Source organism: Streptomyces phaeofaciens (genome assembly GCF_014648915.1).
In the GTDB taxonomy this organism is placed as follows: Bacteria; Actinomycetota; Actinomycetes; order Streptomycetales; family Streptomycetaceae; genus Streptomyces; species Streptomyces phaeofaciens.
Genome location: NZ_BMSA01000019.1, coordinates 171,658 through 215,715 on the forward strand (window position 1 = coordinate 171,658; position 44,058 = coordinate 215,715).

At 73.5% G+C, this 44,058-nt stretch carries 41 protein-coding genes; 22 read left to right on the plus strand and 19 right to left on the minus strand.

Annotated elements, in window-relative coordinates; translation table 11 throughout:
* The first annotated feature begins 53 nt into the window (after positions 1–53).
* A complete protein-coding gene (eda, locus tag IE275_RS28950) occupies positions 54–722 on the plus strand; it encodes a bifunctional 4-hydroxy-2-oxoglutarate aldolase/2-dehydro-3-deoxy-phosphogluconate aldolase (protein WP_189714444.1) in 669 nt (222 codons plus the stop codon).
* Here eda and IE275_RS28955 read toward each other — a convergent pair.
* From IE275_RS28955 to IE275_RS28965, 3 genes are read right to left on the minus strand one after another with little or no spacing between them, the layout of a single operon-like run.
* Positions 694–2,109, minus strand: coding sequence for a bifunctional RNase H/acid phosphatase (locus tag IE275_RS28955; protein WP_189714446.1), 1,416 nt, complete (start codon positions 2,107–2,109; stop codon positions 694–696). The genes eda and IE275_RS28955 overlap by 29 nt on opposite strands.
* A gap of 12 nt (positions 2,110–2,121) precedes the next feature.
* Positions 2,122–2,865: a zinc ribbon domain-containing protein gene (locus IE275_RS28960; RefSeq protein WP_189714536.1), complete on the minus strand. Its 744-nt coding sequence runs from the start codon at positions 2,863–2,865 to the stop codon at positions 2,122–2,124.
* Positions 2,862–3,728 (minus strand): Nif3-like dinuclear metal center hexameric protein, encoded by an 867-nt coding sequence (locus tag IE275_RS28965; RefSeq protein ID WP_189714454.1) that lies wholly within the window; start codon positions 3,726–3,728, stop codon positions 2,862–2,864. Before IE275_RS28965 ends, IE275_RS28960 begins: the two co-directional genes overlap by 4 nt.
* A gap of 254 nt (positions 3,729–3,982) precedes the next feature.
* Here IE275_RS28965 and IE275_RS28970 point away from each other — a divergent pair, with 254 nt between their 5' ends.
* Both IE275_RS28970 and IE275_RS28975 read left to right on the plus strand, forming a co-directional pair.
* Positions 3,983–5,260, plus strand: coding sequence for a hypothetical protein (locus tag IE275_RS28970; RefSeq protein ID WP_189714456.1), 1,278 nt, complete (start codon positions 3,983–3,985; stop codon positions 5,258–5,260).
* 97 nt (positions 5,261–5,357) lie between these two features.
* Complete coding sequence (locus IE275_RS28975) at positions 5,358–5,516, plus strand: hypothetical protein (protein ID WP_189714458.1); 159 nt, start codon at positions 5,358–5,360, stop codon at positions 5,514–5,516.
* 119 nt (positions 5,517–5,635) lie between these two features.
* Here IE275_RS28975 and IE275_RS28980 read toward each other — a convergent pair whose 3' ends face one another.
* The 3 genes from IE275_RS28980 to chsH3 form a co-directional block, all read right to left on the minus strand.
* Complete coding sequence (locus IE275_RS28980; protein ID WP_189714460.1) at positions 5,636–6,592, minus strand: 3-oxoacyl-ACP reductase; 957 nt, start codon at positions 6,590–6,592, stop codon at positions 5,636–5,638.
* 16 nt (positions 6,593–6,608) lie between these two features.
* Positions 6,609–7,685, minus strand: a complete 1,077-nt coding sequence (locus IE275_RS28985; protein WP_189714462.1) for a Zn-dependent alcohol dehydrogenase — start codon at positions 7,683–7,685, stop codon at positions 6,609–6,611.
* Between the two features lie 204 nt (positions 7,686–7,889).
* Positions 7,890–8,747: an enoyl-CoA hydratase ChsH3 gene (chsH3, locus tag IE275_RS28990; protein WP_189714465.1), complete on the minus strand. Its 858-nt coding sequence runs from the start codon at positions 8,745–8,747 to the stop codon at positions 7,890–7,892.
* Between the two features lie 389 nt (positions 8,748–9,136).
* Between chsH3 and IE275_RS28995 the strand changes: the two genes are divergently transcribed.
* The 3 genes from IE275_RS28995 to IE275_RS29005 all read left to right on the plus strand — a co-directional run bounded on the left by IE275_RS28995 (position 9,137) and on the right by IE275_RS29005 (position 13,102).
* Positions 9,137–10,648 (plus strand): sensor histidine kinase, encoded by a 1,512-nt coding sequence (locus tag IE275_RS28995; protein WP_189714467.1) that lies wholly within the window; start codon positions 9,137–9,139, stop codon positions 10,646–10,648.
* Between the two features lie 29 nt (positions 10,649–10,677).
* Positions 10,678–11,310, plus strand: a complete 633-nt coding sequence (locus IE275_RS29000; RefSeq protein WP_189714537.1) for a response regulator transcription factor — start codon at positions 10,678–10,680, stop codon at positions 11,308–11,310.
* A 319-nt stretch (positions 11,311–11,629) separates the two neighbouring features.
* A complete protein-coding gene (locus tag IE275_RS29005; protein ID WP_189714468.1) occupies positions 11,630–13,102 on the plus strand; it encodes a hypothetical protein in 1,473 nt (490 codons plus the stop codon).
* Between the two features lie 157 nt (positions 13,103–13,259).
* Here IE275_RS29005 and IE275_RS29010 read toward each other — a convergent pair whose 3' ends face one another.
* Together IE275_RS29010 and IE275_RS29015 are read right to left on the minus strand one after the other, a co-directional pair.
* A complete protein-coding gene (locus IE275_RS29010) occupies positions 13,260–13,910 on the minus strand; it encodes a class I SAM-dependent methyltransferase (protein ID WP_189714470.1) in 651 nt (216 codons plus the stop codon).
* A gap of 117 nt (positions 13,911–14,027) precedes the next feature.
* A complete protein-coding gene (locus IE275_RS29015) occupies positions 14,028–15,770 on the minus strand; it encodes an MFS transporter (protein ID WP_189714472.1) in 1,743 nt (580 codons plus the stop codon).
* A 224-nt stretch (positions 15,771–15,994) separates the two neighbouring features.
* Between IE275_RS29015 and IE275_RS29020 the strand changes: the two genes are divergently transcribed.
* The 6 genes from IE275_RS29020 (at position 15,995) to IE275_RS29045 (ending at position 22,042) form a co-directional block, all read left to right on the plus strand.
* Positions 15,995–17,506 (plus strand): MFS transporter, encoded by a 1,512-nt coding sequence (locus IE275_RS29020; protein ID WP_373299301.1) that lies wholly within the window; start codon positions 15,995–15,997, stop codon positions 17,504–17,506.
* Positions 17,507–17,543: 37 nt separating this feature from the next.
* Entirely contained in the window at positions 17,544–18,086 is a 543-nt protein-coding gene (locus tag IE275_RS29025; RefSeq protein ID WP_189714476.1) for a SigE family RNA polymerase sigma factor, read from the plus strand.
* On the plus strand, positions 18,086–18,904 hold the full coding sequence (locus IE275_RS29030; protein ID WP_189714478.1) for a hypothetical protein: 819 nt from the start codon (positions 18,086–18,088) through the stop codon (positions 18,902–18,904). Before IE275_RS29025 ends, IE275_RS29030 begins: the two co-directional genes overlap by 1 nt.
* 70 nt (positions 18,905–18,974) lie before the next feature.
* Positions 18,975–19,943, plus strand: coding sequence for an N-acetylmuramoyl-L-alanine amidase (locus tag IE275_RS29035; protein WP_189714480.1), 969 nt, complete (start codon positions 18,975–18,977; stop codon positions 19,941–19,943).
* 163 nt (positions 19,944–20,106) lie between these two features.
* Positions 20,107–20,925 (plus strand): DUF5336 domain-containing protein, encoded by an 819-nt coding sequence (locus IE275_RS29040; protein WP_189714482.1) that lies wholly within the window; start codon positions 20,107–20,109, stop codon positions 20,923–20,925.
* 103 nt (positions 20,926–21,028) lie between these two features.
* On the plus strand, positions 21,029–22,042 hold the full coding sequence (locus IE275_RS29045; RefSeq protein ID WP_189714484.1) for an LLM class F420-dependent oxidoreductase: 1,014 nt from the start codon (positions 21,029–21,031) through the stop codon (positions 22,040–22,042).
* A 15-nt stretch (positions 22,043–22,057) separates the two neighbouring features.
* Here IE275_RS29045 and IE275_RS29050 read toward each other — a convergent pair whose 3' ends face one another.
* From IE275_RS29050 to IE275_RS29060, 3 genes are read right to left on the minus strand one after another with little or no spacing between them, the layout of a single operon-like run.
* Positions 22,058–22,837: a hypothetical protein gene (locus IE275_RS29050; RefSeq protein ID WP_189714486.1), complete on the minus strand. Its 780-nt coding sequence runs from the start codon at positions 22,835–22,837 to the stop codon at positions 22,058–22,060.
* On the minus strand, positions 22,824–24,404 hold the full coding sequence (locus IE275_RS29055; protein ID WP_189714488.1) for a VWA domain-containing protein: 1,581 nt from the start codon (positions 24,402–24,404) through the stop codon (positions 22,824–22,826). Before IE275_RS29055 ends, IE275_RS29050 begins: the two co-directional genes overlap by 14 nt.
* Positions 24,401–25,696: a hypothetical protein gene (locus tag IE275_RS29060; RefSeq protein ID WP_229870675.1), complete on the minus strand. Its 1,296-nt coding sequence runs from the start codon at positions 25,694–25,696 to the stop codon at positions 24,401–24,403. The genes IE275_RS29055 and IE275_RS29060 overlap by 4 nt, the downstream gene beginning before the upstream one ends.
* Before the next feature lie 149 nt (positions 25,697–25,845).
* On the opposite strand from IE275_RS29060, the gene IE275_RS29065 reads away from it, so the two are divergent.
* Positions 25,846–26,139, plus strand: a complete 294-nt coding sequence (locus tag IE275_RS29065; protein ID WP_189714490.1) for a hypothetical protein — start codon at positions 25,846–25,848, stop codon at positions 26,137–26,139.
* Between the two features lie 66 nt (positions 26,140–26,205).
* On the opposite strand, the gene IE275_RS29070 is transcribed toward IE275_RS29065, so the two are convergent.
* Genes IE275_RS29070 through IE275_RS29080 form a run of 3 tightly spaced genes read right to left on the minus strand, consistent with a single transcriptional unit; the run spans position 26,206 to position 29,395 of the window.
* Positions 26,206–27,276, minus strand: a complete 1,071-nt coding sequence (locus tag IE275_RS29070; protein WP_189714492.1) for a prenyltransferase/squalene oxidase repeat-containing protein — start codon at positions 27,274–27,276, stop codon at positions 26,206–26,208.
* On the minus strand, positions 27,273–28,025 hold the full coding sequence (locus IE275_RS29075) for a class I SAM-dependent methyltransferase (RefSeq protein WP_189714494.1): 753 nt from the start codon (positions 28,023–28,025) through the stop codon (positions 27,273–27,275). Before IE275_RS29075 ends, IE275_RS29070 begins: the two co-directional genes overlap by 4 nt.
* Positions 28,019–29,395 carry a glycosyltransferase family 4 protein gene (locus IE275_RS29080; protein WP_189714496.1) on the minus strand — a complete coding sequence of 459 codons (1,377 nt, stop codon included), beginning with the start codon at positions 29,393–29,395 and terminating at the stop codon, positions 28,019–28,021. The genes IE275_RS29075 and IE275_RS29080 overlap by 7 nt, the downstream gene beginning before the upstream one ends.
* A 209-nt stretch (positions 29,396–29,604) precedes the next feature.
* Between IE275_RS29080 and IE275_RS29085 the strand changes: the two genes are divergently transcribed.
* Entirely contained in the window at positions 29,605–30,231 is a 627-nt protein-coding gene (locus IE275_RS29085; protein WP_189714498.1) for a TetR family transcriptional regulator, read from the plus strand.
* Between the two features lie 261 nt (positions 30,232–30,492).
* Here the strand turns inward: IE275_RS29085 and IE275_RS29090 are convergent, their stop codons facing one another.
* From IE275_RS29090 to IE275_RS29105, 4 genes are all read right to left on the minus strand, one after another.
* On the minus strand, positions 30,493–30,765 hold the full coding sequence (locus IE275_RS29090; RefSeq protein ID WP_189714500.1) for a ferredoxin: 273 nt from the start codon (positions 30,763–30,765) through the stop codon (positions 30,493–30,495).
* Between the two features lie 3 nt (positions 30,766–30,768).
* Positions 30,769–32,226 carry an aldehyde dehydrogenase gene (locus IE275_RS29095; protein ID WP_189714539.1) on the minus strand — a complete coding sequence of 486 codons (1,458 nt, stop codon included), beginning with the start codon at positions 32,224–32,226 and terminating at the stop codon, positions 30,769–30,771.
* Positions 32,227–32,476: 250 nt separating this feature from the next.
* A complete protein-coding gene (locus tag IE275_RS29100; protein WP_189714502.1) occupies positions 32,477–33,052 on the minus strand; it encodes a hypothetical protein in 576 nt (191 codons plus the stop codon).
* 654 nt (positions 33,053–33,706) lie between these two features.
* Positions 33,707–34,300, minus strand: coding sequence for an MBL fold metallo-hydrolase (locus tag IE275_RS29105; protein ID WP_189714504.1), 594 nt, complete (start codon positions 34,298–34,300; stop codon positions 33,707–33,709).
* A gap of 140 nt (positions 34,301–34,440) precedes the next feature.
* Here IE275_RS29105 and IE275_RS29110 point away from each other — a divergent pair, with 140 nt between their 5' ends.
* The 3 genes from IE275_RS29110 to IE275_RS29120 all read left to right on the plus strand — a co-directional run bounded on the left by IE275_RS29110 (position 34,441) and on the right by IE275_RS29120 (position 37,141).
* The gene (locus IE275_RS29110; RefSeq protein ID WP_189714540.1) at positions 34,441–35,352 is read left to right on the plus strand and encodes a GlxA family transcriptional regulator; all 912 of its coding nucleotides are present in this window, start codon (positions 34,441–34,443) and stop codon (positions 35,350–35,352) included.
* A gap of 100 nt (positions 35,353–35,452) precedes the next feature.
* Complete coding sequence (locus IE275_RS29115) at positions 35,453–36,502, plus strand: Strvi_7410 family MBL fold metallo-hydrolase (RefSeq protein WP_189714506.1); 1,050 nt, start codon at positions 35,453–35,455, stop codon at positions 36,500–36,502.
* 198 nt (positions 36,503–36,700) lie between these two features.
* Positions 36,701–37,141, plus strand: coding sequence for a nuclear transport factor 2 family protein (locus IE275_RS29120; RefSeq protein WP_189714508.1), 441 nt, complete (start codon positions 36,701–36,703; stop codon positions 37,139–37,141).
* Here the strand turns inward: IE275_RS29120 and IE275_RS29125 are convergent.
* Entirely contained in the window at positions 37,138–37,833 is a 696-nt protein-coding gene (locus tag IE275_RS29125) for a phosphotransferase (protein ID WP_189714511.1), read from the minus strand. The two genes, IE275_RS29120 and IE275_RS29125, sit on opposite strands and share 4 nt — an antisense overlap.
* 308 nt (positions 37,834–38,141) lie before the next feature.
* Here IE275_RS29125 and IE275_RS29130 point away from each other — a divergent pair, with 308 nt between their 5' ends.
* From IE275_RS29130 to IE275_RS29150, 5 genes are read left to right on the plus strand one after another with little or no spacing between them, the layout of a single operon-like run.
* Positions 38,142–39,389 carry an SCO2321 family membrane protein gene (locus IE275_RS29130; RefSeq protein WP_189714513.1) on the plus strand — a complete coding sequence of 416 codons (1,248 nt, stop codon included), beginning with the start codon at positions 38,142–38,144 and terminating at the stop codon, positions 39,387–39,389.
* Complete coding sequence (locus tag IE275_RS29135) at positions 39,389–40,063, plus strand: SCO2322 family protein (RefSeq protein ID WP_506417346.1); 675 nt, start codon at positions 39,389–39,391, stop codon at positions 40,061–40,063. The genes IE275_RS29130 and IE275_RS29135 overlap by 1 nt, the downstream gene beginning before the upstream one ends.
* Positions 40,056–41,246 (plus strand): energy-coupling factor transporter transmembrane component T, encoded by a 1,191-nt coding sequence (locus IE275_RS29140; protein ID WP_229870677.1) that lies wholly within the window; start codon positions 40,056–40,058, stop codon positions 41,244–41,246. Before IE275_RS29135 ends, IE275_RS29140 begins: the two co-directional genes overlap by 8 nt.
* A complete protein-coding gene (locus tag IE275_RS29145; RefSeq protein WP_189714519.1) occupies positions 41,243–42,970 on the plus strand; it encodes an ABC transporter ATP-binding protein in 1,728 nt (575 codons plus the stop codon). Before IE275_RS29140 ends, IE275_RS29145 begins: the two co-directional genes overlap by 4 nt.
* Positions 42,967–43,794: an ECF transporter S component gene (locus IE275_RS29150; protein WP_189714520.1), complete on the plus strand. Its 828-nt coding sequence runs from the start codon at positions 42,967–42,969 to the stop codon at positions 43,792–43,794. Before IE275_RS29145 ends, IE275_RS29150 begins: the two co-directional genes overlap by 4 nt.
* Positions 43,795–44,058: the final 264 nt, after the last annotated feature.

The following is a 44,058-nucleotide window of genomic DNA, read 5'->3' on the forward strand; positions in this document are numbered from 1 at the left end:
AGCATGTGCAACGACCTTTGCGCAGACTGCACCACCCGGGCAGGATGAGGCGCATGGCCTCCCCTCTGCCCTCAGCCGCGGCCGCCTCCGTGCTGGATCTCGCGCCCGTCCTGCCCGTGGTGGTCGTCCGGGACGCCGCCGACGCCGTACCGCTGGCGCGGGCGCTGGTGGCGGGCGGGCTGCCCGCCATCGAGGTGACCCTGCGCACCCCGGCCGCGCTCGGCGCGATCCGGGAGATCGCGGACGCGGTGCCGCAGGCGGTGGTCGGCGCCGGGACGGTGATCGCGCCGGAGCAGGTCACGGCGTGCGTGGAGGCGGGCGCGCGGTTCCTGGTGAGCCCCGGCTGGACGGACACCCTGCTGGCGGCGATGCGGGCGTCCGGTGTGCCGTGTCTGCCGGGGGTGTCGACCGCCTCGGAGGTCGTCGCGCTCCTGGAGCGCGGGGTGCGGGAGATGAAGTTCTTCCCGGCGCAGGCGGCGGGCGGCACGGCCTATCTGCGGTCCCTGGCCGGACCTCTGCCGCAGGCCCGTTTCTGCCCGACCGGCGGGGTCGGTCCCGGCAATGCGGCGGAGTATCTGTCACTGCCCAACGTCGGCTGCGTGGGCGGAAGTTGGATGGTTCCGGCGGAGGCGGTGGCGGCGCGGGACTGGGCCCGGGTCGAGGACCTGGCGCGCGCCGCCGCCTCCCTCGGACTCAGGGCCGCAGATGGGACGTGTCGTTGAACAGGCGGACGCTGGCGTTGCCGTCGGCGTAGTACGCCACCGCCGACAGCGAGGCCGCCGACAGTTCCATCCGGAACAGCGACTCGGGCGGGGCGCCCAGGGCGAGCCGTACCAGGGTCTTGATCGGGGTCACATGGGTGACGAGCAGGACCGTGCGGCCCGCGTACGCCGCGACCAGCTTGTCGCGGGTGGCCGCGAGCCGGGTCGCGGTGGCCGCGAAGCTCTCGCCGCCGCCCGTGGGTTCGGCTTCCGGATCGGCGAGCCAGCGGTTCAGGTCGTCCGGGTGGCGGTCGCGGACCTCGCCGAAGGTCAGCCCCTCCCAGGCGCCGAAGTCGGTCTCGATCAGCCCGTCCTCGACGGTGACCTCCAGGCCGAGCCGGGCGGCGACGGCCCCGGCGGTCTCCCGGGTGCGGGCGAGCGGGGAGGCGAGGATGTGCTGGACGGTCCCGCGCCGGGCGAGCGCCGCGGCGACCCGCTCGGCCTGTTCCCGGCCGACGTCGGAGAGGGAGGGGTCGCTGCCGCCGCTCCCGGAGAACCGCTTCTGCGGGGTGAGGGGCGTCTCGCCGTGCCGGAGCAGCACGAAGGTGGCCGGGGCGCCGAGGTCGGGGGGCGCGGCCCAGCCCACGGAGGGCGTGGCGGCCGGGGCCGCGGACGCCCGGTGGGACGGGGCGGCGAGGGTACGGGCGGCACGCAGGTCGGCGTCGGCGGTGGTGTCGGGCCTGGTGGAGGCCGCGGTGGCGGCCGCGGTGGCGGCCGCGGTGGCGGCCGTGGTGGCGCCCTCCGGGGCCGGCGTCGGCGTCGTGCTCCGCGCCGCGGCCGGCACCGGGCCGTCCGCGTCCCGTGTCCGGGCCAGTGCCTCACGGGCCTTCGCCGCGCCCGCGGTCGCGTCCCCGGGCGGGCCCGACGGCTCGGGAAGGGCCCGGGAGGCCGCGGACGTGTCCAGGGCGGCCCGTGACGCCGCCGGATCCCACTGCTCGCCCCGCTTGCCGGCGTCCATGGCCTCGTTGGCCAGACGGTCGGCGTGCTTGTTGCGCTCGCGCGGGATCCACTCGTAGGAGACCTGGCCGGCCGGGAGGACCCGCGCGGCCTCCGCGGCGAGCGGCTTCATGTCGGGGTGCTTGATCTTCCAGCGCCCCGACATCTGCTCGACGACGAGCTTGGAGTCCATCCGGACGCGGACCGTGGCCGACGGATCCAGCTCACGGGCGGCGCGCAGGCCGGCCACCAGACCCCGGTACTCGGCCACGTTGTTGGTGGCGACGCCGATGTACTCGGCGCGCTCGGCGAGGGTCTCCCCCGTCGCCGCGTCGATCACCACGCTGCCGTAGCCCGCGGGCCCCGGGTTGCCCCGCGACCCGCCGTCCGCCTCGACGATGAACTCCCGCACGCCGCAGACCCCTTACAGACCGGATTCCGACGTACGCACCAGGATCCGGCCGCAGTTCTCGCACCGCACGACCGTGTCGGACGCCGCCTTGCGGATCTCGTTCAGCTCGGTGATGGCCAGCTCCTGGCGGCAGCCCTGGCAGGAGCGCGCGTACAGCTTGGCCGCGCCGATGCCGCCCTGCTGCTGGCGCAGCTTGTCGTAGAGCTTGAGCAGCTCGGCGGGGACGGCCCCGGAGACGACCTCGCGCTCCTTGGTGACCGTGGCGGCCTCGCCGTCGATCTCCTCGAAGGCGGCGACCCGGCGCGCGGTCGCGTCGTCGATCTTCCCCTGGACGGCGCCGACGCGCTCGGTCAGCTCGGCGGCCCGCTCCTGCGCGGACTCGCGGCGCTCCATGACCTCCAGGACGATGTCCTCGAGGTCGCCCTGGCGCTTGGCGAGGGAGACGATCTCCTTCTGGAGGTTCTCCAGGTCCTTGGGCGAGCTGACGGCGCCGGAGTCGAGGCGCTGCTGGTCGCGGGCGGCGCGCTGGCGCACCTGGTCCACGTCCTGCTCGGCCTTCGTCTGCTCGCGGGCGGTGTCGCTCTCCTCGGTCTGCGCGGCCACGAGAAGGTCGCGCAGCTGCGTCAGATCCTTGGTGAGCGACTCGATCTCGGCGTGCTCGGGCAGCGACCTCCGCTTGTGCGCGAGCTGCTGGAGCCGGACGTCGAGGGCCTGGACGTCGAGGAGTCGGATCTGGTCGGCGGGCTCGGCGTTCAGTTGGGGGCTCCAGAGGTTTTCGTCGGGTCGGACGCCGCGTGGGCGGTCCAGGGGTCGGTGACCGTGCGGGAGACATGGACCCTGAGGTCCCATCCGTGACGGTCGGAGATCTCGTCGAGCTGGGCTGCGGCCAGCTCGCACCAGGGCCATTCGGTGGCCCAGTGCGCCGCGTCGAGCAGCGCGAGAGGAGTGTGGGCGGCGCGGTCCGCGAGGAACTCGGACGCCGGGTGGTGGCGCAGGTCCGCGGTGAGGAAGGCGTCGACGCCGGCCGCGCGGACATGGTCGAAGAGGCTGTCGCCGGAGCCTCCGCTGACGGCGACGGTCCGTACGACCGCCTCCGGGTCGCCGGCCACCCGGATGCCCTGCGCGGTGGCGGGCAGCCGCTCGGCGGCGCGGGCGGCCAACTCGCGGACGGTGAGCGGGTGGTCCAGCTCGCAGATCCGCCCGAGGCCGCGACGGCCGGCGGGGTCGCCCGCGTCGGGCACGAGGGGCCGTACGACCCGCAGGTCGAGGGCGCCGGCGAGGGCGTCGCTCACGCCCGGGTCGGCGGTGTCGGCGTTGGTGTGGGCGACGTGCAGCGCGATGTCGTTCTTGATGAGGGTGTGCACCACGCGGCCCTTGAAGGTGGAGGCCGCGACGGTGGTGGTGCCCCGCAGATACAGGGGGTGGTGGGTCACCAGCAGGTCGGCCCCGAGCTTCACGGCCTCGTCGACGATCTCCTGCACGGGGTCGACGGCGAACAGAACCCGGGAGACGTCCTGGTCCGGCTCCCCCACGACGGTTCCGACCGCGTCCCAGGACTCGGCCCGTTCGGCGGGCCACAGGTTCTCCAGCGCGGCGATGACTTCAGACAGACGGGGCACGGGCCAAGGCTACCTGGCCGTTCCGGGGGCCGCGCCGATGCGGTCGGGTCGGGGGGCGGGGCGGGCCGGCCCCGGGACGCCGGGTCCGGCGGGTGGCCGGGCGGGTGCCGGGCGGGAGGCCGGGCGGGAGGCACAGCCACCGCCACAGCCTCAGGCGAATCGCTTCTGCACCACTCTTACGAGCGAAGCCCCCGCCACGCGGTCCCCCGCCCGCGCGTACGAAAACTAGCTTCGTCGCCGGAGGTGACCGAACCATGACGGCCTGTGCGATCGAACCCACCGCGACGGACGGAGCGGACGGGACCAGGGACGCGGCGGAAGAGGCCACGGACGAGGCGGAGGCGGAGGCGGACACGGGGGCGGGGGCGGACACGGGGGCGGGGGCGGAAGCAGCGGCGGGGGCCGGGCCGGAGACGGCGGCGGGGCCGGCGGCGGAGTCCGCCCCGCACTCCCCCTGCGTGATCACCGCGGACGGCTCCTACGCCGCGCGTCTCGCCCGTGACGCCCGCTCCGGCGCCTGGTTCCCGGAGCGCTGGACCCTCCACGGCCCCGAGCCGTACGCCGTGCCGCTGCCCGCGCACCAGCCGGAGGAGCCCGGCACGGAGGTGCAGCCGATGGCCGACGGGCGGGTCCTGGTCCGGCGGTTCACACAGGGGCGGCACGCCTTCTCCCTGCTGTACCCGACCGGCCCCGAGACCGGCGAGCTGCCGCTCGGCGCGGTGGAGTGCCCCGACGAGGGCACCCGGCTGCGGCTGCTGCCGCCCGCCCCGTGCGGACAGCGGGCCTACGCCCTCGCCGTCGGCCGGTACTCCACCGCCGTGTGGCTCGTGGCGGGCGGCACCTTCGGGCCCGAGCACCTCGCCGAGATCCCGGGCCGTTGCTCGGGCGGCGTCTGGCTGGACCGGACCGGCCGGATGCTCGCGCTGGACCGCGAGTCCGGCGGCCCGACCAAGACGCTGGTGGTGGACCTGGAGCGCGGCGGCGAGGTCTCCCCCCTGCTCCAGATCACCGCGGACAGCGACGACCGCCTCCTGCTCGCCGACGTGGACAGCGGCCTGCTGATCATCTCCTCGGACGCGCCCTCCCCCGGCGAGCCCCGGCTGGGCTGGGGGGTCCTCGGCAGCACCCTGCCGGTCCGGTTCCCGGAATCCCTGCGGCTGCCCGGCTGCACGCTCACACCGTTCGCGGTCCAGCCCGGCCAGATCCTGCTCCCGGAGGCCTGCGCGGTGGCCCTGCGCATCGACGGCCCCTTCGGCAGCTGGGTCGGCAGCTGGCGCCCGGCGGAACGGCAGCTGCACCACCTCGCGGCACCGCAGGGCTGGCTGGCGGGCAGCGGCCTGTGGACCCCGGAGGGGGTGCTGCGGCTGCCGTACGTCACCGAGGCGGAGCCCTGCGGGGTGGCGCGGCTGAGCCCGCCGATCGTCCTCCCGCCGCCCCCGTCCGAGGAGCCGGCCCCGGCCCCCGACCCCCCGGCCGCACCCCGCCCGGTCCCCCTGCAACAGGCACCGCTCGACCGGCTTGTAACGAAGTAGCTGCGGTTGGCGTGGCCGCCTGGATTCGCCCCGTGGTGCTTTGGATAAAATCGCCCGGCGTTAAAGAAAGATCATGTTGACGGGGTGAACTCAACCGATGAGCGACGCAAGCACCACGCAGCCGCTGTCCGCCGACTCCCAGGAGACGGCCGGTCACGGCCGGCACCGGGGCCAGGTCTCGTCCCACGACGGCGACTCGGCTCCGCACGGCAGGCACCGTAAGCCGGCCGAGGACAAGACCGAAGCGGCTGCCTGACAGTACGCCGAAGGGGCTCCGCCCGTCCACAGGACGGACGGAGCCCCTTCGCATGTCCGGGTCCCGCCTTCTCTCCTTGCTTCGCTCTTTGCCTCTCTCTATTACTTCTCTCTCCGCTCCTATCGCTGCTCCCGCCGCAGCGCCAGCACCTCCGCCGCGGCGAACGTCTCCCCGTCCGGCCGGTCCGCGAAGTGGCTGCCGAGGGCGGCGTCCAGTTCCTCGAACCCGAACGTGTCCCCCTTGCAGTCGAACTTCGCCCGCACCCGAGGCCGTTCGACGACCGCGACCATCCCGCCGTGCACCACGAGCAGCTGCCCGTTGATCCGGGCGGCGGCCGGGGACGCCAGGTAGCCGACCAGTGGGGCGACATGTTCGGGGGCGAGCGGGTCGAGTCCCTCGGCCGGCTGCGCGAACCCGGCGAAGACGTCCTGCGTCATCCGGGTCCGGGCGCGCGGACAGATCACGTTGGCCGTGACGCCGTACCGGGCGAGCGCGAGGGCGGTGGACGTCGTCAGCCCGACGATTCCGCCCTTCGCCGCCGCGTAGTTGGGCTGTCCGGCCGAGCCCGCCAGGAACGCCTCCGAGGAGGTGTTCACGATCCGCCCGTACACCGGGCCGCCCGCCGCCTTGGACCGCTCCCGCCAGTGCGCGGCGGCGAAACGGGTGGTGTTGAAGTGGCCCTTGAGGTGGACCCGGATCACCGCGTCCCACTCCTCCTCCACCATGGAGAAGACCATCCGGTCGCGCAGGATGCCCGCGTTGTTGACGACGACGTCCAGCTTGCCGAACGTCTCGATCGCCGACTCGACCAGTTCACGGGCCTGCCGGAAGTCCGAGACGTCCCCGGTGTGCGCCAGCGCGGTGCCCCCGGCGGCCCGGATCTCCCGCACGACGGTCTCCGCCGGGCCGGCCGACGACTCGCCCGAGCCGTCGCGGCCGGACCGCCCGTAGTCGTTGACGACGACGGACGCGCCCAGCCGGGCCAGTTCCAGCGCCTCGGCCCGGCCGAGCCCGCGCCCGGCGCCGGTGACGATCGCGGAGAGTCCCGCGAGCGGTCCCTCGATCGGCAGTGCCATGCGATCCGCCCGCCCCTCAGATCTCTATGCAGGTCCGCAGCGCGGTCCCGGTGCGCATCTGGTCCAGTGCCTCGTTGATCCCGGCGAGCGGGACCCGGTGGGTGATCAGGCCTTCCAGGTCGATCCGGCCGGCCCGCCACAGGGCGATGGTCCGCTCGTAGGAGCGCAGGACGTCGCCGCCGCCGTACATCGAGGGCAGTATCCGCTTCTCGTCGAAGAACAGCTCGAACATGTTGAGCTGGAGGAAGTCGTCCATGGCACCCGCGCCGACGACCACGAGGGTGCCGCCGCGCCGGGTGTTCTCGTAGGCGGTGCGGGCCGTGGCGGAGCGGCCGACGACCTCGAAGACGTAGTCGAAGCCCTCGCCGCCGGTGACGAGTTGCTTGGCGCCGGCCAGTTCGTCGGGCGAGACCGCCTTCGTGGCGCCGAACCTGAGCGCGGCCTCGCGCCGGGACAGGACCGGGTCGACGGCGACGATCTCGGCGGCGCCCTTGAGCCGCGCGCCCTGGATCGCGGAGATGCCGACCCCGCCGCAGCCGATGACGGCGACCGACGAACCCGCCTCCACATCGGCGGTGTTGAGCGCGGCACCGAGGCCGGTGGTCACCCCGCAGCCGATGAGGGCGGCGATGTCGAAGGGCACGTCGTCGGGGATCGGGACGGCGCAGCCCGCGTCGACCACGACCTGCTCGGCGAAGGTGCCGGTCCCGGCGAAGCCGAACAGGTCCCCGCCGGGGCGGCGGAAGTTGGGCGTGCCCGCGTTCATGAACCCGGCCAGGCACAGCTCGGTCTGGCCGCGCCGGCAGGCGGGACACGCGCCGCAGGCGGGCAGCCAGCAGACGACGACCCGGTCGCCCGGCTTGACCCGGGTGACCCCCTCCCCCACCTCGAGGATCTCGCCGGCGCCCTCGTGGCCGGGCACGAACGGCGCGGGCTGCGGCAGCACCCCGCCCATGGCGGAGAGGTCCGAGTGGCACAGTCCGGTGGCCCGGATCCGGACCCTGACCCGGCCGGGGCCGAAGCCCACCGCCTCGACGTCGTCGAGGACCTCCAGCTTGTCCTGACCGATCTCCTGAAGTACGGCTGCGCGCATGGTGCGGCTCTCCCCTCGGGTCCCCTTACGGGTGTTGCCTTACCGGCCTTGCCTTACCGGCCTTGCCTTACCGGCCTTGCCTTACCGGCCTTGCCTTACCGGCCTTGCCTTACGGGTGTTGCCTTACGGGCCCCGCCTTACGGGTGTTGCCTTGCGGGCCTTGTCTTGCGGAGCGGGTGGTTCGGACGGGACGGAACGCGGGGTTCAGGTGTGCCGGACGACGGTGTCGGCGAGAACCGCCGCGTCGTCGCGCTCCACCGCGCTCACGGCCGCCCGCACCTCGCCCTCCCCCCGCCACAGCCGGATGCGCAGGGTCTCGCCGGGGAACACGACCCCGGCGAAGCGGGTGGCGTACGACCGCACCCGGGTGACGTCCCCGTCCAGCAGCATGTCGACGACCGCCTTGAGGGTGATCCCGTAGGTGCACAGGCCGTGCAGGATGGGCCGGTCGAAGCCGGCGAGCTTGGCGAACTCGGGGTCGGCGTGCAGCGGGTTGTAGTCGCCGGAGAGGCGGTAGAGCAGGGCCTGGTCCTCGCGGACCGCGCGCTCCACCACCCGGTCGGGTGGTCCGGCGGGCGGCTCCAGACGGGCGGACGGGCCCCGGTCGCCGCCCCAGCCGCCCTCGCCCCGGACGAAGATCTGGGCGTCGTTGGTCCACAGCGGCCCGTCCGCGTCGGCCACCTCGGTGCGCATGACGAGGACGGCGGCCTTGCCCTTGTCGTAGACGGCGGCGATCCGGCCGGTGGCGGTCGCGCGGCCCTCCACCGGGAGCGGGCGGTGGATCTCCAGGTGCTGTCCGCCGTGCAGGACACGGGCCAGGTCGACCTCGACGCCGGGCATGGACAGTCCGCTGATCACCCCGGGCGAGCCGGAGCCGGCCACGGTGGCGAAACTGGGCAGGACGTGCAGCCGGGACTCCAGCGTGTAGCGCAGTTCCTCCGGGTCGGTGGCGGGGACACCCGCGCCGATCCCGAGGTGGTAGAGCTGGACGTCCTTGCGGTTCCAGGAGATCTCGCCGGTCCGGGGTTCGGCGGCGAGCGCCTTGGCTGCGTCGATGGGCATGGGGCTCCTGACGGTGGCGGTACAGGGCGTAAGACCCCGGCACGGCCGTCCGCACCGTCGGCCGCACCGAGGTCGTCACGGTGCCGCGGAACCCGCCGGGGTTCTAGAACGCGTTCCAGTGCGGCGACCCTCTGTATAGCCGAGCCCTGTGTACTTGTGAAGACTCCTGACGGCATGTCAGAAACGGTCGGGAGGGTGTTCCTCGGGGAAGGGGAAGGGGTCTCGGCGGCGGGAGGGCCCTCCCTGCGACGGGGGTGGGGTGCGACCGATGACATTTGTCCCGCCCGGTCGATGACATGCGGCCCTGCCGGACGGGCGCCGGGAACCGTAGCGTCGAAGACGGACGAAGGACGACGAAGGACAGGGCCGGATCGAACGGGGGCAGGGACATGGCGAGGACACCCGGCAGGTGGCGGAAGACACTGGCGTGCCACTGGGCCGCCTGGCGCGCGCCGTTCCGCGAGGCGCGGGAGCAGCAGCGCGCCTGGCGGGCGCACAAGGAGCGGTACGAGGCCGAGGGTGGGGGCGGGCGCGGGGCCGAGGGTGGAGGCGTGCTCGGGGCCGAGTGCGGAACCGGGCACGGGGTCGGCTGCCGGGCCGACGACAGGGCCGCTCGTCAGGCCGGCGGCGACCTGGCGGAGCCGCCGGGACCGCCGCCCACCCCGGTGGCCCTGCTGCCCTGGCTGCTGCTGGGGATGGGCGCCTTCTCCAACCTCTTCCAGGGCGAGACGCCCAACCCGCTGCTCGGCGGCCTGGGGCTGCTCACCTTCAACTCCTGCTACATCTACGTGACCGTCCGCTCCTTCGTGAAGGACAAGCGCGAGGCGCCCTCCACCCGGGCGGCCCTGGCGGTCATGACCCTGGTGACCTGCGGTCTCGCCGGTGGCTACGGCGGCAACTGGCTGCTCTTCTTCCCCCTCCTCGGCCTGGCCGCGGGCGCCGCCCTGCGCGGAGCCCGGCTGCGCGAGGCCAGCGCGGTACTGAGCCTCCTCGCCGGTACGGTCGCCGTCCTGCACGACGGCTGGGGCGGCCTGGACATTGCCTACGCCACCTGGATCTCCACCGTGGTGACGGCCGTCATCCTGACGCTGGCCGAGGCCGTACGGGAGCTGCGCGCCGCCCGTGAGGAGCTGGCCCGGCGGGCGGTGGAGAAGGAACGGCTGCGGTTCTCCCGGGATCTGCACGACCTGCTCGGGCACACCCTGTCGGTGATCGTGGTGAAGTCGGAAGCGGCCCGGCGGCTGGCGCCCCGTGACATCGACTCCGCCCTCGCCCAGATCACGGACATCGAGTCGGTGGGCCGGCAGGCCCTGACCGAGATACGCGAGGCGGTCACCGGCTACCGCGAGGGCAGCCTGCCCACCGAACTGGAGCGGGCCCGTTCGGCGCTCACGGCGGCCGGTGTCGAGCCGTCCGTCAGCCAGTCGGGCGCACCCGTGGAGCCACAGACCGCCGCCCTGCTGGGCTGGGTGGTGCGCGAGGCGGTCACCAACGTCGTCCGGCACAGCGGCGCCACCCACTGCGGGATCACGGTGTCCGGATCGGCGGAACGGGCCCGGCTGACGGTGACGGACGACGGGCGGGGCGCGGGCGACGGGCCGGGGGCGAGCAGCGGAGGCGGAGAAGGTGCCGACGGCGGACGGGGTGCCGCCTGTGCGGGCGTCGGCGGCACGGGGCTCACCGGTCTGCGTGAGCGGCTCGCGGCGGCGGGCGGCTCGCTGACGGCCGGGCCGGGTCCGCGCGGCGGCTTCACGGTGACGGCCGAACTGCCCATGGGCATGGAGACGTCGACGGCGACGGGGGCCGAGGCGACGGCGGCGTCCGGGGCAGGGCCGTCCGAGGTGACAGCGCCCGCAAGGGAGCTGCCTCCCGTGCCGACCGGACCTACGCTTGGGCCGTGAACGAGATGCCCGGCCGGCCCCTGGGCGAAATGCCCCGCGACCACCGGCCCACCAAGTCCATCAGGGTGCTGCTGGCGGAGGACCAGGGCATGCTGCGCGGCGCGCTGGCCCTGCTGCTGGGGCTGGAGCCGGACATCGAGGTCGTGGCCCAGGTCGGGGCCGGGGACGCGATCGTCGACGCGGCCCTGCTCCACCGCCCGGACGTCGCCCTCCTCGACATCGAACTGCCGGGCATGAGCGGACTGGAGGCCGCGGCCGAGCTGCGCGACCAGGCGCCCGACTGCCGGGTGCTGATCCTGACCACCTTCGGCCGGCCCGGCTATCTGCGGCGGGCCATGGAGGCGGGGGCCGCCGGTTTCCTGGTGAAGGACGGTCCGGTGGAGGAGCTGGCGGCGGCGATCCGCCGGGTGCTGACGGGCGAGACCGTCATCGATCCGGCGCTCGCGGCGGCCGCCCTCGGCGCCGGCCCGAATCCGCTCACCACCCGCGAGTGCGATGTGCTGAAGGCGTCGGTGGACGGCGCGACGGTCGCGGACATCGCCGAGCGGCTGCACCTGTCCGAGTCCACGGTCCGCAACTACCTGTCCTCCGCCATCGGCAAGACGGCCACCCGCAACCGGATGGAGGCGATGCGGGAGGCCCGGCAGCAGGGCTGGCTGTGACGAACGGCTGGGACCCGCCGAGGAGGTCGTGCCGCCGAGGACCAGTCGCGGCGAACCGACGGTGCCGGACCAGCCACGGCGAACCGGCCGCAGGACACCGACCCCGCGGCACCGACCGCAGCGGATCAGCCACGGCGGACCGCCCGTGGCGCACCAGCCGTGGAGCGCCGGCCGCGGAAGAGCGGCCCACGGCGGACACGGGCAACAGCGGACCTGCCGCAAGGCACCAACCACGGCGGACCGGTAACGACGGCCACCCAACGGCCGGTCGCCACGGACCGCCTGCGGAGGTCCGGACCCTCGCTGGCATAGTGCCCGCATGTCTTCACCGATACGGATCCTCAGACGTTCGGCCGCGCTGGCGGCGGGTCTCGCGGCGTTACTCGCCACGGCGGTGGGACCCGCCGCGGCCGACGGTTCCGACGACGTCGTGTTGCGGTTCGACACCGCGAAGACGTACACCATGTACAACGCCGACGAGGGGGCGAAGGCCGAGAACGGCGACTTTCCCGTGCCCGTCTTCGTCATGCCCAGTGAGAACGGCGACGCCCGCAACGTCGAGGTCGTCGTGGACACGTCGGGTCTGGCGGGCGTCGCCACCGTGAGCGGCGGCGGGACCTGCGAAGGCGCGGGCCCCGTGTTCACCTGCACGTACGGCAACCTCCAGAACGGCGACGGCGAGAGCTACAACCCCTTCGTCATCCACGGCGTGGACGGCGTCCGGCCCGGCGACAGCGGGACGGTGACGTACTCCGCCACCGCCGACAACGCGGCCCCCGTCACCGGCACCACCCGTATGACCATCGGCGGCCCGACGCTGTCCTCGCCCGGCCGGGAACCCGGCGTGAGCGGGCTCGCGCCGGGGAAAGCCGCGACGCTGGCCCCGAGGTTCGCCAACAACACCCGCTTCCCCACCGAAAAGGGCGTCGCCGTCCAGGTCGGCGTGTCGGACGGGGTGACGCTGACGGCCCGGCACAGCAACTGCTTCTACGCGGGCCCCGCGCCCACCTCCGCCTGGTGCACCTTCCCCACGAAGGCCGCGGCCGGCGCCGCCTACCGCACCAGCGCCCCGCTGGTCTACACGGTCACACAGCCCGAGAGGCTGACCGGCGAGGTCACCTACACCTGGTCGTCGGCCCCGCAGAAGCCCGCGGACCACACCGTGCGCGGCACGGGCGCACCCCTCACCCTGATCCGCACCGCGAACCAGACCTTCGACGACAGCCACGGCAGGCTCGCGATCACCACCACCGTGCAGGTCGACTACCGCCCGGTGACCGCGACCGTGCGGGGCCGGGTCGGCGACACGGTGAAGGTGCGTCTGGGGTTGCTGAACCTCGGCCCCGGCCGGATACGGGGCGACGAGGAGATGGGCCGCTTCGAGGTGGTCCCGCCGGAGGGCACCACGGTCACGTCCGTCCCGTACACCTTCGAGGGGGACGGCGGGGAGTGGGCGTGCGACCGGCCCGAGAAGCCGGGCGGCGCCTTCGTCTGCGAGATCGGCTACGACCGGTTCTACGAAGTGCGGCACGACGGGGGGACGACGGCCATCGACTTCCACCTCCGCATCGACCGGCAGGTCCCGGGCGCGAAGGGCACGATCCGCACGTACAACCCGTTCGACCGCACTCCCGGCAACGACATCGCCGTCATCCCGCTGGAGGCGTCACCGGCCCCGTTCTACCGGCCCTCCCGGCACCCGGGTCTGTGGGCGGCGATCGGCGCGGGCGCCGTGGCGGTCTTGCTCCTGTCGGTCTACCGCCGTCGCCGCCGGAACGCGACCTCCTCCTGAAGCGCGTCGCCGTCCTGGCCGCGTCGCCGTCCTGCGCGCGTCGCCGCCCCGAACACGACCCCGTCCTCAACCCGACACCGCCGAACGCGGCACCGTCCCCACGCGGCACCGCCCCGAACACGGCGCCGAGTCGACCCGATACCGTCCCGAACGCGTTCTAGATCCCCGCGCCCGTCCGCCGCAGTACCCGCAGGGAACCGGTGACCGAGACCTCGGTGAAGGCGCCGGAGGCCAGGGCGCGCAGGTAGACGCGGTAGGGGGCCTGGCCGGTGAACTCGTCGGCCGGGTCCGGGAACACGTCGTGGACCAGGAGCAGGCCGCCCGGCGCCAGATGGGGTGCCCAGCCCTCGTAGTCGGCGGTGGCGTGCTCGTCGGTGTGGCCGCCGTCGACGAAGACGAGGCCGAGCGGCGCGTTCCAGATCTTCGCCACCTGCGGCGAGCGGCCGACCAGGGCGACGACGTGCTCCTCCAGGCCGGCCCGGTGCAGGGTGCGGCGGAAGGTGGGCAGCGTGTCCATCAGGCCGACCTCGGGGTCGACGGTCTCCGGGTCGTGGTAGTCCCAGCCCGGCTGCTGCTCCTCGCTGCCCCGGTGGTGGTCGACGGTGAGCGCGGTGACTCCGGCGGCGCGGGCGGCGTCGGCGAGCAGGATCGTGGAGCGCCCGCAGTAGGTGCCGACCTCGAGCAGGGGCAGCCCCAGTCGGCCCGCCTCGACGGCGGCCGCGTACAGCGCGAGCCCCTCGTCCACGGGCATGAAGCCCTTCGCGGCCTCGAACGCGGCCAGGATCTCGGGCTTCGGTGCCGCGGTCATGGGGCCTGCCTTCCGACAAGGGTGGTGGATGTCCGGGCGCCCATGCTGCCGCACCCCCGGCCGGCGGTGCGACGGGGGGTGCGGGAGGGATGCGGGACGGATGCCGGCGGTCGGTCGCTAGGCGGTGACCGTCTCGCCCGGCAGCGAGAGGTCCAGCCGTACCGCGCGCTCGTCGCCCCCGTGGCTCGCGGCGGAGGCGAGCGGTCCGTGGCCGGTGGCCTTGGCGGCGAGGACGTACGCGCCCTGGGCGGGGACGGCGAGGGTGTAGCTGCCGTCCTCCTCGGACAGGGTGGCGCCGGCCTGGCGGCCACGTCGGTCGATCAGGGTGACGCGGGCGCGGGCGACCGGGGAGCCGTCGGCGTCCAGGACCCGGCCCCGGAAGCCGCGCAGGGCCTCCTCGGCGCGCTCCAGGTTGGCGTCCTCCTCGCTGCTGGCGCGCAGCTGCGGTCCGGCCGACGGGCGCTGCCGCCCGGGCAGGAACAGGGCGAGCACCAGGCCGACGAGGACGGCACCGGTGGCGATGAGGAAGGAGACCCGGAAGCCGTGCATGGTGGGGACGGCGACGCCGCCCACGTCGTTGGCGGTGTTGGCCAGGACCATGCCGATGACGGCACTGGAGACGGAGGTGCCGATGGACCGCATCAGGGTGTTGAGGCCGTTGGCGGCGCCGGTCTCGGAGGCGGGGACGGCGCCGACGATCAGGGCGGGCAGCGAGGAGTAGGCGAGGCCGATGCCGGCGCCGAGGACGACGGCGATGACCAGGCTCTGCCAGGCGGCGTTCATCAGGCCGAGGCCGGCGCCGTAGCCGATCGCGATGATCACCATGCCGATGATCAGGGTGACCTTGGGGCCGTACTTGGCGGACAGGCGGGCGTAGACGGGTGCGGTGAACATCATCGTCAGGCCGAGCGGGGCGACGAGCAGGCCGGCGACGACCATCGACTGGCCGAGGCCGTAGCCGGTGGCGGTGGGCAGCTGGAGGAGCTGCGGCAGGACCAGGGAGACGACGTAGAAGCTGACGCCGACCATGATCGAGGCGAGGTTGGTGAAGAGGACCGCGGGGCGGGCCGTGGTGCGCAGGTCCACCAGCGGGGCCTTGACGCGCAGCTCCATCACGCCCCACAGGATCAGGACGACGGCTGCGGCGGCGAACAGGCCGAGGGTGGTGGCGGAGGTCCAGCCCCAGTCGCTGCCCTTGGTGATCGGCAGGAGGAAGAGGACCAGTCCGGCGGAGAGGCCGAAGGCGCCCGGCAGGTCGAAGGATCCCTCGGCGCGGGCCGGGGACTCCGGGACGACGAGGAGGGTGAGGACGATCGACAGGACGCCGAGGCCCGCGGCGCCGTAGAAGAGGGCGTGCCAGTCGGCGTGCTGGGCGACCAGGGCCGCGGCGGGCAGCGCGAGGCCGCCGCCGACGCCGATCGAGGAGCTCATCAGCGCCATCGCCGAGCCGAGCCGTTCCCGGGGCAGCATGTCGCGCATCAGGCCGATGCCGAGCGGGATCGCGCCCATGGCGAAGCCCTGGAGGGTACGGCCGACGATCATCGGGAGCAGTGCGCTGGTGACCGCGCTGACCAGGGCGCCGGCGACCATCACGGCCAGGCTGAGGACCAGCATGCGCCGTTTGCCGTACAGGTCGCCGAGGCGGCCCATGATCGGGGTGGCCACGGCTCCGGAGAGCAGGGTGGAGGTCAGGACCCAGGTGGCGTTGCTGGGCGAGGTGCCGAGCAGCTGCGGCAGGTCCTTGATGACCGGGACCAGCAGGGTCTGCATCACCGCTACCACGATGCCCGCGAAGGCGAGCACCGGGACGACGGCTCCGCTCGCCTCGCGGGTGGGCCGGTCGGTCGTCGAGTGCGTCATGGGAAGGGGGCCTCCGGGGCGGTGCGTCGGGGATACATGGAGACCGAACCTGTATGCATGGGCAACTATTCCGATGCTTCGGCGTACTAACAGTTTCTTTAGCCTCTCTTGACGAAGCCCCCCCACGGCCCACAACCCACCACCCACGACCCACGACCCGCGACCCGCGACCTAGGGCCAAATCCCGATGCAAGGGGCGCAGCCGGGTTGAGACCATGACGCCCATGCTGGAATCCGCCGGTACCACCCGCCCCCGCAGATCCCCCCGCCCGCACGGATCCGGTCGTGGCGCCCCCGCCGCCTGGCTGGTCGTGGCGCTCGCGTGCGCCGGACAGTTCCTGGTCGTCCTGGACGTGTCCGTCGTGAACGTGGCGCTGCCGTCGATGCGCACCGACCTGGACCTGAGCCCGTCCGGACTCCAGTGGGTGGTGAACGCGTACGCCATCGCCTTCGCCGGATTCATGCTGCTCGGCGGACGCGCGGGTGACCTCTACGGCCGCAAGCGGATGTTCCTCGCCGGGCTCGCCCTGTTCACCGTGGCCTCGCTGGCCGGCGGACTCGCCCAGGACGGCTGGCAGCTGCTCCTCGCGCGGGCCGTGCAGGGCCTCGGCGCGGCGGTGCTCGCCCCGTCGACGCTGACGATCGTCACCTCCGCCGTCCCGGAGGGTGCCGCCCGGGCCCGTGCGATCGCCACGTGGACGGCGGTCGGCGCGGGCGGCGGGGCCGCCGGCGGACTCGTCGGCGGAGTGCTGGTGGACGTCCTGTCCTGGCGGTGGGTGCTGCTGATCAACGTGCCCGTCGGGGCCGTCGTGCTGGGCGGCGCCCTGCGATGGCTGCGCGAGAGCCGCGCCGGCGACGGCCGCCGTCTGGACCTGCCGGGCGCTCTGCTGGTCACGGCCGGCCTGGCCACGCTGGCGTACGGCATCTCGCAGACCGAGAGCGAGGGGTGGACGGCGTCGGCCACGCTCGTACCGCTGGCCGCCGGGCTCGCGCTGATCGGGCTGTTCCTCGCCGTGGAGGCACGCACGGCGGCCCCGCTGATGCCGCTGGCCCTGTTCCGGCGGCGGGCGGTGTCGGCGGCGAACGCGGCGATGTTCCTGTCCGGCTCGGCGATGTTCGCCATGTGGTTCTTCCTGACGCTGTACGCGCAGAACGCCCTCGGCTACACCCCGCTGGAGGCCGGCCTCGCGCTGGTGCCCAGCTCGCTGGCCGTCGTCCTCGGCTCCAAGCTCGCGCCGCGCCTCATGCGCACGGCCGGGGCGCGCACGGTGGCGGCGCTGGGCACGCTCGTCGCGGCGACCGGCTTCGGCTGGCAGTCCACGATGCGGATCGACGACCCGTACGTCACCGGGATCATGCTGCCGGGCGTGCTGATGATGCTGGGCGCCGGCCTGGCCTCGACCCCGCTCGCCGCGCTGGCCACCTCGGGGGCCCCGCCCGGCGAGGCCGGTCTGGTGTCCGGTCTGGTCAACACCTCCCGCACGATGGGCGGCTCGCTGGGCCTGGCCGTCCTGTCGACGATCGCGGCCGCCCGGACGGCAGGGCGCGGGACGCCGGAGGCCCTGACCGAGGGGTACGCGCTGGCGTTCCGGACAGGCACCGGGGTGCTGCTCGCGGGGGTCGTCCTGATGCTGGTGTGGCTGCCGCGCCCGGTCGGCGGGGGCGTGGGGAACGACGGGGCGGGCGCGGCCGGCGGGGCGGCGGAAAAACTTTCCGCGCCGGGGCAACGATCCTGACCGCTCGGGGCCTCCTTTGAACATCTAGGAGGTGCCCATGGGGGATCGCAAGCAGGCCGGGAACACGGAGTTCCAGGCCTTCGCCATCGGCCGCTACCCACGGCTGATGCGCACGGCATTTCTCCTCACGGGGGAGCAGCACGCCGCGGAGGACCTGGTCCAGTCGACGCTCGAACAGGTCTATGTGGCCTGGCGCAGGGTCGCCGCGGCCGACGAACCGGAGGCGTACGTACGGCGCGTGATGATCAACGCGCATGCCCGCAGGTACCGCAGGAAGCTGCGGGAGTTCCTCGCCCCGAAGGGCGACGACCGGGGCCTGGCGTACGAGATCGCCGACACCGGCGACCGCATCGCCCAGGCCGACGACCGCCATGCCCTGCTGAAGGCGCTCGCCGAGCTGCCACCGCGGCAGCGGGAGGCAGTGGTCCTGCGGTACTGGGAGGACCTGACCGAGACGCAGGCGGCCGAGGCGATGGGGTGTTCGGTCGGCGCGGTGAAGAGCAACACGGCCAAGGGGATCGCGAAACTGCGCGCCATACCGGGACTGGCGGACATGGTGACGCACGGAGGGCGGAAGTGATGAGCGCGGACCGGGAGAACCACGACATGACGCAGCACGACATCGCCCTCCTGCTGGCCGACGCCGCGGACGAGGTGGAGATCGGCATAGCCCCCACCCAGGCCCTGATCCGCGGCGGCCGCCGCCGCAAGGCCCGGCGCTGGGCGGTCGCGGCCGCCGCGGCCCTGGTGGTGGCCGGCTCGACGGGGGCGCTGGCGGTCACGGGGCTGTCCGGCGGCGACGGGCAGCAGGTGGCGGCGCCGCCGTCACCCAGCGTGGTGCAGGACGTGGGGCGGCCGTACCGCACGACGCTCGGCACCGGCCGGGAGCCGGACGGAAACTATTGGTGGGTCTACATCGACGTGTGGGCGGCCCCGCGCGACGCGGCGGAGGGGGCGGCCCAGCTGGCGGCGATGGGCGAGTACGGCGAGGCGCCGATCGACGTGACCGAGGGTTCCGACCTGGTCGGCAAGATCTCGTACTTCGTGCTGCGCAGCTACGGCGCCGCCAAGAGCCAGGGCACCGTGAAGATACAGGGCACGGCCCCCGCCTCGGAAGCCCTGTCGGGCAACGACAACGAGTCCGGGGCGATGCCCCTCGACCCGGACTCCAACGGCCCCAACCGCCTGGTGATCGGCTCTGTGGCCAAGACCGCCCAGGCGGTCACCTGCCGCTGGAAGGACGGCACGACCACCAAGCTCGACAGGGTCCCCGCCCGCACCGATGTCTCCGTCGACCGGCCGGCGATCCGTACCCCCGAAGGGTCCCCGAACGCCTGGTTCGTCTGCCTGGCTCCCCAGGGCACCGAGTTCGCGTCGGCGGAGGTGACCGTGCCCTGACAGCGGCCGGGGCGGCAGGTCCGGCCGCCGCCCCCGAGCTCGTCCCGGGGTGCCCGCTAGGGTGGCACGCGTGTCGTACACCAGCCCGCCCTCCGACCCCTTCGACCCGTTCGGCTCTCCGCAGCCCCGCCGGTCCCGGCTGCGCCGTCCGCTGACCGTCGCGCTCGCCGTGCTGGTGCCCGGCGCGCTGCTGGGCTGGCTGGCGTACGGGACGCTCGGCGGGACCGGAGACGGCGGGGACGGGGCGGACCGGGCGGCGGGGTCCGGGGCGACGCCGAGCGTGCTGCACTCCCCCACGGACGGCGAAGGCAAGACCGGCGACCCGGGGGCGACCGCGTCCGCCACCTCCGATCCGAAGGGCTCCGACTCCCTCAAGGGCAAGGTCGTCGTCATCGACCCCGGCCACAACCCGGCCAACGCCGAGCACACCGCCGAGATCAACCGCACGGTGGACATCGGCACCAACTCCAAGGAGTGCGACACCACGGGGACGTCCACCAACTCCGGTTACAGCGAGGCCCGTTTCACCCTGGACGTCGCGCACCGGCTGCGGACCCTGCTGCAACAGCGGGGCGCCACGGTGAAGCTGACCCAGGACGCGGACCGGCCGTACGGGCCGTGCGTGGACGAGCGGGCCCGGATCGGGAACGCGGCGCACGCCGACGCGGTCGTCTCGATCCACGCGGACGGCTCCGGAACCGGCAACCGCGGCTTCCACGTGATCCTGCCGGGCTCGGTACGGGCGGGTGCCGCCGACACCCGTGCCATCACGGGCCCGTCGAAGAACCTCGGAAAACTGATCGCGGACGACTTCGCACGCACGACGGGCAGTTCCCCGTCCAACTACATCGGCGACGGCACCGGTCTCGTCACGCGTGAGGACCTGGGCGGTCTCAATCTGTCAACGGTTCCCAAGGTGTTCATCGAGTGCGGCAACATGCGCGATAGCAAGGACGCGGCGCTGCTGACCAGTGGCGCCTGGCGGCAGAAGGCGGCGCAGGGGATCTCTGAGGGAATCGTGAGTTTCCTGCGCGGGTAGTGATCAGCGCATAGATCCGGGCGGACATCCCGATCGTGTGGACGATAGTGTCGTCCCTACGATGAGGGGCCACCCCCGCGCTTCACACAGGGGCCTGACGGCGACATGGTGACAGCGACGCCTCTACCAACGCGTACTGATGACGACTGACGAAGGACCTGAAGTGAATATCCGCTCCCTCACTCGAGGCGACGGCGTGGTGATCGGAGCAGCGGTACTGCTCTTCATCGCGTCGTTCCTCGACAACTACTCGTACGACGGCGTACCCGACAGCGTCGACATGCCGAGCCTCTGGTCGAGCGGACCGGTCCTGCTCAGTGTTGTCCTCGCGGGCCTCATCGGGGCGGCCCTCGTCGTTGTCGCCCGAGGACTGCCGCAGCCCCGCAAGGTCGTCGGCCTGGAGCTCGGCCCCTTCGGTGTCGCCTTCGCGCTGTTCGCCGCGTGGAGCGCCCTGGGCAATGTGATCGACCCGGTGGGCGCCGTGGACAACATCGGCAGCGGTTCCGACTCGGGTGCTCCCGACGCCGGCACGGGCCTGATCCTGGCGCTCGTCGCGACGCTGGTCATGGCCGGCGCCGCCATCGCCACCCCCCTGGTCCCCGCCCTTCAGGCCGGGCTGGTGCCGGCTCCGAAGCCGCCGACGCCGCAGCCCTACGGTGCCCAGCCGCCCGCCGGTTACGGCTACCCGGGTGCGCCGCAGCCGTCGGCCTTCGGTGGTCAGCCGCAGGCCCCGGGGCAGCCGCCGTTCGGCGCGCAGCCCGGTGCGGCGCAGCCGTCGGCGCAGGACTTCTCGCCGTTCTGGTTCGCCGTGCCGGTGCCGCGTCCGCTGTACGGGGAGGACGGTGCGCCGATGCCGATCGCGGAGCTGGCGCCGGGTACCTGGTACCTCGCGGTCGAGCAGGGCTCCCAGGGTCTGGTCGCGCAGACCCAGGACGGCCGCCGCGGTGTCCTGCGGGACTCCTCCGGCATCCAGCGCGGCTGAGCGAACCGCGCGGGCAGCTCACGGCCCCTCGCCCTTCCGGGCGGGGGGCCGTTGTCGTACAGTCGCAGCCCCCAGAGATCTGACGGACCGTCAGGAGGCAGTGATGCGGCTCGGTCTCGCGCTCGGCTACTGGGGCCGCGGCCCCGACCCCGGCCATGTGGAGCTGGCGCGGGAGGCGGAGCGGCTCGGGTACGACTCGGTGTGGACGGCGGAGTCCTGGGGTTCGGACGCCTTCACCCCGCTGACCTGGATCGCCGCGCACACCACACGGATCGCTCTGGGCACGGCGGTCGCGCAGATGGCGGCCCGCTCCCCCACCACCACGGCGATGCACGCCCTCACCCTGGACCATCTCTCCGGCGGGCGGATGACGCTCGGGCTCGGTCTGTCGGGCCCCCAGGTGGTCGAGGGCTGGTACGGGCGGCCGTTCCCGGCGTCGCCGCTGACCGCGACCCGGGAGTACGTGGACGTCGTACGACAGGTGCTGCGGCGGGAGGGGCCGGTGGAGCTGGGCGACGGGCGGTTCCATCCGCTGCCCTACCGGGGGCCGGGGGCGACCGGTCTGGGCAGGCCGCTGCGGTCCATCACGCATCCGCTGCGGCCGCGGCTGCCGGTGCTGCTGGGGGCCGAGGGCCCGCGGAACGTGGCGCAGACGGCGCGGATCGCGGACGGCTGGCTGCCGTTGTACTGGTCGCCGAACCGGCCGGACGCGTACGGGCCGGCGATCGCGGAGCTGCCGCAGGGGTTCCGGGTCGCGCCGATGGCCCGGGTCAGGGTCTGCGACGACGTCGCCGAGGGCCTGCTGGGCGTCAAGGCCATGCTCGGCTTCTACATCGGCGGCATGGGCCATGCCACCCGCAACTTCCACGCCGACCTGATGGCACGCATGGGGTACGAGGAGGAGGCGCGGCGGATCCAGGAGCTGTTCCTGGCGGGCCGGCGGGAGGAGGCGGTGCTGGCCGTCCCGGACGCCTTCGCCGACGAGATCTCGCTGGTCGGGCCGCGTGAACGGATCGCGGAGCGGCTGGAGCCGTGGCGCAGGGGCCCGGTGACGGACCTGCTGGCCCTGGCGCCGGACCCGCACACCCTGCGGGTGCTGGCCGAGCTGAACGCCTGACGTCCGCCGGGCCCGTCAGAGGAAGACGGCGATCGGGTTGAGCGTCAGCTCGCCGTTCTCCCGGTTCCAGGTCGGCACCTTGCCCAGGCAGCGGGCCTGGAACTCCCCGGTGAAGTACTCGGCGTTGTGGAAGCCCTCGCGCACCCCGGACGCCTCGCAGGTGATGCGCACCTGGGCGGCGGGCTCGCCGGTGCCGTACCGGGCGCGCAGCACGATGTCGCCGTTCTCGGCATGGCGGGCGGTGAACAGGCCGGTGACCGAGACGAACGCCGTGGCGACGCCGATGGCGGTCAGCGGCACGCGGCCGTCGCCGCCCTGTTCGCCCAGGGTGTCGGCGAGCGCCCGGTTCGGGGTGACGACGCCGGTGGTGAGGTCGGCGTGGACCACGGCGTCCTCCTTGCGCATGGTGTCCGTCAGCAGCCGGATCACGGTGATGGGCGTGCTGTGCTGGATGTAGGCGGTGACGCGTTCCTTGGTGGCTTCCCGGTGCGCCCCGAACAGGCCGCCGAGCAGCCGCGCGAACAGCCCCACCCCCGCGTTGACGTTGGTGCGGTCGGCGACCTCCGCCTCCAGGGCCGCGGAGAAGCCGCCGTACTCGTAGAGGTCCATGACCCGCGGTTTGTGCAGGAAGAAGCACATGCCCTGCACGGTGCGGCCGCCGCCGCGCCGGCGGCGCAGCCGGCCGGCGCGGTGCAGGGCGTGGCGTGCGAGGACGGCGCAGGCGCCCGCCGTCACCGCCCAGACGGCCACCCAGGGCCACCACAGGCTCCACCACTGATCGTCAATGACACCCACGGATCTCCTTGAACGCGTCGGAGAGCGAGGAGAGTCCGGCGTCGACCAGCCGGCCGCCGGTCGCCGTGGCGGCCCGCTCCAGGGCTTCGGGGTCGGCCTCTCCGAACGGGACGGTGAAGGTCGGCACCGCGTCGGCGGCGGCACCGAGCCGTTCGTGCCGGCGCAGGAACTCGGCATAGGTGAGGCCCGCGTTGTTCTCGCCGTCCGTCATCAGCACAAGGGCGACGGGCCGTTCGGGTGCCGCGCGCACGGCGTCGGCGGCGATGCGATAGCCGCGGTCGAGGGCCGACCAGACGGCGGTGGCGTCGTCGAAGCCGCCGCCGGCGACGATCCGGTCGAGGGTCTCCAGGTCGCCGTCCCCGCGCACGGTGACCGTCCGCTCCTGGAGCACCCGGCCGCCGAACCGTACGACGGTGAGGATCTCGCCTCGGTGGAAGCGGGCGAACTTGCCGGTGGTGGTGCGGTCGGCGCCGCTCAGCCCGGCGAACGCGGCGCGCAGTGCGGCGATGCGGTCGCCGCGCATCGAGGTGGAGAAGTCCAGCAGGAAGACGACCTGGTCGCCGGTGGGGTGCGCGGGGTCGCCGTAGTCGTCGACGAGCCGCTCCACGATCGACAGCCGGTCGGGGTAGGAGAGCGCGTTGCCGACCGGCACCCGCAGCCGTGCCGACGGCTCGACGTCCCTGTTGACCGGGCGCCGGAAGGTGCGGCGCATCAGCTCGCGCTGGGTGTCGGCGCTCAGCAGCCAGTCGGTGACCTTGCGGTAGGCGGTGCGTTCGGCGGGGTCGAGGAGGAGCAGCGGGAAGTCGGACAGGACCATGCCGTCGTCCGGGTGGACGATCTCCAGCGGGTGGGCGAGTCTTCCGCCGGCGTTCAGGGCGAGCAGTTCGGACTCGTGGGCGATCAGCGCGTCGGCGGCGTCCTGGTCCTTCGGATAGGTGTCGAGCAGGGCGCGGGAGCTGGGCGCGGTGAGGCTCTGGCCGGAGCGGAAGCCGCGCAGCCGGTCGCAGGAGACGTCCTGTTCGCGCAGGGCGCTGCCGGTGCCGGCGGCGGCGGTGGCGACACCGACCAGGGCGGCGCGTCCGGTGTCGCTGCGCCGGGGGTCGGCCATGCCGAAGCGCAGCCGGCCGTCGGCGGCGGCGTCCGCGAGGTCGGCCCAGGTGATCCGGCCGCCGGGGGTGTTCGCGCGCAGGGCGGCGGCGGTCTCGGGGGTGAGGCCGGCGACGACCGGTGAGCGCATCACGGAGGTGGACTCGGGCCGGGCGAGGCGGCCGCCGGAGTCCTGCACCCGCAGCTGGAAGGAGCGGTCGGAGGCGAGCCAGGCCAGGTCGTAGGAGGGCTTCCCGGCGGCCGGGGGCTGCCGGCCGGCGAGGTCGGCGGTGGCCTCGTAGGTCATCTCCAGTTCGACGCCGGTGTCGTTCTCCAGCCGGTCCAGGAGCGGTTCCACGTCGGCGAGTTCGGGGCTGGCGAGGACGCGCAGGGTGAGGTGGTCGGGGTCGCGGGCGCAGGCGGAGGTCAGGGTGGCGAGCAGGGCGACGGCGAGGGCGAGGGCGCCGATCCGCCGCCTCACGGGGTGTCCTTGGCGGGCGGCGGGCAGCTGCCGACGTAGTCGATGATCCGTTCCAGGACGTCGAGGTCGGGCTCGTAGGCCTTGGTCCGGTCGGTGTTGGGGACGGGGACCTGGATGCCGTGATCGCGCAGGTAGGCGTCGAGGCGTTCGCCGGTGTCCTCCTCCGCGTCGGAGTCACGGACCCGGAAGCCGAGTTCGAGGGCCCGTTCGCGCAGCGCGTCGTCCTCCTCCAGGATGCGGACGAGCCGGTCGCCGCGGTCGGTGAGGGAGATGAGCTGGGGTTCGGTGAGGGTGTAGGGGGTGGGGTAGAGCAGGACGCGGTCGGTGTCCTGGCGGCCGTGCCGGTCGTGGTGGGCGATCTGGTGGGCCAGGTACTGGTGCTCGTAGATCACGGAGAGGGGGGCGATGGACTCGCCGAGGTCGGAGAGGTAGCTGTCGGCCTGTTCGTCGGCCCACATGCCCTGGAGGCTGATCAGAGGTTTGATCCTGGCCGCGAGGTCGGTCACCGCGTCCTGGGCGAGCCGGGCGTCGTTCACGTTCTGGGTGCCCGGGGTGCTGTTCCGGTTGGCGACGAAGGCGAGGAGGCTGAGGTAGGTGCCGGCCGAGTTGGACTCGCAGACGCTGGAGGTGCGCACCAGCACCCGGCCGCTGTTGCTGCGGCCGCCGGCGGTGTCGAAGCCGATGCCGTTCCAGGTGTCGGCGCCCTCGGTCTTCCCGTCGCCGTCCTGGTCGGCGGTGCTGCGGCCGCCGTCCCTGCCGTCGAGCAGGCCCATGAAGCGGCGCATGTCGAGGTCGTAGTAGAGGGTGTCGCCGCCCGCCGCCCCCTGGGGTGTGGCGACGCCGGCCCTGACGAGGGTCTCGGCGTAGGAGCGGAACGTGCCGAGGACGAGCGGGGTGACGAAGGGGCGGGCCGAGCGGACGGAACGGTCCTGCCGGTCGAGGACGAGTTTCGCGGCGGGCTGGCCGGACGGGAAGACGACGTCCATGTCCTTCAGCGACTGGGTGGCGATGCCGCGCGATCCGAGCCGGTGGATGTCGACCCGTATGCCGTGCCGCAGCAGCAGCCGCTGCACCTCGGGGTCCTTGAAGAAGTCGGACTTGGAGGCCATCTTCGCCTCCAGGGTGGTGATCTGTTCGAACGGTCTGAGGGTGTTCCCGGAGACGAGCAGGGAGATCAGTCCGGCCAGCGCGAGCGGCAGCGCGGCGACGACATGCCGGGGGACGCGGCGGCGGCGCACCCGCCGGGTGGTGAGTCTCGGTTCGTCGATCGTGGGTCTTCCGGTGACGGACAACGGCCCCCTCCTGCCACTCCGGGGCCAGGATCATCGGGCACGCCTTCGAACACGGCCCCGCGGAAGGGTCAACTCCAGGCCAACGCGCGAGAAATGACGGTCCGGGACGGGTCGGGTTTCAGACGCCGCGCAGCGGCAACCCGCAGCCCATGTCCCCTCGATATCGCAACGGTGCGAACCAGGCCGGCACGGTCATCGCCGTGGTCGCCGACGTCATGGCCCTCATCCTGGGCCTGTGGATCCTCATGTACCTGCTGGACGCGAACCGCGGGAACGACTTCGTCCAGTTCGTCCACGACGTGGCCCGCTGGCTCGCCGGCTGGTCGTACGACCTGTTCACCTTCGACGAGGCGTGGGCGAGGGTCGTGGCCGGTTACGGTCTGGCGGCGGTGGTGTACCTGTTCGTCGGTCACGCGATCGCGAACCGGGTCCACCGCCACTGACCCCACTGCCTCAGGACCCCGCTACCTCAGGACCCCACTACCTGATGACCCCACTACCTGATGACCTCAGGCGCAGCAGTCCGTCTCGAGTCCCCAGGGCAGATGCTCGCCCCCGAACACCGCGCAGGTGGCCTCGTGGCCGCCCAGCGCGGCGACGGCGAGCAGCAGGGAGCCCGCCGTCCAGGTCGTCAGCTCGCGCGGCCAGATCGCGTCGTCGTCGAAGACATAGCCCGTCCAGTACAGCCCGGACTCGGGGTCCCGCAGATGCTGGATGGACTGGAGGATCTCCAGCGCCCGGTCGGACTCGCCCGTCGCCCAGAGCGCGAGGGCGAGTTCGGCCGACTCGCCGCCGGTCACCCACGGGTTGGGCACGACGCACCGCACCCCGAGCCCGGGCACCACGAACCGCTCCCAGTCCGCCTCGATCCGGGACTTCGCCTCCGCGGCGGTCAACGCCCCGCCGAGCACCGGGTAGTACCAGTCCATCGAGTAGCGGTCCTTGTCGAGGAACCGCTCCGGGTGCCGGCGGACGGCGTGCCGCAGCGCGCCGGCGGCCAGCTCCCAGTCGGGCTGCGGCTCCTCGCGCTGCTCGGCGACGGCCAGCGCGCAGCGCAGCGCCTGGTGGATCGAGGAGGAGCCGGTGAGCAGGGCGTCCGCCGTGGGCGTGCCGTCGTCGTCGCGCCGCCAGCCGATCTGCCCGCCGGGCTGCTGGAGCCGCAGCACGTACTCGACGGCCGCGTAGACGGCCGGCCACATGCGGTCCAGGAAGGTGTCGTCGCCGGTGGACAGGTAGTGGTGCCAGACCCCTACGGCGATGTAGGCGACGAAGTTCGTCTCGCGGCCCCGGTCGGTGACGTCGGTGAAGTCGCCGTCCCGGTACGCGGCGTACCAGGAGCCGTCCTCGTTCTGGTGCCGGGCGAGCCAGGTGTAGGCCCGTTCGGCGGCCTCGTGCTCGCCCGCGGCGTCCAGCGCCATCGCGGCCTCGGTGTGGTCCCACGGGTCGAGGTGGTGACCCCGGAACCACGGGATCGCGCCGTCCTCCCGCTGCACGGCGAGGATGCCGGCGACGGTCGCGGCAGCCTGCTCGGCGGTGAGGACCCCGGGCAGGACGAGGTGTTCTGTCCGGGGGGTGGTCACGTGGCGTCCGCCCCGGTCTTCTCGGCGATCTTCGGCAGATGGGGCTTGGTCGCGTAGGCGACGAAGCTCTTGCCGATCAGCGGGTTCAGCGCCTGCTCGGCGACCCGGGTGGCCAGCGGCTTCTTCATGATGTCCCAGACCAGCAGCTTGTGGTACGCCCGCACCGGCAGCGCCTTGTCGTTGTCGACGCCGAACGCGCACTTCAGCCACCAGTACGGCGAGTGCAGCGCGTGGGCGTGGTGGGTGCCGTACGGCTTCAGGCCGGCCTCGCGGATCTTCGCGAGGAGTTCGTCCGCGCGGTAGATGCGGATGTGGCCGCCCTCGACCTCGTGGTAGGCGTCGGAGAGGGCCCAGCAGACCTTCTCGGGGCCGTAGCGCGGGACGGTGATCGCGATGCGTCCGCCGGGCTTGAGGACCCGGACCATCTCGGCGAGCACGCCCTTGTCGTCGGGGATGTGCTCCATCACCTCGGAGATGATGACGACGTCGAAGGACTCGTCGGGGAAGGGCAGGGCGAGGGCGTCGCCCTCCATCGCGGTGGCGGTGGCGCCCTCGGGGGCCTCACCGGCCTCCTTCATCGCCGCGAACCACTTGGCGACCTCGCGGATCTCCTCGGCGTTCTGGTCGAGGGCCACGACCTGGGCGCCTCGCCGGTAACACTCGAAGGCGTGCCGGCCGGCCCCGCAGCCGAGATCCAGGACCCGGTCCCCCGGGGCGAGCGGGAACCGGGAGAAGTCGACGGTCAGCACGTGGCCCTGCTTTCGCGATCGGATACAACGTCAACATCTTCGCGGGCCGGGTGCGCCGGCCGGGCGCCGCCCGCGGCCATCGCCTCGCGGTAGCGGGCCACCGTGCCCTGGGCGGCCCGCGCCCAGGTGAACCGCTCCAGCACCCGCTGCCGGCCGGCCGCGCCGAGCCGGGCCCGCAGCCCGGGGTCGCCGAGCAGCCGGGCCAGCGCCGCGGCCAGGGCGCCCGCGTCGCCGGGCGGTACGGCCAGGCAGGTCTCGCCGTCGGGTCCGGCGACCTCGGGGATCGCGCCGCCGGTGGTGGCGACCAGGGGGGTGCCGGTGGCCATGGCCTCGGCGGCCGGCAGGGAGAAGCCCTCGTACAGCGAGGGCACGCAGGCGACCTCCGCCGAGCGCACCAGGTCGACCAGTTCGGCGTCCGAGATGCCCTTGACGAAGTCGACGGCGCCTTCGAGGCCGTAGCGCTCGAGCGCCTGGGCGATGGGCCCCTCCTGGGGGCGCTTGCCGACGACGACGAGGTGGGCGTGCGGGTGCTCGGTGCGCACCTTGGCGAGCGCCTCGACGAGGAAGACCAGGCCCTTGAGCGGCACGTCCGCGCTGGACGTCGTCACGATCCGGCCCGGGACGACGGCCACGGACGGGTCGGGCGAGAACAGGTCGGTGTCGGCGCCGATGTGGACGACGTGGACGCGGTCGTCACGGACGCCGAGGTGGTCGACGATCTCCTGGCGGGAGGTCCCGGAGACGGTCAGTACGGACGGCAGCCGGCGGGCGACCCGCTTCTGCATCCGGGTGAACGCGTACCAGCGGCGCACGGAGTAGCGGCGCTGCCAGCCGTCGGCGGCGTCCAGCTCCAGCTGCCGGTCGACGGTGATGGGGTGGTGGATGGTGGTGACGAGCGGCGCGCCGACGTCTCCCAGCAGCCCGTATCCGAGGGTCTGGTTGTCGTGCACGACGTCGAACTCGCCGCGGCGGGCCCGCAGATGGCGGCGGGCGCGCAGGGAGAAGGTCAGGGGTTCGGGGAAGCCGCCGGTCCACATCGTCGCCACTTCGAGGGCGTCGATCCAGTCGCGGTACTCCTCGCGCCCCGGGGTGCGAAAGGGGTCGGGCTGGCGGTACAGGTCGAGGCTGGGCAGCTCGGTCAGGGACAGCCGGTCGTCGTGGCCCTCGTCGAGCACCGGATACGGCTGCGAACCGATGACGTCGACGCGGTGGCCGAGGCGCGCCAGCTCGCGCGAGAGATGCCGTACGTAGACCCCTTGGCCCCCGCAGAACGGGTTCCCCTTATAGGTGAGGAGCGCGATGTTGAGCGGTCGCTCGCCGTCTGCCGCGAGGTCACGCCGGGACCCCGCCTGACTGGCCTCAGCGGTCACTCCGGGCCCCCTTCTGCCTGCACTGTCCCGCGACACTACGACGGGACGCTAATCTAGAACAAGTTTCAGACTTGATCGTTCGGGAGGCTCTGAATCTACCGGCAGGTAGGGACGCTGTGACCAGTGGATCAGGTGATTCACACCACGGCCGGCCGCACTGCCAAGCTGTGTGATCACCGACCCTCACCGACTGTCACGGAACGGGACCCATGCCTGCGGAAGACAGCACCCAGCGCCCGGCCTCCTCCCCTCTCACGGAGCGGCAGGAGGCCCGCCGCCGGCGCATCCTGCACGCGAGCGCGCAGCTTGCCAGCCGGGGCGGTTTCGACGCGGTGCAGATGCGGGAGGTCGCCGAGTCCTCCCAGGTCGCCCTCGGCACGCTCTACCGCTACTTCCCCTCCAAGGTGCACCTGCTGGTCGCCACCATGCAGGACCAGCTGGAGCACATGCACGGCACCCTGCGGAAGAAGCCCCCGGCGGGCGACCGGGCGGCGGACCGGGTGGCGGAGACCCTGATGCGGGCCTTCCGGGCCCTTCAGCGCGAGCCGCACCTGGCCGACGCGATGGTCCGCGCGCTGACCTTCGCCGACCGCAGCGTCTCCCCCGAGGTCGACCAGGTCTCCCGCCAGACGACGGCGATCATCCTCGACGCGATGGGTCTGGAGAACCCGACCCCGGAGCAGCTGTCCGCCGTCCGCGTCATCGAGCACACCTGGCACTCCGCCCTGATCACCTGGCTGTCCGGGCGCGCGTCCATCGCCCAGGTGAGGATCGACATCGAGACGGTGTGCCGGCTGATCGACGTGACGGACCCGGGCGCCGGCGCGCACGACTAGAACCTACGAGACGGGTTCCCTTCGCCGGGGTCGCCCGGATGCGCCGGGTACTGCCCGGATCAGGTGATGGGGGTCGCCGTTCAGCCCGACTGCCGCTGTCCGGCCTCTCAACCCGACCGTCGACGTCGGCCTCAGCGGATGCCTTTCACGTCGCGCCGAAGTCGGCTACTCCGGTTGGGTTCCCTCACTCGCCTCGTAGGCCACTTTCAGGATAGGACGACCGGGGAGGGATGAACCAACCCAAAGGTGAATTTTTTACTTCTATTCCTCCGGCGGGAACACCGGCTCCCCGCTGCCCGCCAGCGTCACCGTGATCGCCTCCACCGGGCAGCTCTCCGCCGCCGCCAGCACCCGCTCGTTGGCGTCCGGGTCCGGATCGACCGGGTGGGACTGACGGGCGGAGTCCAGCCGGAAGCCGCCCGGGGCGTGGTGCAGGCACTGGGCGGAGCCGATGCACAGGGAGCGGTCGACCTCGACGTGCCAGCGGTCACCCGCCCCCACGCCCGGCTCGGCCCGCGCGGGAGAGGCCTCCATCGCTCAGCCCTCCCAGCCGGCCGGGAGGTGGATCATCTTGTGCTCCAGGTACTCGGAGTAGCCCTCGGGGCCGAACTCCCGCCCCAGCCCGGAGTTCTTGTAGCCGCCGAACGGGCCGAGCATGTCCAGGCTGAAGGTGTTGACGGAGTACGTCCCGGTACGGACCCGGCGCGCGACCTCGATGCCGTGCTCCACGTCGGCCGTCCAGACACTGCCGCTCAGTCCGTAGTCGGAGTCGTTCGCGATCTTCAGCGCCTCGGACTCGTCCCCGTAGGGCAGGAGACAGATCACCGGGCCGAAGATCTCCTCGCGGGCGATCCGCATGGAGTTGTCGACGTCCCCGAAGAGGGTCGGCTCGACGTACCAGCCGCGGTCCAGGCCCGCCGGACGGCCGCCGCCCGTGAGGATCTTCGCGCCCTCCTCCTGGCCGATGCGGATGTAGTCGAGGTTGCGGCGCCGCTGCCGCTCGGCCACCAGCGGGCCGACCTGGGTCGCCGGGTCCAGCGGGTCGCCGACGACCAGCGCGCCGGCCGCCGCGGCGAAGGCGTCGGCGAACTCGTCGTAGCGGGAACGGGGAAGGAGGATGCGGGTCTGGGCCACGCAGGCCTGGCCGTTGTTCATCCAGGCCGCCGAGACGATCCCGGGCACGGCCGTGGCGAGGTCCGCGTCCGGCAGGACGACGGCCGCCGACTTGCCGCCCAGTTCCAGGGTCACGCGGGTGAGGTTGCGGGAGGCCACCTCCATGACCCGCCTGCCCGCCGCGACCGAGCCGGTGAAGGACACCTTGTCGACCCCGGGGTGCCCGACCAGGTACTCGCTCACCTCGCGGTCCGCCGGGAGGATCGACAGCACCCCCTGCGGCAGCCCGGCCTCCCGCGCGATGTCGGCCAGGATGTACGCGTCCAGCGGCGACTCCGGCGACGGCTTGAGAATCACCGAGCAGCCGGTGAGCAGCGCGGGCGCGAGCTTCGCGGCGGCCACGAACTGCGGGACGTTCCACGGGACGACGGCCGCGACCACGCCCACCGGTTCCCGCCGCACGAGGATCTTCCCGAGGACGCCGTCGCGCCGTTCCTCGTGGGGGAAGCCCCGGGCGACGGTGATCGCCGCGTCCCACACCATCATCGCGCCGAGGGCCTGCGCGAGGACGCTCCAGGAGTACGGGGAGCCGTTCTCGGAGGAGATCACCCGGGCGATCTCCTCGTGGCGCACGGCGATCGCGTCCTTGATACGGGTGACGACCGCGATCCGCTCGTCGAGGGACAGCCGGGGCCAGGGGCCCTCGTCGAAGGCCCGCCGGGCGACGGCGACCGCCCGGTCCACATCGGCCGCGCAGGCGTGCGGCACCCGTCCGATGACCTCCTCCGTGTGGGGGGAGATCACCTCGATCACGTCCTTGCCCAGGGGGTCGGTCAGTTCCCCGCCGATGAACAGCTGTCCGTGTTCCACGAGCTCGGCCATGGCCACTGCCTTCGTCTGCATCGTTTCTGACGGTGTTTCAGAAACTGATACCAGTTCCGGTCGAACTAAGCCAGGGTCCGGGACGGACGGGCCCCCACCAGCGGGTTCTTCGCCGGTGGGGGTGAGGTCATGCGGCGTGGGCCGTCGCCGGTCCGTCGCTCCCTTCATCGATTCCTTCGTCGAATCCTTCGTCGACCGGCGGGCCCCGACGTCGCCGGCCGGTGCCCTGCCGGGGCCGCCGGGCGCACCGTCAGACGCACTCCTTCGTGGGGCTCACCGGAGTCCAGTCCGACGCGCCCTTCGCGTTGACCGCCCGCACCTGGTAGCACTGCCTCTCCGCCGGCTGGCCGGTGAAGGTGACCGAGGTGCTGTTCGCCCCCACGCTCACGGTCGTGTTGAGGGTGCTGTTGCGGATCTGGAAGCTCGTCTCGTCGGTCGGGACGTTCTCCCAGACCACCTGCACCCGGGAGGGATCCGCGGCGTCGGGCCTGGTGGCGACCACACCCGACACCTCGGCGGGACGCCCGGCCCCCACTCCCGGACCGGTGGTGTGCTTCAGGTTGAAGGTCACCGAGGCGCTGTCGTTGGAGGCCACCTCGCTGTTGCTGACGGACAGCCTCGCGCCCGTCAGGCTCATGCCGGGACGCATGCCCTGCTGGATCCCCTCGGACGTGCCGTCCAGATCCCTGTTGAGGCAGCTCGATCCCTCGAAGAGCCGGAGCGTCGGCGATTCGACGACCATCTCGTCGGTCCTGAGCTGGAGCTGGACGGTCAGTTCGCCGACGCTTTCGTCGCCCACGCACTTCGAGACGGTCAGCGTCTGCACCGGATTGTCATGGGTCACGCGAACCGACCGACTGAAGTCGAGAGTCTCCGTCGAGCCACTGGTGAAGACGCCACCCCCGTTCCTGACCGTCATGGTTCCGGTGACATTGATGATGTGCGTGGTCGCCGCGGAGGCGGGTGGCGCCAACCACACGCACAGCAGGGGGAGGGGTAGAGCCGCCACGGCGGCGGCGTGTCGCAGCCTCATCGCCACACCTCTCTGTCGATGGAGAGCGTCGATCCGAATTCAGCACCCGGCGGTCCGGCCCGATGACGAGGTCGAGGATGTCCTGCGCGTACGTGCGCGGATACGTCGGCGGCACCTCTGCGAGTACGTCGGCGGGTACATCTGCGAGTACATCTGCGGGAAGCCTGCGGGCACCTCCGCTGACACGTCTGCGGGTGCCTCCGCGGGACGGCGGCACCTCCGCCGCAACGACCACCGGCCAGGTGGCGAGGCCCACTTCACGAGCACCGGCCGGCGGGACGGCCGCCCCGGGCCGCGATGCGCGGGGGCGGTCGGGGAGGTCACGCCGATCAACTCCTTCGCACAGGACTCGGCCGGAACGCCCCTTCCCAGCATGCCAGCGCCCTCCCGCACCCGCAGCTCGGCAGCCGTCCGGGCCAAGTGCCCGCCCCCTGGGGAATTCCCCTGCTAGCGCGGGGTGTTTTCGTCGGCCTCGAACGGGCCGCCGTGGCCGGGCACGATCAGGTCCGCCGCGGCCAGCACCCGCAGCCGGGAATCGCGCAGCACCGCACGGTCGGGGGCCACCGGGTCGTCCGCCGGGCCGTTCGCGTGCCACCACAGGTCGCCGGCGAAGGCCACCACGCCCGAGTCCGTGCCCGCCAGCAGCGTGATGTCCTCGGGGCTGTGGCCCGGGGTGCGGATCAGCCGCAGCGACGGGGTGAGTTCGTAGCCCTCCGCGTCCCGGTTCGTCCACTGGTCGCCCCGGTACTCCACCTTGTGGTCGTGCACCCGGGCCCGGCCGAAGAGGCCCACGTTCATGGTGTTGTCCGGGTGGTGGTGGCTGAGCACCACGTCGGTGATGTCGTCGGGGCCGAGCCCCAGCTCGGCGAGCGGGGCGAGGATGTCGTCGTGGCTCGCCACCATGCCCGGGTCGAAGATCACATGCCGCCCCGCGTCGAAGACGTAGGAGACGGTGGCGGCGACCCCGGGACCGGTGGATCCCACGTAACCGGTGGTCAGAACCTGGTAGATGGCGCTGCGGCCGAGCGGTGCGTCTGTCATGGCCTCGATCTTTCCCGGAGCGGTGACGGTCGACGAGTGGCACGGATGCCTTGCATCGCAGGATTCGTGCCAGCGTGTGCCAGACTGCGTTTGTGCCGCCCTTCACGACCGTCGCCGCGTACGTCCCTCCCGGTGTCGGCATGCTCGCCGTCGGCATCCTCACCGAGGTGTTCGGTCCGCACGGAGCGGCGGTGCCCGGCTTCGACTTCGCCCTGTGCGCCGACCGGGCCGGACCGGTGCCCACGGACTGCGGTGTGCCGCTCTCCCTCCCCCACGGACTGGACCGGCTCGCCACCGCCGATCTGGTCGTCGCCCTGCCCGGGGCCGGATTCCGCACACCCCCCGGCCCCGCCGTACTCGACGCGCTGAGGGCCGCGCACGAGCGCGGTGCCGTGGTCGCGGCCCACTGCGTCGGCACGTTCACGCTCGCCGCCGCCGGACTGCTCGACGGCCGACGGGCGACCACGCACTGGCGGTTCGCCGAACTGCTCGCCGAACGCCACCCGCGGGTCACCGTGGAGTCCGACGCGCTCTACATCGACGAGGGGAGCGTCGTCACGGGCGCGGGTGCCGCCGCGGGCTTCGACCTGTGCCTCCATCTGCTGAGGCGGGAGCACGGCGCCGCGCTGGCCAACGCCGTCGCCCGGGACGTCGTACTGCCCTCCCACCGCGACGGCGGACAGGCCCAGTACCTGGCCACGCCCGTCCCCGAGGACGGCAGGGACGAGCGGCTCGCCGAGGTTCTCGGCTGGGCCCGCGAGCACCTCCACGAGCCGCTGCCCGTCACGGAACTGGCCCGCCGCGCCCTGATGAGCAGACGCTCCTTCGCCCGCCGCTTCACCGCCGCGACCGGCACCACCCCGCACGCCTGGCTGCGGAACCTGCGGCTGAGCAGGGCCGAGGAACTCCTGGAGACCACGGACCTCACGATCGAGGAGATCGCCCGCCGGGTGGGGTACGGAAGCGCCGCCGTGCTGCGCGAGCAGTTCGTGCGCCGCCGGGGCGTGCCCCCGCGCTCCTACCGCCGCGCCTTCGCGAACGCGCCCCGATGAACCGGGTCCCATCCGATCCGACCGCTCCGATCCGACCGCCCCGATCTGACTGTTCGTCAGTTCTGGTTATAGTGGTCAATGGCCGTATGACGGAGGGCAGATGACGAGCATCCAGGACCATCCCGGGACATACGACCACGGCGGCGGAGTCCGCTCCCTGCGGGTGCCCATCCCGGACAACCCGCTCGGCTTCACGCTCGTCTACGTCGTCGACACCGACCGCGGGCCGGTGCTGATCGACACCGGCTGGGACGACCCCACGTCATGGGACGCGCTGACCGCCGGTCTCACGGCCTGCGGCACCTCCGTCGCCGAGCTGCACGGTGTCGTCATCACCCACCACCACCCCGACCACCACGGCCTCTCCGGCACCGTGCGGGAGGCTTCCGGGGCGTGGGTGGCGATGCACGCGGCGGACGCCTCGATCGTGCGGCGGACCCGGGAGACCCGCCCGGAGCGCTGGTACACGTACATGGCGGACAAGCTGGCCGCGGCCGGCGCCCCCGAGGAGCACCTGGCGCCCCTGCGCACACCCCCGACCCGCCGCCGTACGCTCCCCGGACTGGCCCCCGCCCTGCCCGACCGCGAGATCACCCCCGGTGAACTCCTGGATCTCCCCGGCCGCCGGCTGCGCGCGATCTGGACCCCCGGGCACACCCCCGGCCATGTCTGTCTCCACCTGGAGGAGGAGCACCCCGGTGGACTCCCGGGCCACGGCCGGCTGTTCTCCGGCGACCATGTACTCCCCGAGATCACCCCGCACATCGGCCTCTACGAGGATCCCGACGACGCCACCGTCACCGACCCGCTCGGCGACTACCTCGACTCCCTGGAACGTGTCGGCCGCCTCGCCCCCGCCGAGATCCTCCCGGCCCACCAGCACCCGTTCACCGACGCCCCGTCCCGGGTACGGGAGCTGCTCACCCACCACGAGGCCCGCCTCACCGACCTCCTCGCCCTGCTCTCCTCCCCCCTCACCGCCTGGCAGCTCGCCGAGCGCATGGAGTGGAACCGGCCCTGGGCGCAGATCCCCTACGGGTCGAGGAACATCGCGGTCTCGGAGGCGGAGGCCCATCTGCGGCGGCTGGTGAAGCTGGGGCGCGCGGAAGCGGTGGCGGGGAGCGGTCCGGTGACGTACGTGGCGGTGTGAGGACGGGTCACCGGGAGCCGTTCGGTCACCTGTGAGGACGGGTCACCGGGAGCCGTCCGGTCACCCGCGCGACGGCGGGCGGCGGCGCGCGGAAGAGGGCCGCGGGCGGTGCCGTTCACGCGGCCGATCCGCCGTGTTCACGACCGCGCCGTACGGTGCCCTGAACCCGCCCGTCCCGGACCCCTGGTGGCGACGCCCATGGACCCGATCGAGCAACTCCTCGCCGAACGAGCCTGCCAGCGCCTGCTCCTCGACCTCGTCCGCCGTCTGGACCTCGGCGAACCCGGCTCCGTGGCCGAGCTGTTCACCGAGGACGGCACCTGGACCTGGCCCGAGGGCGACCGGCTGGTCAGGGGCCGCGCCGCGCTGCGCGCCCACTTCGGCACCCGCCCCGCCGACCGGCACGCCCGCCGCCTCATGGCCGACGTGCGGGTGGAGGTGACCTCCCCGGACACCGCCACGGCGACCTCGTACTTCACCACGTACCGGGTCGACGACGGGCACCGCACGGCCGACGCCGCGCACGCGGTCCGCATCGGCCACTACAAGGACGCCCTGCACCGCACCCCCGACGGCACCTGGCTGCTCGCGGCCCGCACCCTGTTCCTCCCCTGCGGCAGCCCGACACCGCGCCTCTAGGACGGGTCCTCACGCATCAGCGACCTGACCAACTCCCCCGCCGCGCCCAGGAGTCCGGTCTCCTCCCGGCTCATCGTCGGATTGGCCGCCCGCCGCCGCAGGGCCTGCGCCAGGCCCTCCTCGGTGAGGTGGGACGGGTCGGCGAGCAGCGCGGTGAGCGTGGCGCGGGCCGGTGCGGCGACCGGCTCGGCGGAGACCGCGACCTGGGCGAGGATCACCGCGGAGGTGCCCCAGTCGAGCCCCGGGTCGCCCTCCTCCGCCTGGGCCCAGTCGATGACCCGGGGGCCGTCGGCGGTGAGGATCACGTTGTCGGGGTGGAGGTCGAGGTGCAGGACGCGCGCGTCGGCCGCGGTCCGCCCCGGCACGGTGTGCAGCGCGCGCAGCAGCCGGGCGAGCATCGCGCCCGCCTCCGCCGGGTCCAGCGCGCCGGCCGCGAACGCCTGGAGCATGGTCGGACCGTCCAGCCGCTCCATCACCAGGTCGGTGCGCGAGCCGGAGGGCCGTACGGCGGGCGCCGGGTAGCCGTGCGCGCGGACATGTGCCATCAGCGCCCCCTCGGCGGCCGCGTCGCCCCAGCCCTCGCGGTCGCGGCGCAGCACCCACGCCTCGTCGATCTCGTACACGTCGGCCGAACGGCCCGAACCGAGCAGCTTGCCCGGACCGGTGTCCGGCCCCCTCCCCGTGGTGGTCATGACCAGAACATACCGGCGCCGTCCGGGCCGTGGCCGCCCGCTCACAGCCACCCCTCAGGCACTCGGCTACCTGCCGGTAGAGTGACCGGGTCGTCATCAACCCGTACGGGGGGAAGCCGGTGCAATTCCGGCGCTGACCCGCAACCGTGAGCCGCTCAGGCGAGCCGGACTGCCTCGTACGGGACCATGACCGGCTCACGCGCGCCGGCAAGCCCGCCGTCGCACGGCACCGTCGAGGTATACGGAGTCGAGCCGCCGGGGTGTCCCGTGCTGCCCGGCTCCCCGACCGGGAGAGGCACCCGCCGATCATGAAGTACCGCCACAGCGCCGCGGCCCTGGCCGCCACCGCCGTCGTGTTCGCGAGCGCCGGGTCCGCGGTCGCCGCCACCCCGTCCCCCACCCCGTCGGTGGCCATACCCGACGGCCTCTACGGCACCACCGACCCGACGTACGACGGGGTGTGGCGCCAGTCGCTGGCCTTGCTGGCCCAGAACACGACCGGCGTGACCCCGGCCGACAGCGCGGTCGCGTGGCTGGCGGGGCAGCAGTGCGCGAACGGCGCGTTCGCCGCGTTCCGCGCCGACACCGGCAAGCCCTGCGCCGCCGACCTGATGGTGGACACCAACAGCACGGCGGCCGCGGTGCAGGCGCTGGCGGCGCTCGGCGGCCACGACGCCGGTGTGAAGAAGGCCGTCACCTGGCTGAAGTCCGTCCAGAACGCCGACGGAGGCTGGGGCTACACCCCCGGCGGGGCCACCGACACGAACTCCACCTCGGTCGTCGCCGGCGCGCTCGCGCAGGCCGGGGTGACGGTGCCGAACCTCCGCAAGGGCGGCAAGTCCCCGTACGACGCCCTCCAGAAGCTCGCCCTCCCCTGCACCGGTAAGGACGCGGGCGCGTTCGCCTACCAGCCCGACAAGAAGGGCGAGCTGGCGGCCAACGCGGACGCGACCGCGGCGGCCGTCCTCGGCCTGCTGGACGAGCCGCTGACCGGGAGCCGGCAGGACGACGACGCGTCCGCCACGGGCTGCACCACGTTCGACGCGGGCACCGAGCCCGAGAAGGGCGGGCACAACGGCGCCGTCTGGCTCGCCGAGGCCCTGGCCGACAACGGCCGTCTGATGTCGTCGCTGCCCGGCGCCGAGGACCAGCCCGACTACGGCAACACCGCCGACGCGATCGTCGCCCTCTCCTCCGCCGGCTTCAACGACCAGGCCGCGGCCCCGCTGCGCTGGCTGGAGGACAACTCCGCGCAGTGGGCGGCGCAGAGCGGTCCGGCCGCCTACGCCCAGCTGATCTTCGTGGCGAACGCCGCGAAGGGCGCCGACGTCCACGACTTCGGCGGCCAGGACCTGGTCGAGCTCCTGAACGCGACCGGCCCCGCGCCCCGCGGCATCGACGAGCCGACCCGCACCGACGCGATCGGCAAGGCCGAGGAGAAGAAGGACGACGACGGCGGCCTGAACGTCGCCTACACCGTCGCCGGCGGCCTCGTCGTCGGCGCGCTCGTCGGCTTCGTCCTCGTCGCGCGCGGCCGGAAGCGGCGGCAGGCGTGATCCGCCACCGCGCCGCCGCCGGGCGGGTGCTCCTGCTCACGCTGGTGCTCCTGCTGCTCGCCCCCGCGCAGGCCCGGGCCGCCGGCTACCGCTACTGGTCCTTCTGGGACCGCACCGGCGACAGCTGGGCCTACGCCACCGAGGGCCCCTCGACCGCCCGTCCCTCCGACGGTGACGTCCAGGGCTTCCGGTTCGCGGTCAGCGAGGACTCCTCGGACGCGGACCGGCCGCGCGGCGCGGCGTCCTTCGAGGCGATCTGCGCACGCACCCCGGCGAAGGACGGCCTGAAGCGGGTCGCCCTGGTCATCGACTTCGGCACCCCGGCGGACGCCCCGTCCGGGGAGACCCCGCCCGCCACCCGCCTGGCCTGTGCCCGGGTCTCCCCCGACGCGACGACGGCCGAGGCCCTGGCCTCCGTCGCCAGGCCCCTGCGCTACGACACCAACGCCCTCCTCTGCGCGATCGCCGGCTATCCGAGGACGGGGTGCGGTGAGCAGATCTCCTCGGGCGGGGCGACGGCCCCGAAGAAGCCGGGGACGGACGAGGCGGCCGAGAAGGCGACGGGCGAGGAGGACGACGGCGGGCCGGCCCTGGGTCTGATCGCGGGAGGCGCGGTGGTGGCGGCCCTCGCGGCGGCGGCCGTCGTACAGGCGCGACGGCGCGGGAATGGCTGACGGCCCCGGCCGCACGCCCTCGTGCGGCGGGGGCGGCTCCCGTCCCGTGGAGCGCCGGCCCGCGCGCGGCACCCGGCCGACGCGCGGCACCCGGCCGGCGCCGGCCGGCGCCCCGGCCGCACGGCCCCGCGCCCGCCTGCACCCCGCCGCCTGGTGGCTCTGGGCGCTGGCCCTCGGCACCGCCGCCACCCGCACCACCAACCCCCTCCTGCTGGCCCTCCTCCTCACCACCTCCGCATACGTGGTCACCACATGCCGTCCGCACACCCCGTGGTCCCGCTCCTACTCGGCGTTCCTCAAACTCGCCCTCGCCGTCCTGCTCATCCGTCTCGTCTTCGTCGTCGTGCTCGGCTCCCCCATCCCCGGCACGCACGTGATCGTCACCCTCCCCGAGGTCCCGCTGCCGGCCTGGGCGCAGGGCATCCGCCTCGGTGGCCGGGTCACCGCCGAAGGCGTCCTGTTCTCCCTCTACGACGGCCTCCGCCTCGCCACGCTGCTGGTCTGCGTGGGCGCCGCGAACGCCCTCGCCAGCCCCTCGCGCCTGCTCAAGTCCCTCCCCGGCGCGCTGTACGAGACCGGTGTCGCCGTGGTCGTGGCCCTCACCTTCGCCCCGAACCTGATCGCCGACGTCCAGCGGCTGCGCGCGGCCCGGCGGCTGCGCGGCCGCCCGGACCGAGGGATCCGCGGCCTGCTCCAGGTGGGCCTCCCGGTGCTGGAGGGCGCCCTGGAACGCTCCGTCGCGCTCGCCGCCGCGATGGACGCCCGCGGCTACGGCCGAACCGCCGACGTCCCCGCCCCCGTCCGCCGCACGACCGCCGCCCTCACCCTCGGCGGCCTGCTCGGCGTCTGCGCGGGCACGTACGGACTGCTCACCGCGGCCGGTGCCGACTACGGGCTGCCGCTGCTGCTCGCCGGGGTCGCCGCGGCCCTCGCCGGACTGCGGCTGGGCGGCCGCCGCTCCCCGCGCACCCGCTACCGCCCGGACCGCTGGACCCCGCGCGCCTGTCTGGTCGCCGCGTCCGGTGTCGCGGTCGCCGCGCTGCTCGCCGCCGCCTCCACCACCGATCCGCAGGCCCTGCACCCGGGGGTGGTCCCGCTGACGGCCCCCACGCTCCCGCTGTGGCCGGCGGCGGCCGTCCTGCTGGGCCTCCTGCCCGCCTTCCTCCCGAAGGAGCCGTCGTGATCCGCTTCGAGAACGTCTCCGTGACCTACGACGGCGCCCCCGCACCCACCATCGGCGGTGTCGATCTCACCGTGCCCGAAGGGGAGCTCGTCCTTCTCGCGGGCCCGTCGGGCGTCGGCAAGTCGACCCTGCTGGGCACGGTCTCCGGCCTGGTCCCGCACTTCACCGGCGGCACCCTGCGCGGCCGGGTCACCGTCGCCGGCCGCGACACCCGCACCCACAAGCCGCGCGAGCTCGCCGATGTCGTCGGGACGGTCGGCCAGGACCCCCTCTCCCACTTCGTGACGGACACGGTCGAGGAGGAGCTGGCCTACGGCATGGAGTCGCTCGGCCTGGCCCCGGAGGTCATGCGCCGCCGGGTCGAGGAGACCCTCGACCTGCTGGGCCTCGCCGCCCTGCGCGACCGCCCGATCGCCACCCTCTCCGGCGGCCAGCAGCAGCGCGTCGCGATCGGCTCGGTCCTCACCCCGCACCCCCGGGTCCTCGTCCTCGACGAACCGACCTCGGCCCTCGACCCGGCCGCCGCCGAGGAGGTCCTCGCCGTCCTCCTGCGCCTGGTCCACGACCTCGGTACGACGGTGCTGCTCGCGGAGCACCGGCTGGAACGCGTCCTCCAGTACGCCGACCAGGTGGCCCTCCTCCCCGCCCCGGGCGCCGCGCCGCTGCTCGGCACCCCGGCGGAGGTCATGGCCGTCTCCCCGGTGTACCCGCCGGTGGTGGACCTGGGCCGCCTCGCGGGCTGGTCCCCGCTGCCGCTCACGGTCCGTGACGCCCGCCGCCGCGCGGCCGGCCTGCGGGACCGGCTGGCGCAGCCACAGCCGCAGTCACAGCCACAGCCACCCAACGGCCCCGCCGCGGAGCCGCCCCTGCCGCTCCCCGCGCCCCGCTCCGGCTCCCGCTCCGGCCGGCTCCCCTTCCTGCGCGGTCCCGGGCGGCGCACCGGCACCGGCCCGGAGCCGTCCGCCGCTCCCCCGCTGCCCGCCGAGGCCCACGCCCTCGCCGTACGGCGGGAGCGGGTGCAGGCGCTGCGGCACGTCGACCTCACCGTCGCCCCCGGCGAGACCGTCGCCCTCATGGGGCGCAACGGCGCCGGGAAGTCCACGCTCCTGGCCGCCTTCGTGGGGCTCGTCGAGCCGTCCGCCGGCTCGGTCCGCGTGGGCGGCCTCACCCCCCACCGCACCCCGCCCCGCGACCTGGTCCGCCGTGTCGGTCTGGTCCCGCAGGAGCCCCGTGACCTGCTGTACGCCGACACGGTCGGCGGCGAGTGCGCGGCGGCCGACCGGGACGCGCAGGCCGACCCCGGCACCTGCCGGGCCCTGGTTTCCGGGCTCCTTCCCGGGATCACGGACGACACCCACCCCCGCGACCTCTCCGAGGGCCAGCGCCTCACCCTGGCCCTCGCCGTCGTCCTGACCGCCCGCCCGCCGCTGCTCCTGCTCGACGAGCCGACCCGGGGCCTGGACTACGCGGCGAAGGCGCGGCTGGTCGCCGTCCTGCGGGAGCTGGCGGCGGCCGGACACGCGATCGTCCTGGCGACGCACGACGTGGAACTCGCCGCCGAGCTGGCCCACCGGGTCGTGCTGCTGGCCGAGGGCGAGGTGATCGCCGACGGGCCGACCGCGGAGGTGGTCGTGTCCTCCCCCTCCTTCGCCCCGCAGGTGACGAAGATCCTCGCCCCGCAGGAGTGGCTCACGGTCGCGCAGGTGCGGGAGGCGCTCGCATGACCGCGCGAGCCGTCCGCCTCGGCCCCCGTTCCCTGCTCTCCCTGGTCCTGGTCAGCGCGGTCGGGGTGATCGCCTTCACCTGGCCGTTCCTCGCCCCGCCCGCCTCCACCCTGAACGCCCACGCCCAGGACGCCCCGTGGCTCTTCGCGGGCCTGCTGGTCCTGCTGGTGGCGGTGGTCGCGGCGACGATCTCCGAGTCCGGGCTCGGTGCGAAGGCGGTGGCGATGCTGGGCGTGCTGGCCGCGACCGGCGCGGCGTTGCGGCCGATCGGCGCGGGCACGGCCGGGATCGAGCCCATGTTCTTCCTGATGGTGCTCAGCGGCCGGGTCCTCGGACCGGGCTTCGGGTTCGTCCTCGGCTCGGTCACGATGTTCGCGTCGGCCCTGCTCACGGGCGGGGTGGGTCCGTGGATGCCGTTCCAGATGCTGGCGATGGGCTGGTTCACGATGGGCGCGGGCCTGCTGCCCGGCCGGGCGGGTCTGCGCGGCCGTACGGAACTGGCCCTGCTGTCCGCCTACGGCTTCCTCGCCGCCTTCGCCTACGGCACGGCGATGAACATGGCGGGCTGGCCCTTCATGGGGACGCTGGCCTCGCACATCTCCTTCGACCCGGACGCTGCGGTCCCCGCGAACCTGGCCCGGTTCGTCGCGTACTGCGTGGCGACCTCGCTGGGCTGGGACCTGGGCCGGGCGGTGGTGACGGTCGTCCTCACCCTCACCGTCGGTCCGGCCGTGCTCAAGGCACTACGCAGAGCCACCCGGCGGGCCGCGTTCGAGACCGCGGTCACCTTCGACGACCGCCGACCGGTGAAGCACCCCACATGACCCACCTCACCTACTACCCACCCTCGTAGGGCATATCGGACGCCATGCCCATGCCATAACCACCTCTGACCTGCACATTGAGAGCCAGCTCACACAGACGGCACCGCCCGCGAATACGACCACAACTAGCAAAAGGGGTCTTTGCGGACGCTCTCCCGGGCTGCTTATCTGGATGACGTCGCACGGCGCCGACGAGCCCCCCGGGCCTCGGCGCCGAGGCATGCAGCCACCCACCGCACACCACGCGGCGCGGCCACGCACCGC

Coding starts and splice junctions, on each gene's coding strand:
- eda (WP_189714444.1), top strand. CDS start 54: ATGGCCTCCCCTCTGCCCTCAGCCGCGGCCGCCTCCGTGCTGGATCTC.
- IE275_RS28970 (WP_189714456.1), top strand. CDS start 3,983: ATGACGGCCTGTGCGATCGAACCCACCGCGACGGACGGAGCGGACGGG.
- IE275_RS28975 (WP_189714458.1), top strand. CDS start 5,358: ATGAGCGACGCAAGCACCACGCAGCCGCTGTCCGCCGACTCCCAGGAG.
- IE275_RS28980 (WP_189714460.1), bottom strand. CDS start 6,592: ATGGCACTGCCGATCGAGGGACCGCTCGCGGGACTCTCCGCGATCGTC.
- IE275_RS28985 (WP_189714462.1), bottom strand. CDS start 7,685: ATGCGCGCAGCCGTACTTCAGGAGATCGGTCAGGACAAGCTGGAGGTC.
- chsH3 (WP_189714465.1), bottom strand. CDS start 8,747: ATGCCCATCGACGCAGCCAAGGCGCTCGCCGCCGAACCCCGGACCGGC.
- IE275_RS28995 (WP_189714467.1), top strand. CDS start 9,137: ATGGCGAGGACACCCGGCAGGTGGCGGAAGACACTGGCGTGCCACTGG.
- IE275_RS29000 (WP_189714537.1), top strand. CDS start 10,678: ATGCCCCGCGACCACCGGCCCACCAAGTCCATCAGGGTGCTGCTGGCG.
- IE275_RS29005 (WP_189714468.1), top strand. CDS start 11,630: ATGTCTTCACCGATACGGATCCTCAGACGTTCGGCCGCGCTGGCGGCG.
- IE275_RS29010 (WP_189714470.1), bottom strand. CDS start 13,910: ATGACCGCGGCACCGAAGCCCGAGATCCTGGCCGCGTTCGAGGCCGCG.
- IE275_RS29015 (WP_189714472.1), bottom strand. CDS start 15,770: ATGACGCACTCGACGACCGACCGGCCCACCCGCGAGGCGAGCGGAGCC.
- IE275_RS29020 (WP_373299301.1), top strand. CDS start 15,995: ATGCTGGAATCCGCCGGTACCACCCGCCCCCGCAGATCCCCCCGCCCG.
- IE275_RS29025 (WP_189714476.1), top strand. CDS start 17,544: ATGGGGGATCGCAAGCAGGCCGGGAACACGGAGTTCCAGGCCTTCGCC.
- IE275_RS29030 (WP_189714478.1), top strand. CDS start 18,086: ATGAGCGCGGACCGGGAGAACCACGACATGACGCAGCACGACATCGCC.
- IE275_RS29045 (WP_189714484.1), top strand. CDS start 21,029: ATGCGGCTCGGTCTCGCGCTCGGCTACTGGGGCCGCGGCCCCGACCCC.
- IE275_RS29065 (WP_189714490.1), top strand. CDS start 25,846: ATGTCCCCTCGATATCGCAACGGTGCGAACCAGGCCGGCACGGTCATC.
- IE275_RS29085 (WP_189714498.1), top strand. CDS start 29,605: ATGCCTGCGGAAGACAGCACCCAGCGCCCGGCCTCCTCCCCTCTCACG.
- IE275_RS29090 (WP_189714500.1), bottom strand. CDS start 30,765: ATGGAGGCCTCTCCCGCGCGGGCCGAGCCGGGCGTGGGGGCGGGTGAC.
- IE275_RS29095 (WP_189714539.1), bottom strand. CDS start 32,226: ATGGCCGAGCTCGTGGAACACGGACAGCTGTTCATCGGCGGGGAACTG.
- IE275_RS29105 (WP_189714504.1), bottom strand. CDS start 34,300: ATGACAGACGCACCGCTCGGCCGCAGCGCCATCTACCAGGTTCTGACC.
- IE275_RS29110 (WP_189714540.1), top strand. CDS start 34,441: ATGCTCGCCGTCGGCATCCTCACCGAGGTGTTCGGTCCGCACGGAGCG.
- IE275_RS29115 (WP_189714506.1), top strand. CDS start 35,453: ATGACGAGCATCCAGGACCATCCCGGGACATACGACCACGGCGGCGGA.
- IE275_RS29120 (WP_189714508.1), top strand. CDS start 36,701: ATGGACCCGATCGAGCAACTCCTCGCCGAACGAGCCTGCCAGCGCCTG.
- IE275_RS29125 (WP_189714511.1), bottom strand. CDS start 37,833: ATGACCACCACGGGGAGGGGGCCGGACACCGGTCCGGGCAAGCTGCTC.
- IE275_RS29130 (WP_189714513.1), top strand. CDS start 38,142: ATGAAGTACCGCCACAGCGCCGCGGCCCTGGCCGCCACCGCCGTCGTG.
- IE275_RS29140 (WP_229870677.1), top strand. CDS start 40,056: ATGGCTGACGGCCCCGGCCGCACGCCCTCGTGCGGCGGGGGCGGCTCC.
- IE275_RS29150 (WP_189714520.1), top strand. CDS start 42,967: ATGACCGCGCGAGCCGTCCGCCTCGGCCCCCGTTCCCTGCTCTCCCTG.